Source organism: Streptomyces sp. NPDC032472 (assembly GCF_040636955.1).
In the GTDB taxonomy this organism is placed as follows: domain Bacteria; phylum Actinomycetota; class Actinomycetes; order Streptomycetales; family Streptomycetaceae; genus Streptomyces.
The window spans coordinates 117,631-163,742 of the sequence record NZ_JBEZVK010000012.1 but is presented as its reverse complement, the minus strand read 5'-3'; the positions used below and the strand labels follow the sequence as shown (position 1 = coordinate 163,742).

Below are 46,112 nucleotides of genomic sequence, written 5' to 3'. Positions count from 1 at the left end.
TCAAAGGAACCTCATCCACCGAAGTGGACGGGGTATCAACTTCTGGCGTTGATTTTTGGCACGCTGTTGAGTTCTCAAGGAACGGACGCTTCCTTTGTACTCACCCTCGCGGGCTTTCCTCCGGGCTTTCGTTCTTCGTTTCCGACTCTATCAGATCCTTTCGGGCCTGACCCCCAGTCAGCGGGGTTTGTCTTCCGGGCTGTTGGGCCCTTCCGACTCCCAGAACTCTAGTGGATTTCCCGGCCGATTCATAATCGACCTTCCGGAATTCATTCGGGCATGCCGAATAAGCCCCCGGGCGGGAGATCTTGCTGAGTTGGGTGCCGCGACGAGGCGGCTGGATGGCTGCTCCTCGAACCTTTCGGCTCTGGAACAACCCACAGAACGTTACGGAAGCCGGAGGAGGTTGTCAACCCCCCGGGTGGCGGCTTCGTCAGCTGCGCGACTGGAGGTCCTCGACGCGGTCCAGCAGGCGGGTGAGCATGTCGCCCAGCACGCCGCGCTCCGCCGTGGACAGGTCCTGGAGGAGGTCCTCCTCGAAGACCGTGGCCGCGCGCATCGCGTCGAGCCACTTGCTGCGGCCCTCGTCGGTGAGCTCCACGATCACGCGGACCCGGTTGGACTCGTCCCGCTCGCGGGTGACCAGCCCCTCCGCCGTCATGCGGTCGATGCGGTGGGTCATGGCCGCCGGCGTCAGGCCGAGCTGCTTCGCGAGTTCGCTCGGGCCCATGCGGTACGGGGCTCCGGAGAGGACGAGGGCCTTGAGGACCTCCCACTCCGCGTTGCTGATGCCCAGGGCCGCGGTCTGGCGCCCGTACGCGACGTTCATGCGGCGGTTCAGGCGGCTCAGCGCCGAGACGACCTTCTCGACCTGGGGGTCCAGGTCCTGGAACTCGCGCTGGTAGACGGCGATCTGCTCGTCGAGGCTCGGTTCGTGGACGGGCGCAATGCCGTCGGGGGTGTCACCCATGGTCCGAAGTATCGCATGAGTCCGTTGGCGTCTAACTCCTTCGATGTGTAGAGTTAAGCATCGAACTTTAGGTGTGAAGACTTCGGGCTTCAGGACTCAGGCAGGTGAAAAGTGACCAGGGTGATGGGCGCCGCGATGCGGCGGATCCAGGCCGGCAACGCGCTGACCGCGTTCGGCATCGGCTTCACGGTTCCGTTCCTCTACATCTACGTGGCGCAGGTGCGGGGGCTCGGCTCGATGGCGGCCACGAGTGCGTTCGTGGCCTTCGCCGTGAGCGCCCTGATCGCGCTGCCCTTCACCGGTCGCGTCATCGACCGCCGGGGTCCCGTCCCCGTGGTCATCGGTGCCGCCGTCGCCGCCTCCGTCGGTGCGCTGTCGCTCGGGCTGTCCACCGGCATCGTGCCGATCCTGCTGTCCGCCCTCGCCCTGGGCGCCGGGCAGGCCGTCATGCAGCCGGCGCTCGCCACGATGATCGTGTGGTGCTCCACCCCGGCCACCCGGACCCGGGCCTTCGCCCTCCAGTTCTTCATGCAGAACCTCGGTCTCGGGATCGGCGGCCTCATCGGCGGCCAGATCGTCGACGAGAGCCGGCCCGGCAGCTTCACCCTGCTGTTCGGCATCGAGGCCGTGATGTTCCTGGTCCTGGCCGGCGTCATCCTCACCGTGCGGATGCCGCACGCCCCCGCCATCACCGACGCCCTGCCCAAGGACCCGGCGCAGGCCGGCGGCGGCTGGAAGCGGATGCTGGAGCACCGGGCCATGGTCAAGCTGCTCGGGCTCGGCTTCGTGATCTTCTTCGCCTGCTACGGGCAGTTCGAGTCGGGTCTGGCCGCCTTCGGCACCGAAGCCGCACGGATCTCCCCCTCCACCCTCGGTTTCGCGCTCGCCGCCAACACCGGTGCGATCGTCCTCGCTCAGTTCGTCGTGCTGAAGCTGGTCGAGCGGCGCCGCCGGTCGCGGGTCATCGCGCTGGTCGGGCTGATCTGGACCGTGGCCTGGCTCATCGCCGGGTTCTCGGGGCTCGGCCACGGCAGCGCCGTGATGGCCGCCGCCGCGTTCGTCACCACGTACGGGCTCTTCGGCATCGGCGAGGCGATGCTGTCGCCGACGCTGGCGCCGCTGGTGGCCGACCTGGCGCCGGAGGGTTCGGTGGGCCAGTACAACTCGGCGTTCGCGCTCGTCAAGCAGATGGCGCTGGCCCTGGGGCCGCTGGGAGTGCCGCTGGGTGCGGGGCTGCCGATGCTGTACGTCGCGGTGTTCGTCGCGGTGTCGCTGGGGATCGCCTGGCTGGCGCTGCGCCTGGGCCGGCAGCTGAGCCCGGTGCAGGACAGGCCGGCGCTGCTCAAGGCACAGGCGCCGACTACCCCGGCGGTGGCCGTGCGGGCCGCTGCCGAGCCGGTGGCCGCGTAGGTACGAGTGCAGGCCGCTGCCCGCGGGTGAGTGCTGCCTGAGGTGAAGGGGCCCGGTCCTTGTGGACCGGGCCCCTTTCTGCTGCCTTTCTGCTGCCGCCGCTACTTGTTGTCCGGCTTCTGGTCCGGGAGCGCGAACTCGCACCAGACGGCCTTGCCTCCGCCGGGGGTGCGGCGGGAGCCCCAGGCCGAGGCGATCGTCGCGATGATCGAGATGCCGCGGCCGGTCTCGTCGCCCGGTTCGGCGCGGCGGCGGCGCGGGAGGTGGTCGTCCCCGTCGGTGACCTCGACGATCAGGCGGCGGTCGGTGCGGCGCAGCCGCAGCCGCATGGGCGGGGTCCCGTGCTGGAGGGAGTTCGCGACGAGCTCGCTTGCGGCGAGGACGCCGAGGTCGCACAGCTCGACCGGGAAGCGCCAGGAGGAGAGGACTCCCTGGGCGAAGGCGCGGGCGCGCGGGGCCGCCTCGACGCCGCCGAGGAGTTCGAGGGCGGCGTTGTGGAAGAGCTCGGCGTCCGCTCCGGTGCGGCTGGGCTGCTGCAGGACCATGACGGCGACGTCGTCGTCGTGGTCGGCGTCGATGCCGAGGGCGCGCATCAGGCGGTCGCAGATGACCGACGGGGTGCCCTGGGCGCCGGCGAGGGCGCGTTCGAGGGCGGCTACGCCTTCGTCGATGTCCTCGCCGCGGCGCTCGACGAGGCCGTCGGTGTAGAGGACGGCCGTCGAGCCGGGGCCGAGCGCGATGGTGCCGGAGGTGTGGAGCCAGCCGCCGGTGCCGAGCGGCGGGCCGGTGGGGTCGGCTGCGCTGCGTACGGTGCCGTCGGCATCGCGGACGAGGATCGGCAGGTGACCGGCGGAGGCGTAGGCGAGCAGGCCCTCGTTGGGGTCGTGGACGGCGTAGACGCAGGTGGCGATCTGGCTGGCGTCGATCTCGGCGGCGAGGCCGTCGAGCAGCTGGAGCACCTCGTGCGGGGGCAGGTCGAGGCGGGCGTAGGCGCGGACGGCGGTGCGGAGCTGGCCCATGACGGCGGCGGCGCGTACGCCGCGGCCCATGACGTCGCCGATGACGAGGGCGGTGCGGCCGGCGCCGAGGGTGATGACGTCGTACCAGTCGCCGCCGACGGCGGCCTCGGTGCCGCCGGGCTGGTAGGTGGCGGCGATGCGCAGGTCGTCGGGCTGTTCGAGCTCCTGCGGGAGGAGGGAGCGCTGGAGGGTGACGGCGGCCTCGCGCTGGCGGCGCTCGCTGGCGCGGAGGCGTTCGACGGCTTCGGCGTGGTCGGTGACGTCGGCGAGGTGGATGAGGACGCCGGTGTGGTGCGGGTGCGCCTCGGCGTCGGGCCGGGGGGCGGCTTGGGGGAACGCGACGGGGGTGCAGGTGACGGTGTACGTGCTGCCGCCGCCGGGGGCGGTGCGGTTCTTGGCGGTACGGGGCTTGCCGCTGCGCTGGACCTGGTCGAGGAGCGCGAGGAGGCCGAGCTCGCCGAGCTCGGGGAGGGCTTCGTGGGCGGGGCTGCCGGTGGGGCGGGGACCGAAGCCGGCGGTGTAGGCGTCGTTGACGTAGGCGACGCGGTGATCGGGGCCGTGGACGAGGGCGACGAGGGCCGGGAGCCGGCCGAGGACCTCGCGTACGGAGAGCTCGTCGAGGGAGGGCACGGCGGGGACGGTGCCGTGGGGCGTGCCGTGGCCGGGCGCGGTGCCCGGTCCGGTGCCGGCGGTTTGGCCGGTGCCGGCGCCGTGGCCCGTACCGGAGACGGTGGGGTCGGCCGGGCCGCCGTCGGCGGGCACCCCGGGACGGCCGGCGGCGCCGCGGGCCGCCGGGACGGCGCCTTCGCCGCGCTTGGCCTGGGCGGCGGCGTGTTCGGACCGGGCGGCGGCGCGGCGCTGCGTTCCGGGAAACCGGGCGCTCCAGCGCGTGAAGTTCACTGCGTTCAAGCCTCGTGGTGTCGCAAGTGGTCGCTGTATCGCTGGGGTGGGTCGCGGGGCGGTGTCACTGTGGGCATGTCACTCTGTGCAGGGGTGAGCACACCTATGGTCACACGTCCAGTGTGGACGACCGCACTGACAGCGTCAGCCCTGGCGGTCCTGCGGAGGGTCGGGGACGGGCGGTGGCGCGGGGGGCCGGGGGCCGCCGCCGGCGGCGAGTTCGAATTCTGCCCTGGGGTGCTCGAGGGAGCCCAGGGAGACGATCTCGCGTGCGAAGAGGCCTGCGAGGGTCCACTCCGCGAGGACGCGCATCTTGCGGTTGAAGGTGGGGACCCGGCTGAGGTGGTACACGCGGTGCATGAGCCAGGCGGGGTAGCCCTTGAGCTTGCGGCCGTAGACGTGGGCGACGCCCTTGTGGAGGCCGAGGGAGGCCACGGAGCCGGCGTACTTGTGGGCGTATTCGGTGAGGGCCTCGCCTCGGAGGGCGGCGACGAGGTTGTCGGCGAGGGCCTTGGCCTGGCGGACGGCGTGCTGGGCGTTGGGGGCGCATTCGCGGCCGGGCTCGGGGGCGGTGATGTCGGGGACGGCGGCGGCGTCGCCGGCGGCCCAGGCGTGTTCGACGCCGTCGACGGTGAGGAAGGCGGTGCAGGCGAGGCGGCCGCGTTCGTTCCTCGGCAGGTCGGAGGCGGCCAGGACCGGGTGGGGTTTGACGCCGGCGGTCCACACGACGGTGCGGGTGGGGAAGCGGGCGCCGTCGCTGAGGACGGCGACGCGGTTCTCGCAGGATTCGAGGCGGGTCTCGAGGCGTACGTCGATGCCGCGGCGGCGCAGTTCGCGGACGGTGTAGACGCCGAGTTCGGGGCCGACCTCGGGGAGGATGTGGTCGCTGGCCTCGACCAGCACCCACTTCAGGTCCTCGGGCTTGACGTTGTGGTAGTAGCGGGCGGCGTAGCGGGCCATGTCCTCGAGTTCGCCGAGGGCCTCGACGCCCGCGTAGCCGCCGCCGACGAAGACGAAGGTGAGGGCGGCGTCGCGGACGGCGGGGTCGCGGGTGGAGGAGGCGATGTCCATCTGCTCGAGGACGTGGTTGCGCAGGCCGATGGCCTCTTCGACGGTCTTGAACCCGATGCCGTAGTCGGCGAGTCCGGGGACGGGGAGGGTGCGGGAGACCGATCCGGGGGCGAGGACGAGTTCGTCGTACTCGATCTCGCGCGCGCCGGTGCCCTCGTCGGCGGTGGCGAGGGTGGTGACGGTGGCGGTGCGCTTGGCGTGGTCGATCCGCTGGACCTCGCCGATGACGATGCGGCACTTGGGGAGGATGCGGCGCAGGGGTACGACGACGTGGCGGGGGCTGATGGATCCGGCGGCGGCTTCGGGCAGGAAGGGCTGGTAGGTCATGTAGGGCTCGGGGGTCACCACCGTGACCTCGGCTTCGCCGGCTCTGAGCTTTCGCTGGAGCTGGAGCGCCGTGTACATGCCGACGTAGCCGCCGCCGACGACGAGGATGCGCGTGGCGGGCTCGGTACCAGTGGCCGTGCCTCGGGAGTTAGCAGCCTTCACCACCCCATGACGCAACGTGGCCGGGAGTTTGTCCACAGGCCTGACGGATTGTGTGACCGGAGGTGGTGGTGGGGCGGGGCTCTCGGACGGCTCGGGCGGGATGGAAGTTCCGCAGGTCAGAGGGTGCGAAGGGGGTGGTCGAGGCGGTGCGGAACGGAAAAGTGGGGGCGAATGCTCCGATCGGGCGGTGCTCGTACGGGGGCTGCCTCTTCTGAATTGACTCTGGCTCAACTATGTTCGTATCCCGTCGAGGAGTAGGACCGGGGCCGCTGACCGTGGCTCACCTCGACGCAAAGGCGGGGATGTCTCCGGGGGGAGACAAGTGATTACCGGGGGATACATATGAACATTTCCGATTTCCATGGTTCTGCGACCGCGCTCTCGGGCGAGAGCAACGGTCGTGTGATCGCCGGCGGCACCACCACGACCGGGGTGGGCCGCTCCACGCCGCTGCGCGTCGACGCCCAGCGGAACCTCGAGCACGTGCTGCGCGCTGCCCGCGAGGTCTTCGGCGAGCTCGGCTACGGGGCCCCGATGGAGGACGTGGCGCGGCGTGCGCGGGTCGGTGTCGGCACGGTGTACCGGCGCTTCCCGAGCAAGGACGTCCTGGTCCGGCGCATAGCCGAGGAGGAGACCGCCCGGCTGACGGAGCAGGCCCGGACCGCGCTCGGCCAGGAGGAGGAGCCGTGGCAGGCGCTGTCGCGGTTCCTGCGCACCTCCGTGGCCTCGGGTGCCGGACGGCTGCTGCCGCCGCAGGTGCTGCGGGTGCGCTCGGCCGAGGAGGCCGCCGCCGAGGAGGCGACCGAGGTGCGGGTTCCGCAGCAGCGGCAGGCCGTTGCCGGGGGCGTTCCGGAGCTGCGGGTCGTGGGCGGGCGGACCGCCGACGACGAGCCTTCGGAGGACGCGGGCGCGGGTGCGCTGCTGGAGGTCGTCGGCAAGCTGGTGGACCGGGCCCGGGAGGCCGGCGCGCTGCGGACCGATGTCACGGTGGCCGATGTGCTGCTGGTGATAGCCACGGCCGCGCCGGCCCTGCCGGACGCGGCGCAGCAGGCGGCGGCTTCGGCCCGGCTGCTCGACATCCTGCTCGAGGGGCTGCGCTCCCGGACGGCCTGACCTTTCGCCTGACCGGCGTTTGAGGCGCGGTCCGGGTCGCCTGGCTCCGCCCAGACCCCGTGCCCCAAACGCCGGCGAGGCTGAAACTCATCACTCGAACGAGTGAGGAGTGGTGCGGGGTTTCGCCGGATGCTGCCCGGACGGGTGGATCGCGTGGAGACGGGTTCGGCGCGCGCGCCCCGTGTGACAGGCTTGAACGGTGTACCGGTTGAGTGTGTCGTGCGGGAGCTTCCGCGATGAGCGTTGACGGTCGCGACGAGCCGGCCGGCGGTGCCGGCGGCGAGGTCGAGGCGGAAAGCCCGCCCGTACGGCAGGTCCCGGCCCAGCGCGAACCGCGCGGCCGGCACGCGGCGGCCCGGGGTGCGGCCGGGGGCGAGCTGCCGCCGTCCGACGGCGACTTGATCGCCCGGATGCGCGGCGGTGACGACAGCGCGTATGCGGAGCTGTTCCGGCGGCACGCCGATTCCGTACGGCGCTACGCGCGGACCTGCTGCCGGGACGGGCACACGGCCGACGACCTGACCGCCGAGGTGTTCGCGCGGACCCTGCAGGCGGTGCGGGGCGGGGCCGGTCCGGACCAGGCGGTGCGTGCGTACCTGCTGACCACGGTGCGCAGGGTTGCGGCGGCCTGGGCGAAGACGGCCCGGCGGGAGCAGCTCGTGGAGGACTTCGCGGTGTTCGCGGAGCAGGCGGCCGCGGGTACCGAGACCGGCAGCGGGCTGTCCGGCCTGTCCGGGGGCGACACGCTCGAACTGGGTGCGGACGTCCGGGCGATGCGCGAGGCCGAGCACTCGCTGGCCGTGCAGGCCTTCCGGAGCCTGCCCGAGCGGTGGCAGACGGTGCTGTGGCACACCACGGTCGAGGAGTCCTCGCCCAGCGCGGTCGCGCCGTTGTTCGGGTTGAGCGCCAATGCGACGGCGGTGCTGGCCAGCCGGGCCCGGGAAGGGCTCAAGCAGGCCTATCTGCAGGCGCATGTGAGTTCGGCGCTGAGTGCGGGCGGCGACTGCGCGCGGTACGCGGACCGGCTGGGCGCCTATGCCCGGGGCGGGCTGCGGATGCGGGCCGAGCGGGGGCTGCGCAAGCACTTGGAGGAGTGCGTCAAGTGCCGGCTGGCCGCCGGGGAGCTCAAGGACGTCAACACGGGCATTCCCGCGCTGCTGCCGGTCGCGGTCATCGGGTGGTTCGCCGCCGGGTACGCGGCGAAGGCTGCCGGGGTGGTGGCCGGTGGGGCCGTGGCCGCCGGAGGGGCGGGGGCCGCTGCCGCTGCTGCCGCTGCGTCCGGTGGGTCGGCTGCCGGGGCCGGTGCGGGGGCTGCTGGGTCTGCCGGTGGGGCGGCCGGTGGTGCCGGGTCCGGGAGTGGGGCGGCGGTGGTGTCCGAGGGGCTCGGGGTGTCCGCCAAGGCCGCGCTGGCCGCCGGGATCGCGGTCGCCGCGGCCGCCGGGGTGGTGTTCGCGCTCGTCGGGGACGATCCCGAGCCGGTGCCCCAGGCGAGGTCCGCTCCGGGCGTGGCGGCGCCGGTGGTGCCCTCGCCGGAGCCGTCGTCCCCGGCCGTGTCGGAGCCGCCGGCCGCGCCGGATCCCGTACGGCCCGGGCCGCGGCCGGCCTCGGCCTCGCCTTCTCCCTCGGCTTCGGTGTCCGCTGCCGGGCCGCAGCCGACGCCGTCGCCGCCTGCCGTGCCGAAGCCCTCGCCGTCGAAGGCGCCGAGTGCCTCGACCGGTCCCGCTCCCCCGAAGCCCTCTCCTTCGCCTCCGCCTTCGCCTTCGCCGACCGCGGTCAAGCCGGTGCAGGGCTTCCCGCTGGCCCGGCTCGACCACGCCGCCGTCGGCGACCACACCGGGCCCGAGGTGCAGACCTGGCGCAGCAGCTGGGTGTGGCAGCGCTGGGGGCTGCGGATCGCCGACCGGCACTACGCGCAGGGCATCACGGTGAACTCGCGTTCCTCGGTGGAGATCACCCTCAACCGGCAGTGCAGCGCCTTTTCGGCGCGGGCCGGGGTGGACGGGCTGTCGCTGTTCACCGACGGCACCATCCGGTTCTCCGTGTACGCCGACGGGGAGCGGCTGTGGCGGTCGGAGCCGCTCGGGTACGAGGACCGGGCCGCGGCGGTGAACGTGTCCCTCGCCGCGCACCGGACGCTGCGGCTGGTGGTGGAGCCGGCCGGGCGGGGCAGTGTGCCGACGCTGGCGAGCTGGGCCGATGGGGTGATCAGCTGCCGGTGATCAGCTGCCGGCGAGCAGGGCCGCCACCTCCGGCGGGGACAGCCGTTCCCCTGCCGCCGCTTCCCGGGCGTGCTGTTCGGGACCGAGGGCAGCGCGGGTCTGGGCGGGGAGCTCGGCCACCGCCTTCTGCTCGGGGACCGAGCGGGGGTGGCCCGCGCGCCAGGCGGTGGCCGCCGCCAGGACCCGTACGCTCGCGGCGGGGCGGCCCGCGGCCTCCAGCAGCACGGCCGCGGTGTCGGCCATCGAGGCCAGGACGCGTTCGGCGCAGCGCGAGGTGACCGCGGCGGCCAGAGCGGGCCCGATCCGGGCGAGGCCGGCTGCCGGACCCTGCTCCCGGGCGGCGAGGAGGGCGCCGGCGTTGTCGAGGCCGGCGGTGAGCTGCGGGGGCACGGGCGCGTCCGGGACGGCGGCGCGGGCGAAGTCGTACCGGTCGCGGGCCTGAGCCAGGTCCCCGTGGACCATGGCGATCAGCGCGGCGAGCAGGCCGCCGTACGCGCGGATCTCGTGGCCGGTGCCGTACCGTTCGGCCTCCCGGTGTGCGTCGGCGAGCAGCCGCTCGGCTTCGGCGTACTCGCCCTGGCAGAGGGCGGTCTCCGCGATGCGGGCGATGGCGAAGGGGCTCTCGGTGTGGGCCCCGACCTCGCGGGCGAGGCGCAGGCACTCCTCGTACTCGGTGCGGGCCCAGTCGTAGCGGCCGCGGGACAGGGCGACCTCGCCGGCGGCGCTCGCGACCTGGGAGCGGATCCAGCGGTCGCCGACCCGGGCGGCGATCTCGTGGAGTTCGGCGAGGTCGGCGTCGACGGTGGACAGACCGCCGGTGGTGTCGATGGCGACGTGGGTGCGGAGCATGAGGGTGACGCCGAGTTCCCAGTCGCCGCCGTGGCGGCGGCAGTTGGCGACGGTGGCGTCGAGGCCGGCCCGGAAGTCGAGGGTGCCGCCGGTGAGGAAGGAGGTCATCGGCCAGAGCATGGCGGGGAAGCGGGCCGCCTCGGGGCCGCCGCGGCGGAAGGCCTCCCGGAGGCGGTCGCCGAGGGCGAGGTGCCAGGGGGTGGTGAACTCCTCGGGCGGGCGGCCGTCGGCATCCAGGTTGAGGCGGAGCAGCTGCAGCCGCATGAGGCGCCAGTACGCGGGGGTGCCGTCGGCCGGTTCGGTGGGGGTGAGGGCGGCGATACGGGCGGCCCATCGGGCGCCTTCGCGACGGTAGTCGCGCAGCCACCAGAACCAGCCGAGGGCGAGGGCGAGGCGCTGGGCGGCCTCGGTGGCCGCGGGGTCGGTGGCTGTGGGGTCGGAGGCTGCGGTCTCGGTGGTGTGGTGGAGTGCGGCGCGGAGGTTGTCGAGTTCGGTCTCCATGCGGCGGATCCACGGGAGTTGGGCGGCGGAGCGCAGGATGGGCTCGGCCTCCTCGGCGAGGGCCAGGAAGTGCGCGGCGTGCCGGCCGGCGGTCGCGCGGTGGTCGGAGGCGTCCGCGGCCGCTCGCTCGGCGGCGTACTCGTGGATGGTTTCCAGGAGGTGGTAGCGCATGCCGTCGGGGGTGGGGGCGGCGATGACGAGGGACTTGTCGACGAGCGCACCGAGCGCGTCGGCGACGTCGAGGCGCTCGTGGCCCCTCTCCCCGCAGACGGCTTCGGCGGCGGCCAGGTCGCAGCCGCCCGCGAAGACGGACAGCCGGCGCAGCACGGCCCGTTCGGGCTCGTCGAGCAGGTCCCAGGACCAGTCCACGACCGCGCGCAGGGTCTGCTGGCGGGGCAGCACGGTGCGGGCGCCGCCGGTCAGGAGGCGGAACCGGTCGTCGAGGCGGTCGGCGATCTGGCGCGGGGTGAGCAGGCGCAGCCGGGCCGCGGCCAGCTCGATGGCGAGCGGCAGCCCGTCCAGGCGGCGGCAGATCTCGGCGACGGCGTCCGGGTCGTCGGCCGGGGTGAAGCCGGGGCGGACGGCGGCGGCGCGGTCCGCGAACAGGCGCGTCGCCGGATCGGGCGGGAGGGGGTCGAGGGGGCGGACCGATTCTCCGGGCACGCCGAGGGGTTCGCGGCTGGTGGCCAGGATCCGGACGCCCGGGCAGTGGGTGAGCAGCAGCTCGGCGAGTTCGGCGGCAGCGCCGATGACGTGCTCGCAGTTGTCCAGGACGATCAGCAGACGGCGGTCCGCGCAGCCCTCCACGAGCTGGCTCGCCGGGTCGGCGGCGGGGGCGGGCTTCTCGCGGGCGATGAGGGTGTTCTCGCGCAGGCCGAGGGCGCTGACGACGGCCCCGGGGACGGCTGTCGGGTCGTCGAGGCGGGCGAGCTCGACCAGCCAGCCGGGTTCGGGGTGGGCGGCCGCTGCCTGCTCGGCGAGACGGGTCTTGCCGGAGCCGCCCGGGCCGGTGAGCGTGACGAGGCGGAGCCCGGCCAGATCGCAGTGCAGCGCGGCGAGTTCCGCCTCGCGGCCGACGAAGGAGTTCAGACGGGGCCGGAGGTTCCCGCCGGCCGGGCCGGCAGCGGTGGGGCCGGGGTGCATGTCGGGCGGGGACCCAGCGGGCACGGCTCCGCCGGCCGCGGCCCCACCGACCGGGGCTCCGGCGGCCGCGGCTCCGGCGGCCGCGGCTCCGCCTGCCAGGGCTCCCGCGGGCAAGGCTCCGGCCGACGCGGCTTGGGGAACCGGGGCTCCCGCGGACAGGGCTCCGGCGGGAGCCCCGGGAGCCGGGACTCCGGCGGCCGGGACTCCGGCGACCAGAGGCCCGCCGGGCGAGGGCCCGGCGGGCAAGGCTCCGGCGGACGCGGCTCCGCCTGCCAGGGCTCCGAGAGCCGGAGCTCCGCCTGCCAAGGCTCCCGCGGGCAGAGCTCCGGCCGACGCGGCTTCGGGAACCGGGGCTCCCGCGGACAGGACTCCGGCGACCAGAGGCTCGCCGGGCGGGGGCCCGGCGGGCAAGGCTCCGGCGGACGGGACTCCGCCTGCCAGGGCTCCTGCGGGCAAGGCTCCGGCGGGCGCGGTTCCGGCGGGCGGTCCCGGGGCTGGGGCGCCGGCGGGCAGGGGGGCGCCTGTGGTGGTTGGGCGGAGGAGTTCGGCGTGCAGGGTGGCCAGTTCGGGGCCCGGGTCGGTGCCGAGGGTGTCGGCGAGGGTGCGGCGGGTGCGTTCGTACGCGGCGAGGGCTTCGGCGGGTCGGCCGGCCGCGCGCAGGGCGCGCAACTGCTGGGCCCGGAGGGTCTCGTCGTACGGGCTCTGCCGGATCAGCGCCTCGATCTCGGGCAGCAGCCCGGCCGGGTCGGCGGAGCCGGCGCGCAGATCGGCCTCGATGCGGTCGCGCAGGGCGGCCGTGCGGTGGGCCTGCGGGGCGGAGGCGTGGGCGGTGCGGGCCGGCTCGGCCAGGTCGGCGAGAGCCGGGCCGCGCCAGAGGCAGAGCGCGGTGCGGAGGGTTGCGGCGGCGCGGTCCGGGGCGGTGGGGAGCTCGTCGCGGCCGAGGCGGGCCAGGCGGGTGAAGCGGTGCAGGTCGATGTCGTCGCGGTCGGCGACGGTGAGGCGGTAGCCGCCGGCCGGGTCGGCGAGGACGGTGTCCCGGCCGCCGAGGGTGCGGCGGAGCCGGGCGACGAGGGCCTGGAGGGCGGCGGGGGCGTCCTGGGGCGGGTCGTCCCCCCAGACCTCGTCAACGAGGTCGGCCACGGACGCGGCGGCCGGGCCGCCGGCGCGCAGCGCGAGCGCGGTCAGCAGCGCGCGCAGGCGGGCCCCGCCGATGGGAACGGGAGCGCCGGCCGCGTCACGGGCTTCGGTGGCGCCGAGGATGAGATACCGCACCGCCCAATTCTGCCGCGCCGTTCCGCGGGGGGGCGCGGGGTTATGCGGTGGCCGGCCGGTCCCGCCGGGGAGGTACCCGGCCGTCCCTGCCGGGGCCGTGCCCGACGGATCCGGCCGGGGCCGCGCCTGGCCGTCCCCGCGGGGCGGGGGCAACTCGTCCGGCGCACCGGGGGTCCAGGGGTCATCGACCAGGACGGGGTCGTCCCCGCGGCTGCGGGGAGCACGCACCGAGCGGCGGCCCGGCCAGGGAGTCGGTGGGGTCATCCCCGCAGGCGGGAGGTGGACGGCAAGCGTCCGTCCCTGTCGGCGCAGGGAGCAGCCCGGCAACCCCGGCCAGTGGGGCGTGCAGTGGGGGTCATCCCGGCCGATGCCGCGGATCCAGGCTGGGCCGGGGTTCCCTGGGGCTCCGCCCAGACCCCGCGCCTCAAACGCCGGCGAGGCTGGATGTGCCGACCCTCGGCTTCGACAGCCGGAGGCGGGCGGGTGCACCCCCGAGTACGTCCAGGGCGCCCGAGGCCATCCCGGCAACGCGGGGAGCAGGCGCGGATGTTGCCGCCGGCCGGGCGGCCGAAGGGGCCGTCCACACGGCCGGCGCGGAGCCCGCCAACGGGTCATCCCCCGCACGTAGGGGGGGCAGTGGCCGGCCCGGACGCAGCCTCCGCCCCGGTTCGGGCCGTCCCCGCGCAGCGGGGAACAGCCATGAAGATCGGGCCGGCAGGAGCGGCGTCGGGTGCATCCCCGCCGGTGCGGGGGAGCGGGCGTCGGATCCCACCGCCACTGCGGTGAGCGCCGGTTCATCCCCGCGCGGCGGGGCCAGGAGGGTCGGACGCTCGGCGTCGTCGAGCCGATGGGGTCATCCCCGCGGGTGCGCGCAGCAGTTGTACGGCATCCCGAGGTGGGGAGTGGCGGGGTGTCTCGGCTCCGAGCAGTCGGTGCCGGGTTCGTCCCCGCGGCAGCGGGGAGCAGTTCCCCGGCACGCCCCGGCACGCTCGACCTGGAGACGCACACGGGGTCATCCCCGCCCGTGCGGGGAGCAGCGTTGTCAGCCGGACTCTACGGGGGCCGCGGGCGGTTCCGGGGGCTTTCGGCGGATTCGGCGGGGGCAGGCGGTCAGGAGAGGGCCGGGCGGGGGGTCGGGACGCCGTTGGGGACTGCTCTGCGGCGGGGGGTGGTCGTGCCCGTCCAGCAGGTGCCCCGGCGGGAGAGGAGGCGGTTCAGCCAGAGTTCCATCGAGACGAGTTCGGCCAGGCCGTCCAGTGGGACGGGGTGGCCCTCGGCGGCGTCGAGGAGGGCCTGTTGGACGACTCTCGCGTCGATCAGGCCCGCGTCCGCCAGGAGGGGGGTCGTGAAGAGGGCCAGGAGCGCGGACAGGGCCTCGCGCAGGCCCAGGCGGGTGGCCGTTTCGTTCGGGGTGTGGGCGGGGGCGCCCCAGCCGGGCGGGAGTTCGCGGACTCCGGCCGAGGTCAGGACGGTGCGCAGGATCGTGGCCCGGGCGCCGGGCTGGACGCGGAGGGATTCGGGCAGGGCGCGGGCGGCCCGTACGACCTGGTTGTCCAGGAAGGGGGCGTGCAGGCGCTGGCTTCGGACCTCCGCGGCCTGTTCGAAGACGCGGTGGTCGGCGGCGTGGCGGGCCAGGGCGGCGCGGGCGCGGGCTTCGCCGGGCCGGAGCGAGAGCGGGGGCCGCCCGGCGGCAGCGGCGAGGCGGATCGATACTTCCGCCAGCGCCTCCCCGGTCAGCCAGCCCGCGGCGGGGCCCGGCCGGCACCAGGTCAGGGCGGCGAGCGAGGCCCCGACCGGGCCGTTCGCCGCGGCGGCCGCGCACAGGTCGCCCTCGCGCAGCCGGGCCGCGGCCGCTTCCATGCCCGCGCGGTACGGCGTACGGGCGAGGCGGCGGGCCGCGGAGTAGACGGAGAAGGGGACCAGGAAGGGCACCAGGGCGGAGGCGGAGTCGGCCGGTGTCGAGCGGGCGAGGGCGGCCATGGGGCGCAGGAGGTGCCGGCGGCGGCGGTCCATCAGGAGGTCGGCCAGCCGGGCGGGGTGGGCGTCGAGGACCTGGCGGGCTCCGTGTCCGACGAAGTGGTCGGCGGAGCCGGCGGCCAGGCGGCGGCGTTCGCGGGCGGCCACGACCAGCGAGGGCCCGGGTTCGTCGGTGAGCGGGCCGTCGAGGTCGGCGTACGGGAGGGCTTCCTCGGCGGCGGCGACGACCACGTGGTGCAGCCGGGGGTCGGCGGCGATGGCCCGGGCGCGCTCGAGTTCGGCCTCGCGGCCCTGCGGGGTGGCGAGGTCGTTGAAGGTGACGGCCAGGAGGCGGGATCCGGAGCCGGGGAGGGTGCCCGGAGCGCCGGGCAGGCCGGCGGCGAGCAGGGCGAGGGTGGCGGAGGCGCTGCCGCCGGAGAGGTCGGCGCCGACGCCGGGTGCGGGGGCGCCGCGGGCCGCGCGCCGGTCGGCGGGGCCCATTCCGGGCACCGGGCCGGGGTCGTACGGCAGGGTGTCGGGGGCATGGCGGGGTGCCGTGAGCCGGGCGCGCACCGCGTCCACCAATGCTTCCCGTACGCCCTCCACCGCGTGCTCGGGGTCGGCGGCGGGGGCGGCCACGGCGAGGGAGGCGACCGGTTCGTACCCGGTGATCTCCCGTGAGCCCTCGCGCAGGATCAGCGCGTGCCCGGGCGGGATGCGCCGCACACCGGCGTACGGTGTGCCGTCGCCCAGTGCCTCGGGGCTGTCGGGGCAGGCCAGCAGGGCGGCGAGGTGGCCGATGTCGAGCTGTGCCTCGATGAGGTCGGCGAGGGGCAGCGCGGCGGTGGCGTACGCGGTGCCGCCGGCCCAGGGCGTGTAGAAGACGGGGCGCGCGCCGGCGAGGTCGCCGACGACGGTGATGCGGCGGCCGGTCTGGACGACGGCGGTGTGGCTGCCGGGCCACTGGGTGAGGTGGCGCAGGGCGCCGCCGCGGGCGGCGAGGAGGGCGCGGCGCAGTTCGGCGTCGTCGGCGCCGCAGCAGCCGAGGACGGCGATCCGGGTGAAGGGGTCGGCCGGGTCGGCGGTGAGGGTGCGGATCTCGTCGGGGCGCCAGTCGCCGACGGCCCACAGGGGGTCGGGGTCGCCCCACAGGAGTTGGGCGCCGACCGGTACGACGGTGCGGTCGGCGTCCTGGCCTGCCGGGTCGTCGGCGTGGGCGGCGTCCGCGATGCCGCCGGTCACCAGCCCCTCGGCGGGGTACGCAGCCCGGTCGTACGCAGCCTGGTCGTACGGGCCCCGGCTGCTCCGGGCGCCCCGGCTGCGGTGGTCGGCGACGCGGCCGGCCGTGCCGAAGCTCGCGGCGATACTGCTCCACCCGACCAACCAGCGCACCGCCGCCTCCCCAGCCCGTGGGCAATCGACCGGGGCACGGACGGCTCGGTCGGCTCAGGCAGCGCTGAGGGCGGCTGAGGGCGCGGCCGGCTGGACCCCGGGTGGCTCGGGTCCATGCTGCCACGAGACGGGCGTGCGAGAGTGACCGAGGAGGGCGCCTGTGCCGGCGAACATGCCTCGGTCACACCGTATTTGACGTTCCGTTCCCACCGCCCCATAGGTCGGTTTCAGCCATTCTTCGGTCGTACCGCGTGCGGCGTGCGCACCCTGGGGCACCCGCCCGCCGCGGTGCGCGGGCGCGGTCCGGGAGGCGGGATCCACCCCCCGGACCGTTCCGCCACCCGCGGGGATTGAGGCAGCGGCATCCCCCGGCCCGCCGGATCCACGCAGCGGGCCGACCCACGCACCGCACATCGAATCGCCGGGGCCGGACACCGGCCAGAGCGCACGGGCGGGCGCACGGCCACACGGACGGAGCACGAATGCGGGCGCGCGCCGTCGGCGCGGGCCCGGGTCCGGCTGTGCAGGCGGACAACAATCCCGCCATACGGAAGTCGGGGCCTTAACGCTTGGGAGGCGGGGAACTACGCTGGGTTTACGAAATGCCGGGCGCCTATGCCCGGCGGTGCACGAGTGCGTACGACCGTGTCGGCCGCGGGGTAGGGCCGCGTGCGTGCTCGTGGCTGCGTGTGAGTTGTGTGCGTTCCGCGCGTGACGAGGGGTGGCGCATGTCCAGGGAGCTCCGCGAACCCAACGAGAAGCTCGGCGCCGTCCTCGCCCTGGCGGGCATCAGCAACGCCGGGCTGGCCCGGCGCGTCAACGACCTCGGTGCCCAGCGCGGTCTGACGCTGCGCTACGACAAGACGTCGGTGGCCCGGTGGGTGTCGAAGGGGATGGTGCCGCAGGGCGCGGCCCCGCATCTGATCGCGGCCGCGATCGGGGCCAAGCTGGGGCGGCCGGTGCCGCTGCACGAGATCGGGCTGGCGGACGCGGATCCCGCGCCCGAGGTGGGGCTGGCGTTCCCGCGCGACGTCGGTGATGCCGTGCGCTCGGCGACCGACCTGTACCGGCTCGACCTGGCAGCCGGGCGCCGGGGCGGTGGCGGGATCTGGCAGTCGCTGGCCGGCTCGTTCTCGGTGTCCGCGTACGCGACGCCGGCCTCGCGGTGGCTGATATCTCCGGCGGACGGTTCCGTGGCGCGCGAGCCCGCGGCGCCCCAGAAGGCCGCTCCGGCCCGGGAGCCCGCACCGGCCCGCGAATCCGCACCGGCCCGTGAGTCCGCACCGGCCCGTGAGGGCATGGCGCCCGGCGGGCGGGCGGCGGGAGCAGCGGCCACCTCGCGCACCTCGATCGCCTCCCTCGCCGGCGGGTCGGCGACTGCGGCGGCGTCGCCGTCCACCGTTGTGCCCGCGCGGCCCTCGGGCGAAACTCCGCACGCCCCGCCCGCCGCCGGGCCCGCGGCCGGAGCCTCGCCCGCGTCCGCACCCCCGGTGCCGTTCGTCGCGGCGGCGGACGCCTCCCCGCAGCGCGTCGGCCACAGCGACGTGAGCAAGCTGCGCGAGGCCGCCGAGGACGCGCGCCGCTGGGACTCCAAGTACGGCGGCGGGGACTGGCGTTCCTCGATGGTGCCCGAGTGCCTGCGCGTGGACGCGGCGCCGCTGCTGCTCGGTTCGTACAGCGACGAGGTGGGCCGCGCCCTGTTCGGCGCGACGGCCGAGCTGACCCGGCTCGCCGGGTGGATGGCCTTCGACACCGGGCAGCAGGAGGCGGCGCAGCGGTACTACATCCAGGCGCTGCGCCTGGCCCGGGCGGCCGCGGACGTGCCGCTCGGCGGGTACGTGCTGGCGTCGATGTCGCTGCAGGCGACGTACCGGGACTTCCCGGACGAGGGCGTGGACCTGGCGCAGGCGGCCGTCGAGCGCAACCGGGGCCTGGCCACCGCCCGCACCATGAGCTTCTTCCGGCTGGTGGAGGCCCGGGCGCACGCGAAGGCGGGCGATTCGGCGGCGGCCGAGGCGGCGCTGCGGGCCTCGGAGGGCTGGCTGGAGCGGGCGCGCGAGGGCGATCCGGATCCGACCTGGCTGGGCTTCTACTCGTACGACCGCTTCGCGGCGGATGCGGCGGAGTGCTACCGGGACCTGAAGCTGCCCCGGCAGGTGCGGCGCTTCACCGAGCAGGCGTTGTCTCGGCCGACGGAGGAGTACGTGCGCTCGCACGGGCTGCGGCTGGTGGTGAGCGCGGTCGCCGAGCTGGAGTCCGGCAACCTGGACGCGGCCTGCGCCGCCGGCACCAGGGCGGTGGAGGTCGCGGGCCGGATCTCCTCCGCGCGGACGAACGAGTACGTACGGGACCTGCTGCACCGGCTGGAGCCGTACGGGGACGAGCCGCGGGTGGCGGAGCTGCGGGAGCGGGCCCGGCCGCTGCTGGTGGCCCCCGCGTAGCCGCTGTGTCAGTGGCGGGGTGCAGTATGCAGGGGTGGGAGGTGCAGGCTTGGGCGGCATGGGCAGCGTGAGCGGCGAGGGCAGGGACCTGGTCCGGGGCCGGGGGCGGGTCGACTGCGACGTGGTGGTGGTCGGCGGCGGGATCGTCGGGCTCTCGACGGCGTACGCCCTGTCTCGGCTGGCGCCGGGGACCCGGGTGGTGGTGCTGGAGAAGGAGTCCGGCCCGGCCATGCACCAGACGGGCCGCAACAGCGGGGTGATCCACAGCGGGATCTACTACCGGCCCGGGTCGCTGAAGGCGCGCTTCGCGGTGAGCGGCGCCGCCGAGATGGTGAAGTTCTGCGCGGAGCACGGCATCGCGCACGAGGTGACCGGCAAGCTGATCGTGGCCACCGGCCGGGAGGAGCTGCCGCGGCTGCACGCGCTCGTGCAGCGGGGCCGGGAGAACGGCATCCCGGTGCGGGAGCTGGGGCCGGCGCAGATCACCGAGTACGAGCCGGAGGTGCAGGGCCTGGCCGCGATCCACGTCGGGACCACCGGGATCGTGGACTACGGGCAGGTCGCGCGGCAGCTGGCCGAGGCCTCCGGGGCGGAGATCGTGTACGGCGGGGCCGTGGACCTGATCGCTCGGCGCGCGTCCGGGATCGCGGTGCGGACCTCGGCGGGGGTGGTGGTGCGGGCGCGGGTGCTGGTGAACTGCGCGGGCCTGCAGTGCGACCGGGTGGCGCGGCTGGCCGGCGACGAACCGGGGATGCGGATCGTGCCGTTCCGGGGGGAGTACTACGACCTGGCGCGGCCGGAGCTGGTGCGGGGGCTGGTGTATCCGGTGCCGGACCCGGCGTTCCCCTTCCTCGGGGTGCACCTGACCCGCGGGATCGGCGGCGGGGTCCACGTCGGGCCGAACGCGGTGCCGGCGCTGGCCCGCGAGGGGTACGGGTGGGGGGTCGTGCGGCCGCGGGACATCGCGGACGAGCTGGCCTGGCCGGGATCCTGGCGGATGGCCGCGCGGCACTGGCGGTACGGGGCCGGGGAGATCCACCGGTCGCTGTCGAAAGCGGCCTTCACCGAGGCCGTGCGGCGGCTGCTGCCGGGGGTTTCGGGGGCGGATCTGGTGGCCTCCGGGGCGGGGGTGCGGGCGCAGGCCGTGCTGCGGGACGGGACGCTCGTGGACGACTTCCTGATCCGGGAGGGGCTGCGGGCCGTGCACGTTCTGAACGCGCCGTCACCGGCGGCCACGGCCTCGCTTCCGATCGGCCGTGAAATAGCCCGCCGAGCCCTGACCACCCTCCGGACCGCCTGACCCTCCGGCCCGGGCCGCCCCGGGCTGCGCGGGCCGGCCCCACCTGCCGCTCCTGCCGAGGGGCCCGGGCGCGGCACCGCCCCGGCGCCGGGGCCGGGAGCACCGCCGCCTGCCGGTGGCGGCTGCCGCTGCGCGGAGCCTGTCCCCTCCCCGCCCCTTCCCGCTGTGCCGGATGTGCGGCTCCGCCGCGTGGCGGGCTCCCCCCGGACCCCGTTCCGTGCGCTCCGCGCCCGGTGCGCTCAAACGCCGCGCGGGCTGAAATCAGCCCCGCCGGCGATTGAGGCGTTTCGGGAAGGGGCGGGGAGGGGAACCGGCTCCGCGCCGCGGCAGGCGCGGGGCGGGCCCGGGGGCGGGGTCGTAGAATTCTGGGATTGTGTCTGAGTCCCATTCCACCCAGCCCAGCGTCCCGGAAGCCGTGCCGGAGGCGAAGTCCTACGTGCCGCCCAAGTGGCGGACCGAGCCCCGGTTCCCCGACGGCCCCGCCCCGGACCCGGCCGGCTCGCACCACGAGCGGCGGATCCGCAGCTTCCAGCCGCGCCGCAGCCGGGTGACCACCGGCCAGGGCGAAGCCCTGAAGAGGCTCTGGGGCACGTGGGGGCTCGACATCGACGGCCGCCACGTGATCGACCTCGAGGAGATGTTCGACGGGCTGCCCGTCGTGCTGGAGATCGGGTTCGGCATGGGCGAGGCCACCGCGCAGATGGCCGCCGCCGACCCGGAGACAGGGATCCTCGCCGTCGACGTGCACACCCCGGGCCAGGGAAACCTCCTCGCCCTCGCCGAGCGCAACGGCCTGACCAACGTCCGCGTCGCGAACGGCGACGCGATCATCCTGCTCCGCGAGATGCTGCCGCCCGCCTCCCTCGCCGGGATCCGCGTGTACTTCCCGGACCCGTGGCCCAAGGCCCGCCACCACAAGCGGCGCCTGATCCAGCCCGAGTTCCTGGACCTGGCCGCGACCCGCATGGCCCCCGGCGCCGTGCTGCACTGCGCGACCGACTGGGAGAACTACGCCGAGCAGATGCTCGAAGTGCTCTCCGCGCACCCGGAGTTCGAGAACACCCAGGCGGACGGCGGGTACGCGCCGCGTCCCGACTTCCGGCCGCTGACCCGTTTCGAGGGCCAGGGCCTCGACAAGGGGCACGTCGTCCACGACTTGCTCTTCCGTCGGGTGAAGAAGGACTGATGTCACTACGCGTGGCGGAGTGACTCGTTAGAGTCATCGCGTGTTGCCCGCCGCGCTTCCCCCTATTCGTGTTCGTGCGTGCCTGCTCGGCGCCCTCGGGGCGTCGGGCACGGCGATCCTCGAGCTCGTACGGGAACAGACCGGCACCGCCGGGTTCCTCGTCGGGCTCGGTTTGGCCGTGCTCCCGGTGCCGGCGCTCATGGCGGCCTTCCGGTGGCTGGGCCGGGCCGCGCCCCGACCCTGGGCGCAGCTGCTGTTCTGCTTCGGCTGGGGCGCCTGCGCCGCGGCGCTGATCGCCATACTGGCCAACAACTTCGCCACCGAGTGGATCTCCGCGGCGACCGCCGATCCGGACCATGCGGACGAGATCGGGTCGGTCGCGATCGCCCCCGTGGTGGAGGAGAGCGCGAAGGCCGCGGCGCTGCTCCTGGTGTTCGCGTTCCGCAGGCGCCAGTTCACCGGCCCTGCGGACGGTTTCGTCGTGGCGGGGTTCACCGCCACCGGGTTCGCCTTCACCGAGAACGTGCTCTATCTCGGGAACGCCTTCGGCGAGGACGCCGGGAGCGGGGTCGGCGCTCTGGATTCGGTGACGGCCGCCACCTTCTTCGTGCGGATCGTGCTGTCGCCGTTCGCACACCCGCTGTTCACGGTGCTGACCGGGCTCGGCTTCGGCGCCGTGGCCGCGCTGCGCCCCACGGCCCCGCGGGCCGCACGCGTCGGGCTGCCGCTGCTGGGGCTGACGGGCGCGATGGGCATGCACGCGCTGTGGAACTGCTCCTCGCGGATCGGCGAGTACGGGTTCTACTGGATCTACGGCTGCGTGATGGTCCCGGTGTTCGGGCTGCTGCTGGGCCTTGCCGTCCGGATAAGGCGGCGCCGACTGCGCGCGGTGGCCGGGGAGTTGGCGGTGTACGCGGCCGCGGGCTGGCTGGCCCCGGCGGAGGTGCCTGCGCTGGCCTCGATGCCGGCCCGCTCGCTGGCCCGGTCGCTGGCCCGGCACAGCGGGGGCCGGGCGGCGGGCCGCGCGGTGGCCCGATACGAGGAGGACGCGGCCGCGCTGGCGCTGCTGCGGCACCGGGCCCGGACGGGTCCGGCGTGGGACGCGGAGTTCGCGGGCCGGGAGCGGGAGCTGCTCCGGCAGTTGTGGCTGCGCAGGGCGACGGCCGGGCCGGCGCTGGCCCGGGCGGCGGCGCTGGAGGAGCTGCTGCCGCCGCGGACCGGCGCCGGCGAGCGGATCTTCGTACCGGCGGCCCGGCTTACGGGTTCAGGCCCTTGGACCGGAGCCAGGTCAGCGGGTCCGTCGTCGCCCCGCCCTTGCGTACTTCCAGGTGGAGATGGGGTCCGGTGACGTTGCCGGTGGCGCCGACGCGGCCGATGGTCTCGCCGGCGCCGACCTGGCCGGAGGTCACCGACATCGAGGACAGGTGGCAGTACCAGACCTCGGTGCCGTCGGCGAGGCGCAGCACGATTCGGTAGCCGTACGCGCCCGACCAACCGGCCGAGGTGATCGTGCCGCCGGCGACGGCCTTGACGGGCGTGCCGGTGGGGGCGGCGAAGTCGAGGCCGGTGTGGTAGCCGGAGGACCACATGGAGCCGGCGGCGCCGTAGTGCGAGGTGAGGGTGTAGGCGGAGGTGGGCAGGGAGTAGCTGCCGCTGCTGCTGTCGGCGGACCCGGAGGATGCAGAGCCGGAGGACGCAGATCCGGAGCCGGACCCGGCGGCGATCCGCTGCTCCTCGGCCTTGGCCTCGGCCGCCTCCTGGGCCGCCTTCTCGGCGGCGGCCTTGGCCTCCTCGGCGGCCTTCTCCGCGGCCTCCCGCTTGGCCTTGGCCTCCGCGGCGGCGGCCTCCTGCGCGGCGCGCTCGGTCTCGGCGCGGGTCTGCGCCTCGGCTGCGTCCTGCTGGGACTCGGCCTGCTGCAGGATGCGGGTGAGCAGCACCTCGCCGGCGCCGCTGTGCGTGCCGGACTGCTGCGCATGCTGTGCGAGGACGCCCGTCGTGGCGGCCTCGGAGTCGGCCTTCGCCTGGCGGGCCTCGCCGGTGTGGGAGTCGCCGCCGGACGGGCCGGTCAACGAGGGTATGGAGATCGGGACTTGGGGGCGGTCCTGCGCGGTGGCGAGCGGGGCCGCGCCGACCGCGGCGATGACGCCGACGCCGAGCACGGTGGAGCTGCGTGCAAGTCCCCCGCGCTGCTTGACGACCCGGTGCTTGCCGCGCAGCGGACGGGCGGAGTCCTCGGTGGGGTTCCACTCGCCCCAGGCGCCGGCGGACGGCTGTTCCTGGATCGCTGTGCCTTCGTGGGCAGGCAAGTTGGAGGCCACCGGGGCACACTCCTCAGGGAAACGCACGCGCAGGGCACCGCCTCTGCGACGGCTGGGACGACCGCGCTGCGTTATCGAACGGTAATAGACGCGGGGGAATGATTCCAAGCCGCCGTGATTGATCGTTTCGGCCAAGGGAGGCCCGATCGAACAGACTTGGACCGCATTTATGGTCATTTGACGGGACAACTAGGGCAAAACTCAGCCGAATTCTGTATCCCCCTGGTCACATAAGCATCTTGACGAGGCGTCACCAGGCTTGCACAGAGCGGCCGTTCGGTTACAAGCAGTCACGGCGCGATCACCGGTACGGTGCGCCGCCGCTCCGGCTTTCCCTGTGCCGGGCGGCCCACCGCCAGCAGCGCCATGTCGTCCGTCGTCGCACCGCCGGTGTGCCGGCGCACGTCGCTGCTGAGCTCGCCGAGCAGCGCGTCCGGCCCGGGGAAGACCCGCCCGCGCAGCCGCACCGCCGGTTCGTAGAACTCCCCCGAGGCGTCGCGGGCCTCGGTCACCCCGTCGGTGTACAGCAGCAGGGTGGCGCCCGCCGGGAACGGCCACTCCTCGGCCCGGTCCGGCACCCCGGCCAGCTCTCCCAGGCCGAGCGGGAGCGCGGGCTCCGCGGGTGCGAGCACCGCCAGGTCCCCGTCCGCGTACAGCAGCAGCGGCTCGGGGTGGCCGCGGTTGAGCAGCCGCAGCACGCCCGGCCCCGTGCCCCTGCCCGCGCCGCCCCCGCCCGTCGGGATCTCGCCCAGCACGCAGGTGGTGAAGCCCTCCACCGCGTCCAGGCCGACCCGCCGCGTGCCCTCGCGGGCCAGGGCCCGCTCCAGCCGCTGCGCCAGCGCCTCCAGCGTCGGCTCCGTCTCGGCCGCCTCCCGGAAGGCCCCGAGGACCACCGCCACGGTCTCCACCGCGCCCAGCCCCTTGCCCCGTACGTCGCCCACCGCGAGGCGGACCCCGTACGGGGTGTCCTGGACGGCGTACAGGTCCCCGCCGATGAACGCGTCGGCCTGCGCGGCCTCGTACCGGGCGCTGACGTGCAGATCGCCGATCCGGTCGGACGGCGTCGGCAGCAGGGCCCGCTGGGCGGCCTCCGCGATCCCGCGCGCCGAGGCGAGCCGCTCGCCGCTGCGCCGCACGACGCGGTTGGTCAGCAGGGCCAGTGCGGAGACGGTCATGACGGTGACCAGCTCGGTCAGGGACTCCACCGTGGTGCCGTTGTGGACGTACAGCAGGAGCACGGCCAGCGAGGCCATGGCGCCGGTGAACGCCGTGGCACGCAGCGAGGAGAGCGGGGCGGCGATCAGCGGGGCCGCCGAGAAGAACGGGGAGCCGGTGTAGCTCGGCGGGGTCAGCAGGTCGAAGAAGAACCCGAGCACGATCAGCGCCACCGGCAGCACCCGGACCACCCTCCGGGCGGCCCCGCCGGCCGCGTCGTCCTCCGCCTCCGCATCGCCGCTGCCCTGCCGCACCCCTCAAGGCTGGCCGCACCAGCGCCCGTACGGCGACCCGGCCGGGCCGAGCGGGTGAGTCGCGCACCGCTCCCGGGGCGCGAGGTCCCGGACACGACGAAGGCCCGGCTTCCTGGGAAGCCGGGCCTTCGCACTGAGTAGCGGGGACAGGATTTGAACCTGCGACCTCTGGGTTATGAGCCCAGCGAGCTACCGAGCTGCTCCACCCCGCGTCGGTAGGTACAACCCTACGGCATCCGGGGGACACCTCGCGCCCATTTACCGGCGAAGCGACCTTGGTGGCCGCATTTGCGCAGGTCAGAGCGGTACGAGTGGGGCCAAAGAGAGCTGTGTCATCCGGCGACGAGGCGCAGCAGCGCCAGTGAGCCGATGCCGAAGGCGATCGTGAGGTAGAAGTTCCGGGTGCGCCAGGCCAGCAGCAGGGTCGGCAGGGCGAGCCACAGGGTGAAGTTGCCCGGGCCCAGGTCCAGCCGCCCGGCCGGTGCGAACAGGGCGGGGGCCAGCAGCGCGGCGATCACCGCGGGCGGCACCTGCCGCAGCCAGACCACGACCGGGGCGGGCAGGGCGGCCGCCGCGAGGAAGAGGGTCGGCAGCAGCCGCGGCCCGAAGGTGACGGCCGCCATGCCGGCGATGGTGAGGGCGAGCGCGAGGTCGCTCATCGGCCCGGGACTCCTTCCGTTTCCATGGCGGCCACCGCTTGCGGGGCATCCGTGACTGCGTCGGCTTCCGGGTCTGCGCCTGCGGGGGCGGTCTCGCGCGGGGCGATGGCCAGGCCGAAGGTGGCCGCGACGGCCGCCGCCACCAGGACGGCCCAGTAGTGCAGGCCCAGCAGGGTCAGGGCCACCGCCCCGCCGCCCGCCACCGCGGCGACGGCCAGGCCCCGCCGGTCGGCGATGACGCCGGCCGCGAGGAGGGCCATGAACATGGCGGGCAGGGCGTAGTCGAGGCCCAGCGCCTCCACGTTCGTCACCAGGTCCCCGGCCAGGACGCCGGCCAGCGTGCCCGCCACCCAGGAGGCGTGCACGGCGGTGTTGAACGTGAACACCTCCGCCCGGGGCCGGACCGGGCGCTCCGCGTACTGCGCCGAGTGCACCGCGAACGCCTCGTCGGTCAGCTCGTACGCGAACAGCGCCTGCTCCCGGCGCCGCCAGCCGGCCAGCCGGGGCGCGATCGCGGCCGACAGCAGCAGGTGGCGCAGGTTGACCACGAAGGTGGTCAGGACGATCGCGTACGGGGCGGCGCCCACCGTCAGCAGCTGGAGCGCCGCGAACTGCGAGGAGCCGCCGTACACGAAGGCCGACATGGCGACCATCGCCCACCACGGCAGTCCGGCGGTGTGTCCGAGGACGCCGAAGGCGAAGGCCACGGGTACGTAGCCGAGCATCACGGGCACGGCCTGCCCGAAGCCGGTGGCCCAGGCGGGGCGGGCCGCCGCCCCGGCCGCGGCGGGTCGCGCCGGGGCCGGGGGGTCGGTCGCTACAGATCGCACTCGAAGGTCCTCTCCCCCAGGGCGGGCCGGAAGCCCACCCCCGTCCACAAGGCGGTGGCCGCCTCGTTGCCGTCGAGCACGGCGAGGAAGATCCGGTTGACCCCGCGGCGCCGGAACGCGGCCAGGGTGTCGACCGCCATCACCCGGGCCAGGCCCATCCGGCGGTGGCCCGGGTCGACCACGGCGTGGCTGATGCTCCCGCGGACGCCGAACGAGCCGGCGATCAGAGCGGCGACGACACGGCCCGAGGGCAGCCGGACCACGCGGCACAGGTCGGCCGAGTGGGCCAGGTGAGCGGCCAGGAGCGTTTCGTCCTCCCACTCGCAGTACGCGGCCTGCGGCGCGCCCCGCAGCAGTTCGACCACCTGCGGGATGTCGGCGACCGCCATGTCCGCCGAGGCCGCCGGCTGCGCGGGGGGCCCGTACGGCCCGACCAGCACGTGCGGCTGTACGTGCGGCTGCGGCTCCTGGAGCGCCAGAGCGGCGGCGCTCATCAGACCAGCGTCTCGTACGGAGAGCCGGGCAGGGAGAAGGAGATCGCGAGGACGTCGCGGTAGCCGCCCTTGTCCTCGGCCGCGCTCAGGCCGGTGACGTGGTGCTTCATCGCCCGGTCCTCGAAGATCAGGGAGTCGAACGGGGTGAGGAAGGTGCCCTTGGCGAGGGGCTGCTCGTCCCAGGTGAAGACGGTGCTGTGGCCGCCCTCGACGTCGACGCGGGAGATCAGGTGCAGGCCGGCCCACGGGTAGCCGTCCGAGTGGATGCCCTCGGGGACGAGCTCGTTGTACTTGCCGGGGTTGATCTCGATGCGGATCTGGTGGACCTGGCAGACCCAGGCGCGGTCGCGGTACTCCTCCTCGACGGGCAGGTTGTCGAAGTCGTAGCGGACCAGCGCCAGGAAGAGCGGGTTGGTGTACGTGGACTCCTCGACGTCGCCGAAGTGGCGCTCGATGCCGCCGACGAAGGCGTTCATCTCCTCGCTCTGGTAATACGCGACGTGGTCGAGCGGGACGAGCTCGCCGGTGGCCGGGGTGAAGGCGAAGTCGCTGTAGCGGCGGGTGCGGACGGCGCGGTCCTCGCCGCCGAAGTGGACGTCCGGGGTGAGCCGGCCCCAGGAGGCCTGGAGGTCGTCGAAGCGGGCGGCGAGCGCGGGGTCGAGGGTCAGGTCGGCTGCGGATACGAGGGCGTAGCGGTCCTCGCGCAGGCGGTCGCGGAGGTCCGGGCCGACCGTGGTGATGGTTTCGGGGGCGGGGGCGGGGGCGTGCGGCTGCACTGCCGTGGTCATGCGGTGTTCCTTCCGGGTGGGTTGGTGTGTGCGTGCGGTCCGGCTGCGGGCCGGCGGTGGCCCGTCGCGCAGTTCCCCGCGCCCCTGGGGGGTTGGCGGGGGCGCGCGGGCGTCAGCGCAGGCCCAGGGAGGCGTAGGTGGCGTCGAGTTCGGCGACGTCCAGGCCGGCGGCCTGGCGGACCAGGCGGATGGCCCGGTAGATCTGGTTGATGTGCGCGATGTCGTGGCCGACGACCTTGCGGATCATCACCTCCATGGTTTCGCCGCCCTGTTCGCCGTGGCGGCCCGTGCGCTGCCACTCCTCGGGGGTGAGCGCGGCGAGCAGCGCGACGTTGGAGGCGCGCAGGCCGGTCCAGGCGTCGAGCATCTGGCGGAACGGGAGGCGGGGCAGCGGGGCCCACAGCTGCTCGTCGTAGCCGGGGTAGACCGGGTCGTCCTCGGTGGCGACCAGGCGCCAGCGGAAGCCGTAGACGATGTCGACGTCGAAGAGGTGGCCCACGATGAAGGCCGCGGGCCACTCGCCCGGCTCGGGGACGGTCTCGGCGAGTTCGGTGGGCAGGTCGGCGAAGAGGGCCGCCGCCCAGACGGGGGTCTTGGCGATCACGTCGAACGGGTCGCGGTCGGCGGCGACGTCGAGGAGGGCCTGGACGTAGGCGGCCGGGTCTTCGGTGGCGGACGGGATGTCGATGCGGTGGACTCCGTCGGTGGTGGGGGTGGTCTGCGGCTGCGTCTGGGTGGTCATGCGGGTTCCCTTCGGGTGGGTTGGTGTGTGCCGGCCGGCTGCGGGCCGGTGGTGGCTGGTCGCGCAGTTCCCCGCGCCCCTGGGGGGTGCGGGTGCGTGGGGGTTGAGCGCGCAGTTCCCCGCGCCCCTGAGTGGGTCAGGCGGTGTGGACCGGTTCGGGGTTGGGGGTGGGGGTGGTGGGGCGGGGGGTGGGTTTGGCGCCCAGGATCAGGAGGGCGCCCAGGGCGGCCACTGCGGCGCAGGCGGTCCAGTGGAGGGGGGCGCTGATGCCGTACAGGAGGCCGCCCGCTGCCGGGCCGAGGGCTCCGCCGAGGGTGTGGGCGATGCCTTCCGCGCCCTGGTAGCGGCCGCGCAGGTGCGGCGGCGAGAACTCGGCCGGGTAGGCGTTGGCGATCGGCGTGTAGATCGTCTCGGCGACGGTCCACACCACCACGGTCAGGGCCAGCAGCCACACGCTCCGCATGGCTCCGGTGAGGGCCATGCCGAGGCCGAGCAGGGCCAGGCCTGCGGCGATGACGCGGCGCGGGTTGCGGCGCTCGGTGTGCTTGGTGAGCGGGAGCTCGATCACCACGCACAGCAGGGCGTTCAGGCCGAGCAGCAGGCCGTAGGTCGTGTTGTCGAAGCCCGCGTCGGTGACGTGCAGCGGGAGGGTCGCGGTGGACTGCCCGTAGACGAAGGTCGCGGCGACCATCGAGCCGAGGAAGAGGAGGTACGGGCGGTCGGCGAGGACGGTGCGGTAGCCGCCCTTCGGCCTGGTGGCCTCGGCCGGTGATGCCTCGTGCGGCGTCGGACGGCCGCCCGGGAGGGTCAGCAGGGCGAGGGCGCCGAAGGCGAGGGAGGACAGGGCGTCGCCGAGGAAGACGTACGTGTACGAGGCGCCGCTGAGCAGGCCGCCGACCAGCGGTCCGACGGCCATGCCCACGTTGATGGCGAGGCGCAGCACGGCGAAGGCCGTGACCCGCTGCTTCTCCGGGACCACGTCGATCAGCAGGGCCCCGGCCGCGGGCCGGTACAGCTGGGCGAAGACCCCGACGAGGCCGACCAGTGCGGTGGTCGCGACCAGTCCGTGGGCCAGCGGGACGAGGGCGGTGGCGGCGCTGCTGCCGAACATCGACACCGCGATGGCGGTGCGCCGCCCGAAGCGGTCGGCGACGGTGCCGCCCACCGCATTGCCGATGAACGCGCCGACCCCGACCACGCCGAGGGCCGCGCCGGCCTGGAATGCGGAGAAACCCTGGGAGACCAGGAACAGCACCAGGAATACGTTCAGGAAATTCCCGAATTTGATGAGGAACATTCCCGAGAAGATGACCCAGGCGCTTCTGGGCAGGTCACGCAATCGTCGGCGCAAGGGGTCCTCGCCGGCCATGGTGGGGCTCCTTCCCGATGGGGGGATGAGGTGGTGGGCACCATGGAAGCCGCTGGTCAGCCGGGCTGCCTAGGGGTGGGGGGTGGCACAAAACGTGCTGGCACATTCCTGCCCGGCGGTGCTCACGGGCCTGCGCGGCTGCGTCTTTTGTGCCGGGCATTCTTGTGCCAGCCCAAAGGCGTTCTGCGGGCCGGATTCCTGCGGCAGTGTTCTGGCCATGACCGAACACAAGCTTCTCGTCGTCGGCGGACGGATACAGACGCTGCGCAAAGCGGCGGCCCTCGGAATCCGCTTCGTGCTGATCCAGCACAAGGACCAGTTCGTGCCGGAGGCCGCCCGGCTCGCCGAGGCCGTCCTCATCGCCGACTACACCGACTGGGACGTCACCCGCCCGCTGGTGGAGGCCGCGCACCGGGCGTACGGGTTCACCCGCGTCGCCTCGATCACCGAGCCGGGCCTGGTCCCGGCCGGGCGGATCAGCGACCACCTGGGGCTCGGCAACACCTCCGAGGAGGTCGCCGAGCTGCTGCGGGACAAGTACGCGATGCGCCGGCACCTGGCCGCGTCCGGCTCCCCCGAGGTCCGGGCCCTGTCGGTGGCCGCCGCCGAGGTCGACGGCGCCGAGGCGCTGGCCGCGTTCGGCGCGGAGCACGGCTACCCGTTCGTGCTCAAGCCGGTCGACGCCACCGCCAGCCTGGGCGTCGTACGGATCGACGGGCCGGAGCAGGCCGCCGAGGCCTGGGCCGGGGTCGAGGCCCTGCGGGCCCGTACCGACCTGCAGTGGGGCTCGTTCTTCACGATCGGCCGGTTCATCGCCGAGCAGTACATCCCCGGGCCGGAGTACAGCGTCGAGACCTTCTCGTTCGCCGGCCGGCACATCGTCCTCGCCATCACCGAGAAGCTGACCGGCGACGGGTTCGTCGAGCTCGGCCACGCACTGCCGGCCCGGCTGAAGGCCGCGGACGAGAAGGCCGTCGAGGAGGCCGTCGCCCGCTTCCTGGACGCGGTCGGGCTCACCGACGGCGCCGCCCACACCGAGCTGCGGCTGTCCCCGTCCGGGCCGCAGATCATCGAGAGCCACAACCGGATGGGCGGCGACCGGATCTTCGACCTGCTGCGCTCCGCGTACGGCATCGACCTCGAAGAGTGGATCGTGGCCTGGCAGTTCGGGCTGGTCCCGGCCCTCACCGAGCGCCCGGCCGCCCGGCACGCCGCGGCCACCCGCTTCCTGTCCGCCGAGCCCGGCACCGTCGTGGAGGTGCAGGGCGCCGAGGAGGCCCGGGCCCTGGACGGCGTCATCGACGTGGAGACCACCGTCCGGCCCGGCGACACCGTCGGGGAGCTGCGCGGCAACTGGGACCGGGTCGGCCAGGTGCTGGCCACCGGGGCGGACACCGCAGCGGCCGTCGCCGCCGCCGAGCGGCTCACCGAGAAGGTCACCGTCGTCACCACCCCCCGTACGGACACGGGCGCCCCCGCGGGCGCCCCCGCGAACACCGCCGGAAAGGCCTGAGGCGCGTCATGAAGATCCTGCTGATCATGCGGAACACGTACGCGTGGCACCGCGAGCACATCGAGACCCTGGAGCGGATGGGACTGGAGATCCACCTCGCGACCAAGGTCGCCCAGGCCGCCGACGACGGCCGCTTCGCGAACGTGGTCCCGCTCCGCGAGGACCTGGAGGGCACGGAGCTCGCCGAGTACTGCGCGGCCGCGGCCCGCCGCCTCGGCATCACCTCGGCGATCACCTTCTACGACAGCGACATCGCGGTCACCTCGCGGGTCAACGAGCTGCTCGGGCAATCCTGGCCGCGCCCCGAGGCCGACCTGATCTCCCGCGACAAGCAGCTCCAGCGCACCTTCCTCGCGGAGCACGGGCTGCCGGCGCCGCGCTTCGCGGGTGTCGTCGGCGTCGAGGCCGGCCTCGCGGCCGCCGAGGACTTCACGTACCCGTTCATCGTCAAGCCCAGTGCGCTGGCCGCCAGCATCGGGGTCAGCCTGGTGCGCGACCGGGCCGAGCTGGAGCGGGCGCTGACCGACGTCGCCCGCCTCGCCGAGGAGTGGGCGGGCTACTTCCCCAGCGACACCCCGGAGATCGCGCTGCTGGAGGAGTTCCTGCCGGGCAAGGAGGTGACCCTCGACGGGGTCGTCCTGGACGGCGCCTTCCACCTGGTGGGCGTCACCAACAAGATGCAGATGCCGGGCCCGTACTTCGAGGAGGACTTCTACACCCTGCCCTTCCGCACCCCCGAGGAGGAGCCCGGCCTCGTCGCGGTCGCCGAGGGCATCACGGCCGCGCTGGGCGTGCGCCACTGCCTGTTCAACGCCGAGTTCCGGCAGGACTCCGAGGGCCGCTACCGGGTCGTGGAGTTCGCCACCCGGATGAGCGGCGGCCAGAACTACCGCAACCTGCGCGAGGTCCACGGCATCGACCCGGTCCGGCTGTACGCCAAGGCGGTCCTCGCCGGGGACGACGCCCACGCCCTGGCCACCCTGCTCGACGGCGAGGTGCCGCGGGCCGCCGCCCCGCGCGCCGCCACCTGCATCAAGTTCGCGTACCGGACCGGGACCCTGGTCCGCAACAACGCGGGCGACGCCGCGCACTCCCCGTACTTCCGCTCGTACATCCCCGCCTCCCGGCCCGGCGACCGGCTGCGGCGCGCCCCCGAGGGCTGGTACGAGATCGCCGGCTCCCTGGCGGTGGCCGCCCCCTACCGCAGTGCCGCCGACATCGACCGGGTGGAGCGGCTCGCCGCCGAGCTCGACGAGCGGCTCGACGTGGTCGTCGTACCGGGGCCGGCCCGGGCCGGTACCGCGCCGGCGGCCTGACCGGCCCCCGGCAGCGCGCCCAGCCCGCACAGCCCGCACAGCCCAGCCATCCACCACCCCGACGCGGAAAGAGCCCCACGTGCACGCCACCGACCCCGTGTTCCGCATGGGAATCACGGAGCCCACCGCCATCGACCCGTACAAGGCCCAGGAAGGGGAGGGGATCCTCGTCTGCAAGGCCCTGTTCACCGGGCTGCTCGCCCTCGACGAGGACGGCGCGCTCGTCCCCGCCACCGCCCGGTCCTGGGAGAGCGACCCGGCCGCCACGACCTGGACCTTCACCCTGCGCCCCGACACGGTGTTCAGCAACGGCGAGCCGGTCACCGCCCACAGCTTCGTACGGGGCTGGGCGCGGGCCCTGGACCCCGAGGCCAACACGGAGACCGCGTACCACCTGGCGGGCGTGCGCTCCTTCACCGCCGTCGACGACACCACGCTCGTGGTGGAGCTGTCCGAGCCGGACGTGCAGTTCGACCTGAAGACGCTCCAGCCGATCTTCAGCCCGGTGCCGCAGTGCGCCGGCCCCGCGCTGGACCCGGCGTACAACGACATGCCGATCGGCAACGGCCCGTTCAGGATGGCCGGCCCCTGGGAGCACCACCGCGCGATCCGGCTGGAGCGCAACGACCTGTGGTTCGGCCCGGCGCCCGAGGTGCGCGAGGTGCACATCGACATCCTCGATCCGGTCACCGGCCTGGACGACGAGTACGAGCGCTTCCTCGACGGCACCTACGACTACGCCCGGATCCCCCCGGCCCGCACGGCCGAGGCGGCCGCGGGCGAGGGCTTCCTGGAGCAGGAGGGGGCGGGGCTGTTCTATCTGATCCCGTTCTGCCACCAGGCCCCGATGGACTCGCTGGACGCCCGCCGGGCCCTGTCTGCGGCCATCGACCGCCAGGGGCTGATCGACACGTACTTCCAGGGCCGGCGCACCGCGGCCCACTCGCTGCTGTCGCCCTGGTTCGGCAAGGCGCACACCCCGGCCGCCGAGCTCGCCGCCGGTGCCGCCGGTGTCGCCGATGCGGATGGCGACGGCGTGGACTGGACGGCGTACGACCCCGAGCGGGCCCGCCTCGCGGCGCTGCGGGCCGGGCTCGGCCCGGGCAGCCGGGTGGAGTTCGCGTACAACACGGGCGCCGGGCACGACGACTGGGTCGCTGCCCTCGCCCGGGGCCTGGAGCACGAGCTCGGCTGGCGGGTCGTGCTGCTGCGGACCGACGCCCGCGGGCTGGTCGACCACCGCACCTCGATCGCGGCGGCCGGCTTCTGCCGGGCGGGCTGGGCCTGCGACTACCCGACGCCCGACAACATGCTCTTCCCGCTGCTGCACTCCTCGTGCACCGCGCCCGACGCGGACGGCACGGCCCACGGCGACAACGAAGGCCGCTACGTGAACTTGCAGTTCGACGCGCTGGTGGCGCGCGCCCGGGCCTCGACGGACCCGGCCGAGCGGGCCGACGCCTGGCGGCGCGCGGACCGGACCGCGATGGCGGACCTGGCGCTGGTCCCGCTCTGGTACCGCACCGACCAGCGGGTGCACGCCGCCGACCGGATCACGGGCCTGCGGATCGACTTCGACGGAAACCCCACCCTCACCACTGTCAAGGCAAGGAAGACCACGCGATGAGCGCGACGACCACGACCGCGACGACCACTGCCCCGGCCGACGGCGCCGCGAGCCCCGTCCACGACGTCCTCGGCATCGGCTTCGGCCCGGCGAACCTGGCCCTGGCCATCGCCCTGGAAGAGCGCAGCTCCCCGCTCACGGCACGCTTCCTGGAGGCCCGGCCGAGTCCCGAGTGGCAGCCGGGGATGCTGCTGGACGGCTCCGACATCCAGAACCACCCCAGCCGCGACCTGGTCACCCTGCGCAACCCGCGCAGCCGCTACAGCTTCCTGAACTACCTGCACGAGCAGGGCCGGCTGCTGCGCCACCTCAACCTGCCCTCGGAGTTCCCGCTCCGCAAGGAGTACGCCGGGTACATCCGCTGGGCGGCGGGCTTCTTCTCGCACCTGGTCGACTGCAACCAGCGGGCCGAGCGCGTCGAGGTCGTCGAGGAGTCCGGCGAGCGCGTGTACGCCGTCACCACCCTGTCCGGCAGCCGCTACCTGGGCCGCACGCTGGTGATGGGCCCGGGCCGCACCCCGTACGTCCCGGCCCCGTACGACAGCCTGCGCACCCCGCGGATCTTCCACCTGACCCAGTACCTGCCCAAGCTGGCCGAGCTGACCGGCGACGGCCGCGAGCCGGAGTCGGTGGCGGTCATCGGCGGCAGCCAGAGCGCCGTGGAACTCGCGCTCGACCTCAGCCGCCGCTTCCCGCGGACCAGGGTGACCACGTACACGCGCTCGCACTCGCTGAAGCTGAAGGACACGAGCCCCTTCAGCGAGGAGGGCTACTTCCCCGAGTTCACCGACTACTACTTCCGGGCCCCGCGGGAGGGCAAGCGGGCGCTGGACGCGTACATGCACGGCACGAACTACTCCTCCGCCGACGGCGACGTGCTGCGCGAGCTGTACCTGACCATCTACGAGCAGGAACTCGACGGCGAGCAGCGGGTCTTCGTCCGCGGCAACCACGAGGCCGTCGGCGTGGCCCCGGAGAACGGCGACCGGATCGCCTTGGACTTCCTGGAGCGCACCACCGGCGAGCGGATCAGCGAGACCGTCGACTTCGCCGTCCTGGCCACCGGCTTCCGCAACATGGGCCCCGGCCCGCACGAGGAGCTGTGCCCGCCGCTGATGGCCCCGCTCGCGCCGCTGTTCGCGACCGAGCCCGACGGCCGCCTGGCGGTGAACGCCGACTACTCGCTCAGCCCGGTCGGCGACGGCACCCCGCCGCTCTTCCTCAACGGCCTGTGCGAGTCCAGCCACGGCATCGGCGACGCCGGCTCCTTCAGCCTGCTGTCCCTGCGCGCCGCGACCCTCACCGACGCCCTGACCGCCCGCCTGAGCGCCGCCCCCGCCGCCGACTGCGCCGCCGTCCTGGCCGCGGCCTGACCCCCGGCCGACCGCATCGGCAGAGCCGACCGAACCGACCGAACCGACCGACCGGATCCCGAAAGGACCACGTTCTGCCATGACCGCCACCATCGACACCCCGGTCGAGCCGGTCTACAGCGCTCCCGCCGTACACGGCCCGCTGCCCGGGCCGCTCAGCGCCGAGCTGCTGGACCGGCAGGCCGGCCGGGAGTCCAACTCCCGCTCGTACCCGCGCAAGCTGCCGATGGCGATCCGCCGCGGCAGGGGATCCTACGTCGAGGACCTCGACGGGAACGTCTTCCTCGACTTCCTCAGCGGCGCCGGCGTGCTCTCGCTGGGCCACAACCACCCCGAGCCGCTCGCAGCCGCCCACCGCCAGCTCGACGAGTTCGTGCACGGCCTGGACTTCCCGACCCCGGTCAAGGACGAGTTCACCGACCTGACCATCGGGATGCTGCCCGAGCCGATGCGCGAGCGGACCCGGATCCACTTCTGCGGGCCGACCGGCGCCAACGCCGTGGACGCCGCGCTGAAGCTGTGCAAGACGGCCACCGGGCGCGAGGAGGTCATCACCTTCCAGGGCGGCTTCCACGGGGCGACCCTGGCCGCGCTGAGCGTGACCGGCCTGGTCGAGCAGAAGGAGCCGGTCCGCGGCCGGATGCCGGGCGTGCACTTCTTCCCGTACTCCAACTGCCACAACTGCCCGCTCGGCCTGGTCCGGGACACCTGCCAGGTCAACTGCGCCGCGTTCCTGGAGAAGGCGCTGACCGACGTCAACGGCGGCATCACCCTGCCCGCCGCCGTGATCATGGAGCTGGTGCAGGGCGAGGGCGGCGTCATCCCCGCCGAGGTCGAGTTCGTCCAGCGGATCCGCGAGGTCACCCGGCGCCTGGGCATCCCGCTCATCGTGGACGAGGTGCAGAGCGGCTGCGGCCGCACCGGGACCTGGTTCGCGTTCGAGCAGTACGGCATCGAGCCCGACGTGGTCTGCGCCTCCAAGGCGCTGTCCGGGATGGGCCTGCCCGCCTCCGTGATCCTGTACGACGAGAGGCTCGACGTGTGGAAGCCGGGCGCGCACTCCGGCACCTTCCGCGGCAACCAGCCCGCCTTCGCCGCCGGCGTCGCCACCATGAAGGTCGTGCGGCGCGACCGGGTCCTGGAGAACGTCCGGGCCCGCGCCGACCAGCTGATGGTCCACCTCCAGGGCCTGCGCGCGCTCAGCCCGTACGTGGCCGACGTCCGCGGCCTCGGCCTGATGACCGGCGTCGAGCTGACCGACCCCGCCACGGGGCTGCCGGCCGACGCCCTCGCCAAGCGGGTCCAGTGGGAGGCCGTCAGCCGCGGCCTGATCATCGAGCTCGGCGGCCGCGACGACTGCGTCGTGCGCATGCTGCCCCCGCTGAACTGCTCGGCCGAGGAGATCGACCACGCCGGGCGGATCATCCGCGAGGCCCTCGTCGCCGCCCTGGCCGCCCTCGACCTGCCGGCGGAGGCCGCGTGATGACGACGTACGACTCCACCCGCGACGACGGCGGCGAGGACACCGCCGTCCAGGACCTGGTGGTGGCCGGCTTCGGGCCCTCCGGGATCGCGCTCGCCGCCGCCGTCGAGGACCACGACGACGCCACCGGCGCCGCCCCGCTCGCCGCCCGCTACCTGGAGAAGGCCGCCGACTCCGCCTGGCAGCCGAACCTGGTCCTGCCCGGCACCGACATCCAGCACCACTTCCTGCGCGACTTCGCCACCCCGCGCGACGCCCGCTCCCGCTTCACCTTCCCCCACTACCTCCAGCAGAGCGGCCGCTTCTACCCGTTCACGCTGATGAGCGGCTACGTCAGCCGCCTGGAGTGGTCGGACTACGTGCAGTGGGCCGCCCGGCAGGTCCGCGGCACCGTCGACTACCACCGCGAGGTGCTGAGCGTCGAGCCGGTCGCCGACCCCGACGGCCGTGTGCGCACCGCCCGCGTCACCAGCCGGGACCCGCGCGACGGCTCCCTGCACACCGTCCTCGGCCGCAACATCGCCCTCGCCACCGGCCACGAGGCGTACGTACCGGAGCTGTTCCGCCCGCACCTGGGCGAACGCGTCTTCCACGCCTCCCGGCTGCTGCCGGGCCTCGCCGCCCTCGGCGACGCCCCGCTGCGCAGCATCGCCGTGATCGGCGCCGGCCAGACCGCCGGCGAGATCGTCCTGCACCTGGCCGCGCAGCACCCCGACGCCGAGATCCACTCGGTCGTACGGCACGCCGGCTTCCGGATGTACGAGCTCGGCCACTTCAGCAACGAGGTCTACTTCCCCGACGAGACCGACTACTTCTACGGCCTGGAGGGCGAGCAGCGCGAACGCGCCCTGGACCAGGCCCGCGCCACCAACTACGCGGCCGTCGACCCCGACGTGTCCACCGCCCTCTACCAGGCGGTCTACCAGGACCGGTTCACCGGCCGGCGCCGGCTGCACATGCACAAGCGGACCGAGGTCACCGCCGTCGGCCGCACCGCGGACGGCCGGATCCGGCTGGAGGCCGCGGAGGTGTTCACCGGCGATCGCACCGCCCTCGACGCCGACGTGGTGATCGTCTGCACCGGCTACCGGGAGGCCCCGCTGCCCCGCCCGCTGGCCCCGTTCGTGCCCCACCTGCGCCTGGACGGCACCGGCCGGCCCGAGGTCACCCGCGCCTACCGGGCCGAGACCACCGCCGACTGCGAGGTCGGCATTTACCTCGACGGCCTCACCGAGTGGCGGCACGGCATCGGCAGCGCCACCTCCTTCAGCCAGATGGCCGCCAAGGCCGACACCATCCACCGCGATCTGCGCGCCCGCCTGCGCCGGCCCGCCGCGCCCGTCGCCGCCTGATTGGAACCCGTACCCCATGCACATCTTCACCGCCCACGAGGACGACATGGTCTTCGAGGAGGCGTACAACGTCAGCGGCCGCCGGATCTTCCCCTGGCCCGAGGCCGTGGAGGAGCCCAACTGGGGCGGCGCCTGGGTCGACGTGGCGCCCGGCGCGACCTCCACCCCGCACGACCACGACGAGAACGAGATGTTCTTCATCGTCGAGGGCAGCGGAGTGATGCGCATCGGCGGCGAGACCCGCCGCGTGCGCGCCGGCGAGACCGTCTTCATCACCCCGCACCAGGACCACGACCTGACCAACGACGGCGAGGGCCGGCTGCGGTTCGTGACCATCTGGTGGGGCGGCTCGGAGGCCGTCGCCCGGGACCGCGCCAAGTGGGCCGCCGTCTTCGGCATCGAGGACCCGGGCACCGGTCCGGGCACCCCGGCGCCCGCAGCCGTGACCGCCCCGGACGCCGTACCCGCCCCGGACCCGAACGCGCCGCAGCAGGGGGACGCATGAGCCCCATCGTCCACGCGCACGCCGACGCCATCGTCGTCGGCGGCGGGGTGATCGGTGCGGCCATCGCGCACCGGCTCGCCCTCGCGGGCGTCGGCCGGATCGTCCTGTGCGACCAGGGCCGGGTCAACGCCCAGGGCGCCACCTCCCGCTCCGGCGGCCTGCTGCGGCTGCACCACACGGCCGTCGCCGACACCCGGCTCGCCGCGCGCAGCCTGCCCGTCTTCGAGCAGTGGTCGGACATCATCGGCGGCTGCTGCGGCTACCGCCGCACCGGGTTCGTCATGATCGTCGGCGAGAACCACGCCGACGACCTGCGCCACAACGCCGCCGCCGCGAGCGAGGCCGCCGGATACCGGCGCGTCGAGGTCATCGACCCCTCCGAGCTGCGGGAGATCTACCCCGGTCTGCGGACCGAGGGCGTGGCACTGGCCGCGTACGAGCCGGAGGGCGGCTACGCCGACCCGATGGCCGCCTCCGCCTCCCTGCTGACCGCCGCCTACCGGCTCGGGGTCTCCCCGTCCGAGGGCATCCGGGCGATGAAGGTACTGGAGAAGGGCGGCACCGTCACCGGCGTCCTCACCTCCATCGGCCGCATCGACGCCCCGCTGGTGGTCCTGGCCGGCGGAGCGTGGGGCTCCGCGCCGGCCGAGTACCTCGGCATCCACATCCCCGTCACCGCCCGCCGCATCGGCCTGGCCCAGGCCGAGCTGCCGGGCGCCGGACGGCGCGGATCGGCGGCCTCCGTACCGACCTGCATCGACGACACCACCGGCAGCTACTTCCGGCCCGACGGCCTGGACCGCTTCTACTTCGGCGTCCCCAGCAAGCCCGACACCGAGCTCGGCCGGGACGTCGAACCCCTCACCGAGGCCGAGCTGGAGGCCGCGATCGGCGCCATCGCCCACCGGGTCCCGGCCGCGGCCACCGCCCCGCTCGCCGGCACCCGCTCGGGCCTGGACGGCTACACCCCCGACAAGCGCCCGGTCGTCGGCGCGGCCGGCCCCGACGGGCTCTACCTGGCCCTCGGCTTCAGCGGCGGCGGCTTCAAGCTGGCGCCGGCCGTGGCGGAGCTCGCCGCGAAGGAGATCGTCGAAGGCGGGGCCGTGCCCGGCAAGGCGGTCCAGGAGCTGCTGGAGCCGTACCGGCCGCAGCGGTTCCTCGCGGGCCGCCCGATCCGCCCGGAGGCCCCGTATGACCACATGTGAAACCACTGCGGCCACTGAAACCACTGAGGCTGCTGAGACCGCCGAGCAGGAAGGGACCGGCGAGGCCGGCGCCCGCCGCACGCTGCGGGAGGTGCTGCGCGAGGACGTGCAGACCGTCCTCGACAAGGACCCCGCCGCCGGCTCCCGTGCCGAGGTCCTGCTCTACCCGCACATCCACGCCCTGTGGACGTACCGGATCGCGCACTGGCTGTGGGGCCGCGGCCACAAGGTCGCCGCCCGCGCCCTGTCCCTGCTCGCCCGCTCCGTCTCCGGCATCGAGATCCACCCCGGCGCACGGATCGGCCGCCGCTTCTTCATCGACCACGGCACCGCCGTCGTGATCGGCGAGACCGTCCGCATCGGCGACGACGTGATGCTCTACCACCAGGTCACCCTGGGCTCGGTCGGCTGGTGGAAGGACCTGCGCCGGCCCTCCGGATCGCGGCGCCACCCCGTCGTCGGCGACCGCGTCGTCATCGGCACCGGGGCCAGCGTCCTCGGCCCCGTCACCATCGGCGCGGACTCCCGCATCGGCGCCCACTCCGTCGTCCTGGACGACCTGCCGCCGCGCAGCCGCGTCGTCGCCGCCGCCTCCGCCGCCCTGCCCCCGCTCGACACCGCGGCCCCCCTCGACTCCTCCGCCCTGATCGTCCCCGAAGGAACCCACGCCTCATGACCTCCTACGTCGTCACCAGCGCCCCGCCGAACCCCAACGGCGACCTGCACCTCGGCCACCTCTCCGGCCCCTTCCTCGGCGCCGACGTCCTGACCCGGCACCTGCGCCAGCGCGGCCACGACGTCCGCTACGTGGGCTACTCCGACGAACACTCCTGCTACGTGCCGCGCCGGGCCGCCGAGATCGGCTCCACCGCGCACCCGACCGCGAAGCTCTTCGGCGACCGCATGGAGGAGACCCTCTCCCTGGGCGCCATGCACCACGACTGGTTCACCCGCCCGCTCACCGACCCGGTGCACACCGAGTTCGTCCAGCGGTTCTTCCTCGACCTGTGGGAGTCCGGCGCCCTGGAGGTCCAGGAGCTGCCCGTCTTCCACTGCGAGCCCTGCGACCGGTACCTGTACGAGGCCGAGGTGCGCGGCGAGTGCCAGTTCTGCGCCGAGCCCTCCGACGGCGTGTACTGCGAGGCCTGCGGCCTGCCCCAGGACCCGGCCGGCCTCGCCGCCCCCAGGTGCACCGCCTGCCGGACCGAGCCCGGTACGAAGACCCTGCGGCGCATCGTCTTCCCGCTGGAGCGCTGGCGCGAGCGGCTGCGGGCCTACTACGCCGACGCGCAGGCGAAGGCGGAGTGGCGGCCCCGGCTGGTCGCCTACCTGGAGGGCCTGTTCGAGCGGGCGCTGCCCGACACCCCGATCAGCCGCGAGGCGGACTACGGCATCCCGGTCCCGCTCCCCGGCTGGGAGGGCCACGTCCTCGACACCTGGTTCAGCGGCATCTGGGGCTACGCGGCCGCCACGGCGCGCCTGGCCGAGGCCCGTGGCGACCGCTCGGAGTGGGAGCGGCTGTGGACCGACCCCGAGACCCGGATCGTCAACTTCATCGGCTTCGACTGCTCGTTCTCGCACGCCGTGCTCTGGCCGGCGCTGCTGCTCGCCTCCCCCGACGATCTGACGCTGCCCTCGCAGGTCGTGATCAACGAGTTCTACCGGCTGGAGGGCGACAAGTTCTCCACCAGCCGCGGACACGCCATCTGGGGCGGGGAGTTCCTGCGCCGCGTGAACGCGGACGCGCTGCGGTTCCACCTGTGCCTGACCGGGCCGGAGCGGGCGCAGAACAACTTCTCGATGAAGGAGTTCGCCGACACCCTCAGCACGGTGCTGGCCGGGGCGCTGGAGCGGTGGGCGGACACCGTACTGGACCTGCTGGCCCAGGACTTCGACTCCGTCCTGCCGGCGGCCGACGGGGTGGACGGGGGCCCGTTGGCCGCCGAACGGGCCGCCCTGCCCGGGCGGATCGCCGACGCGCTGGGCGCCGAGGCCTTCTCCCCGCAGCGCGCGGCCGACGCCCTGGCCGTGGTGGTCGAACGGGCCGACGCCGACCTGCGGGAGCTGTCCCTGCTGCGCGCCGCCGGCCGGCGCGAGGAGTACGCCGCCCGGCTCGCCGCGCACGCCGAGCTGCTGGCCGCGGTCGCGGTCACGGCGGCCCCCGTGATGCCGGGCTGGTCCGCCTTCCTCGCCGGGCACCTGGGCCTCCCGGTGGACCTCGCCACCCGGATGCCGTCGTGGGGCGCCCTGGACGGCCGCCTCCTGCCCTCGGGCGCCCCCCTCCCGTCGGCCGTCCCGCTGTACTTCCACGAGCTGTCATGACCCCGCAGCAGCCCGCCGCGGCCCCTGCCCCGGCCTGGGGGGCGGATGTGCTCGCGGGGGCCCGGCAGGTGCTCCATGGGGTGCTGGGGCTCGGGGTGTTGCTGCTGCCGCTGGGGCTTGCGCCGGTGGGCCCGGGGGTGGTGGCCGCGGTCGCCGCGGTGCTGGCCGGGTGGTGCCTGCTGGTGGCCTGCGCCGGCGGGAGCGCGGGCCCGGGGGCCGTGGGGTTCGTACGGGAGCGGCTCGGCCCCCGGGCGGGCCGGGCGGCCACCGCGCTGTACTTCGGCGGCTTCGCCACCGGCCAGGCGGCCGTGGCCCTGGGTGCGGCGGGCTTCGCCGGAGCCGCGCTGACGGCCGCCGGGGGCGGGGCCTGGGCCGGGGCCGGGGCCGGGGCCGGGGCCTGGGCCTGGGCCTGGGCCTGGGCCTGGGCCTGGGCCTGGGCCGCCGACGGTGACTCCGCCTGGCGCTCCTGCGCGGTGGCCGCCGGAGTCCTGGCCGCCGCCGCGGGGCACGCCTGGATCGGCCCGCGCGGGCCGTCCCCGGCCGCCCGGCGGCTGCGGCTCGCCGCCGTCCTCGCGCTGGCCCTCGGCTGGCGGGCGCTGGGCGCGGTCCCGGCCGCCGGGACCGCCGCCGGCTGGGCCGCCGCCCTGGCGGCCGTGCCCCTGCTCTTCGGCTGGGTCGGGCTCGAAGGCGCCGTCCCCGGCCAGCCCCGCCGCCGCCCGGCCGCCCTCGCCGGGACCCTGCTGGGCCTGGCAACGGCTGCCGCGCTGTACGCCGTACTGCTGGCCCCGCCGCCCGCGGCCACCGCTCCGCACCCGGCCCCCGCAGCCGCCCTCGGGGCCGCCTCCGCCGCCCTGTGCTGGGCGTACTGCCGTACCAACCTCCAGGCCACCGCGGTCCGTTGGACCGAGCTGACCGGGCGCTCCCGGCGCGGCGGCGTCCTCGCCGGGGCGCTGGTCGCCCTCGCCGCCCTGGCCCTCGCCGGGGCCGCCCGGCTGGGCATCTCCGTCCTGCTGCTCGGCCCGGGGGCCGCCACCGCGGCCCTGTTCTGCCTCATCGCCCTGGCGGCCCTGCGCCGCCCCCGTCCCAAGGAGTCCCTCCGCCATGACCACGACCACCACCGCGACCGCGTCCTCGAAGGTGCTGCGCGTCCCGCCGGCTGACCCGGAGACCGCCGCCGCCCACTTCCACCGCCGCTTCACCTTCGAGGCCGACGTCGCCGACGTCCACGCCGACGTGGAATCCGCCGCGGGCGGTTTCGTCCTCGTCGACAGCCGCAGCTCCGAGGCCTGGGCGCAGGGCCACATCCCCGGCGCCGTGCACCTGCCCACCGACGAGATCCCGGCCCGCGCCGCCGAGCTCGTACCGCCGGGCAGCGTGGTGGTCACGTACTGCTGGGGGCCCGGCTGCAACGGCGCGACCCGCGCGGCCTACGAGTTCGCCGCCGCCGGCTACCGCGTCAAGGAGATGCTGGGCGGCTTCGAGTACTGGTCCCGGGAGGGCTTCCCGGTCGAGGACGCCGCGGGCCTGCGCCGCTCCGCGCCGGACCCGCTGACCGCACCGGTCTCCGGCGGCGGCGCGTCCTGCGGCTGCTGAGGCGGCCTCAGAGCAGGCCCTCCTCCACGGCCCGCTGCCCGAGCTGGAACCGGCTCTGCGCGTCCAGCTTCTCCATCAGCTCCGAGATCAGCCGCCGCTCGCTGCGCAGGGATATCCCCAGCCGGCGGGCGGCGGCCTCGTCCGTGTAGCCCTGGGCCAGCAGCCGCAGCAGCTCGCGCGGCTGCGAGCCGGGGTCGTCCAGGCTGCGCCGCGGCGGCTCCCCGAACGGCAGCGCGGTCTCCCACACCGAGTCGAACAGCGCGCAGAACGCCGCGACGGCCCCCGGCTCCCGCAGCAGCACCGCGCCCAGCGCACTGTCCGCAGGGTCGATCGGCAGCAGCGCGAACTCCCGGTCGGCGATGACCATCCGCATGGGCAGCGACGGCACCGTCCGCACCTCGCCGCCCCGTTCGGTCAGCCAGCGGGCGTGCTCCAGGCTGGCGGGGTCGTTGCGGATCGCGTCCTGGTAGATGGTCCGGATCTTCACCCCGCGCCCGATGAGCTCCTCGGTGATCGGCTCGCTGGCCTTGAACTGGGCCGCCGGAACGGGCCCGCCGGGGTGGAAGCTGATGGACTCGCTGCACGTACGGGCGGACAGCTCGCTCAGTTTGGCCCGGACGGCCTCGACGCCGAGGAACCGCTGCGCCTCGTGCGAGGGCTGGGCGGGGTGGAGTTCGGCGTACTGCGACAGCAGCGCGCTGGCCGCGGCCTGGCTCTCGGCGAGGGCCCGGTGCCGCTGGGCGATCTCCGCCTGCTGGTGGGCCAGCAGAGAGTCCAGCGCGGCCTTGGGGTTCACGGCGCGCAGTCGGCCCGCGGTCCGCCAGGAGGGGTCGAGCAGCGAGAGCAGGGTCAACTCCTCCAGGTCCGCGCACACCTCGTCCTCCGCGCGCGCGAGCTCCGCCGCGACGTCGGCGATGGCGAGATCCGGCCGTCTGAGGATGAGTCGGTAGAGCGCGTCCGAGCGCTCGGTCAGCCCAAGAGAAACCAACAAAGTGAGCCCCCCAGCTCGCGGTTCGGAGCGGCAGCACGGGCGCGGACCGACAACGCTGGCGGCAGGATGCGCGGCCCCTCCGAGGGCCGATCTTGCACCCAGGATTGTCCATACCAGCCACGGCCCGCACAAACGCCGTCCATCACGCGGACACGGGATGCCGGTCCGCGGACGTCTGGCACGGTTGTGTCAGATCGCTTTGTGCCACGCGAAAACCGGCGACAGGGGCCCGCCCGGCTGGGCACGATGGCGGCACGCCGAACGCAAGGTCTCGGCCAACCGCCCACCGTCCGCCCCGGTTCGATAAGAGGCCCCCTGCCATGCGTCGCAAGCTCGTCACCCTCATCACCGTCACCGCCGCCGCCCTGATCGCCGTCATCGGCGCGAGCGGCACCGGCCAGGCCGACGGTCTGCGGCCCGCGGCGGCCGTCCTGGGCGAGCCGGGCTGGTCGGTCGTGACCCCGCAGGAGCCGGGCTGGTCCTGAAAAACGCAGGAGCGCCCCGCCGGGCCGTAACCCGCCGGGGCGCTCCACAAGCCGTAGGCCATGTCGGACTCGAACCGACAACCAACGGATTAAAAGTCCGCTGCTCTGCCAATTGAGCTAATGGCCCTCACGTGCTCACCCCAGAGCATAGCCGGAGAGCACCGGCAGGCCGATCGAGTATCGACCTACCGGGCCCGACGGCGCGTCCGCCGAGCGGAAAGGGCCCGCCCGACACCTCGTGTCGGACGGGCCCTTTCGCGCGGTCAGATCAGTGCTGCCGCAGGTCAGCCGTTGCGCTTCCAGCGCGGCTTGTCGTCGCGGCGGCCACCGAAGGAGCCGTTGCCGGACGGGCGGTCGTCGCGGCGGAAGCCACCCGACGGACGGTCGTCACGGCGCTCGTCGCGGCGGAAACCACCGGACGGACGGTCGTCGCGGCGGAAGCCGCCC

At 74.5% G+C, this 46,112-nt stretch carries 34 protein-coding genes and 2 tRNA genes; 20 read left to right on the top strand and 16 right to left on the bottom strand.

Features of this window, described 5'->3' with window-relative positions; translation table 11 throughout:
- Window positions 1-433 precede the first annotated feature (433 nt).
- Window positions 434-970: a MarR family transcriptional regulator gene (locus tag AB0F11_RS10615; RefSeq protein ID WP_362170452.1), complete on the bottom strand. Its 537-nt coding sequence runs from the start codon at window positions 968-970 to the stop codon at window positions 434-436.
- A gap of 123 nt (window positions 971-1,093) precedes the next feature.
- Here AB0F11_RS10615 and AB0F11_RS10610 point away from each other — a divergent pair, with 123 nt between their 5' ends.
- Complete coding sequence (locus tag AB0F11_RS10610; RefSeq protein ID WP_362170478.1) at window positions 1,094-2,380, top strand: MFS transporter; 1,287 nt, start codon at window positions 1,094-1,096, stop codon at window positions 2,378-2,380.
- 101 nt (window positions 2,381-2,481) lie between these two features.
- Here the strand turns inward: AB0F11_RS10610 and AB0F11_RS10605 are convergent, their stop codons facing one another.
- Together AB0F11_RS10605 and AB0F11_RS10600 are read right to left on the bottom strand one after the other, a co-directional pair.
- Window positions 2,482-4,299 carry an ATP-binding SpoIIE family protein phosphatase gene (locus AB0F11_RS10605; RefSeq protein WP_362170476.1) on the bottom strand — a complete coding sequence of 606 codons (1,818 nt, stop codon included), beginning with the start codon at window positions 4,297-4,299 and terminating at the stop codon, window positions 2,482-2,484.
- A 144-nt stretch (window positions 4,300-4,443) separates the two neighbouring features.
- Window positions 4,444-5,862 (bottom strand): NAD(P)/FAD-dependent oxidoreductase, encoded by a 1,419-nt coding sequence (locus AB0F11_RS10600; protein WP_362170450.1) that lies wholly within the window; start codon window positions 5,860-5,862, stop codon window positions 4,444-4,446.
- A 339-nt stretch (window positions 5,863-6,201) separates the two neighbouring features.
- On the opposite strand from AB0F11_RS10600, the gene AB0F11_RS10595 reads away from it, so the two are divergent.
- Both AB0F11_RS10595 and AB0F11_RS10590 read left to right on the top strand, forming a co-directional pair.
- On the top strand, window positions 6,202-6,972 hold the full coding sequence (locus AB0F11_RS10595; protein ID WP_362170448.1) for a helix-turn-helix domain-containing protein: 771 nt from the start codon (window positions 6,202-6,204) through the stop codon (window positions 6,970-6,972).
- Between the two features lie 236 nt (window positions 6,973-7,208).
- Complete coding sequence (locus AB0F11_RS10590; protein WP_362170447.1) at window positions 7,209-9,191, top strand: sigma-70 family RNA polymerase sigma factor; 1,983 nt, start codon at window positions 7,209-7,211, stop codon at window positions 9,189-9,191.
- Here the strand turns inward: AB0F11_RS10590 and AB0F11_RS10585 are convergent, their stop codons facing one another.
- Window positions 9,192-12,956 carry a BTAD domain-containing putative transcriptional regulator gene (locus tag AB0F11_RS10585; RefSeq protein ID WP_362170445.1) on the bottom strand — a complete coding sequence of 1,255 codons (3,765 nt, stop codon included), beginning with the start codon at window positions 12,954-12,956 and terminating at the stop codon, window positions 9,192-9,194. It abuts the gene before it with no gap.
- Window positions 12,957-14,066: 1,110 nt separating this feature from the next.
- Window positions 14,067-16,154, bottom strand: a complete 2,088-nt coding sequence (locus AB0F11_RS10580; protein ID WP_362170474.1) for an asparagine synthase-related protein — start codon at window positions 16,152-16,154, stop codon at window positions 14,067-14,069.
- A gap of 878 nt (window positions 16,155-17,032) precedes the next feature.
- On the opposite strand from AB0F11_RS10580, the gene AB0F11_RS10575 reads away from it, so the two are divergent.
- From AB0F11_RS10575 to AB0F11_RS10560, 4 genes are all read left to right on the top strand, one after another.
- Window positions 17,033-18,745: a sporulation protein gene (locus AB0F11_RS10575; RefSeq protein WP_362170443.1), complete on the top strand. Its 1,713-nt coding sequence runs from the start codon at window positions 17,033-17,035 to the stop codon at window positions 18,743-18,745.
- Between the two features lie 58 nt (window positions 18,746-18,803).
- On the top strand, window positions 18,804-20,045 hold the full coding sequence (lhgO, locus tag AB0F11_RS10570; protein WP_362170441.1) for an L-2-hydroxyglutarate oxidase: 1,242 nt from the start codon (window positions 18,804-18,806) through the stop codon (window positions 20,043-20,045).
- A gap of 415 nt (window positions 20,046-20,460) precedes the next feature.
- Window positions 20,461-21,231: a tRNA (guanosine(46)-N7)-methyltransferase TrmB gene (gene trmB / locus AB0F11_RS10565; RefSeq protein WP_362170472.1), complete on the top strand. Its 771-nt coding sequence runs from the start codon at window positions 20,461-20,463 to the stop codon at window positions 21,229-21,231.
- A 64-nt stretch (window positions 21,232-21,295) separates the two neighbouring features.
- The gene (locus tag AB0F11_RS10560; RefSeq protein WP_362170470.1) at window positions 21,296-22,579 is read left to right on the top strand and encodes a PrsW family intramembrane metalloprotease; all 1,284 of its coding nucleotides are present in this window, start codon (window positions 21,296-21,298) and stop codon (window positions 22,577-22,579) included.
- Here the strand turns inward: AB0F11_RS10560 and AB0F11_RS10555 are convergent.
- From AB0F11_RS10555 to AB0F11_RS10515, 9 genes are all read right to left on the bottom strand, one after another.
- Window positions 22,488-23,549 carry a M23 family metallopeptidase gene (locus tag AB0F11_RS10555; protein WP_362170439.1) on the bottom strand — a complete coding sequence of 354 codons (1,062 nt, stop codon included), beginning with the start codon at window positions 23,547-23,549 and terminating at the stop codon, window positions 22,488-22,490. The two genes, AB0F11_RS10560 and AB0F11_RS10555, sit on opposite strands and share 92 nt — an antisense overlap.
- A 290-nt stretch (window positions 23,550-23,839) precedes the next feature.
- Window positions 23,840-25,018: a PP2C family protein-serine/threonine phosphatase gene (locus AB0F11_RS10550; RefSeq protein ID WP_362170437.1), complete on the bottom strand. Its 1,179-nt coding sequence runs from the start codon at window positions 25,016-25,018 to the stop codon at window positions 23,840-23,842.
- 138 nt (window positions 25,019-25,156) lie between these two features.
- Window positions 25,157-25,230, bottom strand: a tRNA-Met gene (locus AB0F11_RS10545).
- A 120-nt stretch (window positions 25,231-25,350) separates the two neighbouring features.
- Window positions 25,351-25,677 (bottom strand): AzlD domain-containing protein, encoded by a 327-nt coding sequence (locus AB0F11_RS10540; protein ID WP_362170435.1) that lies wholly within the window; start codon window positions 25,675-25,677, stop codon window positions 25,351-25,353.
- Complete coding sequence (locus AB0F11_RS10535) at window positions 25,674-26,507, bottom strand: AzlC family ABC transporter permease (protein WP_362170433.1); 834 nt, start codon at window positions 26,505-26,507, stop codon at window positions 25,674-25,676. Before AB0F11_RS10535 ends, AB0F11_RS10540 begins: the two co-directional genes overlap by 4 nt.
- Window positions 26,495-27,001, bottom strand: a complete 507-nt coding sequence (locus tag AB0F11_RS10530) for a GNAT family N-acetyltransferase (RefSeq protein WP_362170431.1) — start codon at window positions 26,999-27,001, stop codon at window positions 26,495-26,497. Before AB0F11_RS10530 ends, AB0F11_RS10535 begins: the two co-directional genes overlap by 13 nt.
- Window positions 27,001-27,789, bottom strand: a complete 789-nt coding sequence (locus AB0F11_RS10525; RefSeq protein ID WP_362170429.1) for a 2OG-Fe dioxygenase family protein — start codon at window positions 27,787-27,789, stop codon at window positions 27,001-27,003. Before AB0F11_RS10525 ends, AB0F11_RS10530 begins: the two co-directional genes overlap by 1 nt.
- Window positions 27,790-27,901: 112 nt before the next feature.
- A complete protein-coding gene (locus AB0F11_RS10520; protein WP_362170427.1) occupies window positions 27,902-28,531 on the bottom strand; it encodes a DinB family protein in 630 nt (209 codons plus the stop codon).
- A gap of 136 nt (window positions 28,532-28,667) precedes the next feature.
- Window positions 28,668-29,828 (bottom strand): MFS transporter, encoded by a 1,161-nt coding sequence (locus tag AB0F11_RS10515; RefSeq protein WP_362170425.1) that lies wholly within the window; start codon window positions 29,826-29,828, stop codon window positions 28,668-28,670.
- A 289-nt stretch (window positions 29,829-30,117) separates the two neighbouring features.
- On the opposite strand from AB0F11_RS10515, the gene AB0F11_RS10510 reads away from it, so the two are divergent.
- The 12 genes from AB0F11_RS10510 to AB0F11_RS10455 all read left to right on the top strand — a co-directional run bounded on the left by AB0F11_RS10510 (window position 30,118) and on the right by AB0F11_RS10455 (window position 44,189).
- Window positions 30,118-31,413, top strand: coding sequence for an ATP-grasp domain-containing protein (locus AB0F11_RS10510; protein WP_362170423.1), 1,296 nt, complete (start codon window positions 30,118-30,120; stop codon window positions 31,411-31,413).
- Between the two features lie 8 nt (window positions 31,414-31,421).
- A complete protein-coding gene (locus AB0F11_RS10505; RefSeq protein ID WP_362170421.1) occupies window positions 31,422-32,729 on the top strand; it encodes an ATP-grasp domain-containing protein in 1,308 nt (435 codons plus the stop codon).
- Between the two features lie 79 nt (window positions 32,730-32,808).
- Complete coding sequence (locus AB0F11_RS10500) at window positions 32,809-34,356, top strand: ABC transporter substrate-binding protein (protein ID WP_362170419.1); 1,548 nt, start codon at window positions 32,809-32,811, stop codon at window positions 34,354-34,356.
- A complete protein-coding gene (locus AB0F11_RS10495; protein ID WP_362170417.1) occupies window positions 34,353-35,729 on the top strand; it encodes a SidA/IucD/PvdA family monooxygenase in 1,377 nt (458 codons plus the stop codon). Before AB0F11_RS10500 ends, AB0F11_RS10495 begins: the two co-directional genes overlap by 4 nt.
- 79 nt (window positions 35,730-35,808) lie before the next feature.
- On the top strand, window positions 35,809-37,212 hold the full coding sequence (locus AB0F11_RS10490; RefSeq protein ID WP_362170415.1) for a diaminobutyrate--2-oxoglutarate transaminase family protein: 1,404 nt from the start codon (window positions 35,809-35,811) through the stop codon (window positions 37,210-37,212).
- Complete coding sequence (locus AB0F11_RS10485) at window positions 37,212-38,564, top strand: SidA/IucD/PvdA family monooxygenase (RefSeq protein ID WP_362170413.1); 1,353 nt, start codon at window positions 37,212-37,214, stop codon at window positions 38,562-38,564. Before AB0F11_RS10490 ends, AB0F11_RS10485 begins: the two co-directional genes overlap by 1 nt.
- Window positions 38,565-38,580: 16 nt before the next feature.
- On the top strand, window positions 38,581-39,069 hold the full coding sequence (locus tag AB0F11_RS10480; RefSeq protein ID WP_362170411.1) for a cupin domain-containing protein: 489 nt from the start codon (window positions 38,581-38,583) through the stop codon (window positions 39,067-39,069).
- Window positions 39,066-40,274 (top strand): FAD-binding oxidoreductase, encoded by a 1,209-nt coding sequence (locus tag AB0F11_RS10475; RefSeq protein ID WP_362170409.1) that lies wholly within the window; start codon window positions 39,066-39,068, stop codon window positions 40,272-40,274. The genes AB0F11_RS10480 and AB0F11_RS10475 overlap by 4 nt, the downstream gene beginning before the upstream one ends.
- Window positions 40,261-40,950, top strand: coding sequence for a serine O-acetyltransferase EpsC (epsC, locus tag AB0F11_RS10470; protein ID WP_362170407.1), 690 nt, complete (start codon window positions 40,261-40,263; stop codon window positions 40,948-40,950). Before AB0F11_RS10475 ends, epsC begins: the two co-directional genes overlap by 14 nt.
- Window positions 40,947-42,596, top strand: a complete 1,650-nt coding sequence (locus AB0F11_RS10465; RefSeq protein ID WP_362170405.1) for a class I tRNA ligase family protein — start codon at window positions 40,947-40,949, stop codon at window positions 42,594-42,596. The genes epsC and AB0F11_RS10465 overlap by 4 nt, the downstream gene beginning before the upstream one ends.
- Window positions 42,593-43,756, top strand: coding sequence for a hypothetical protein (locus AB0F11_RS10460; RefSeq protein ID WP_362170403.1), 1,164 nt, complete (start codon window positions 42,593-42,595; stop codon window positions 43,754-43,756). Before AB0F11_RS10465 ends, AB0F11_RS10460 begins: the two co-directional genes overlap by 4 nt.
- On the top strand, window positions 43,698-44,189 hold the full coding sequence (locus tag AB0F11_RS10455; protein ID WP_362170401.1) for a rhodanese-like domain-containing protein: 492 nt from the start codon (window positions 43,698-43,700) through the stop codon (window positions 44,187-44,189). Before AB0F11_RS10460 ends, AB0F11_RS10455 begins: the two co-directional genes overlap by 59 nt.
- A 7-nt stretch (window positions 44,190-44,196) precedes the next feature.
- On the opposite strand, the gene AB0F11_RS10450 is transcribed toward AB0F11_RS10455, so the two are convergent.
- Window positions 44,197-45,180, bottom strand: a complete 984-nt coding sequence (locus AB0F11_RS10450; protein WP_362170399.1) for a helix-turn-helix transcriptional regulator — start codon at window positions 45,178-45,180, stop codon at window positions 44,197-44,199.
- Between the two features lie 320 nt (window positions 45,181-45,500).
- On the opposite strand from AB0F11_RS10450, the gene AB0F11_RS10445 reads away from it, so the two are divergent.
- Complete coding sequence (locus tag AB0F11_RS10445) at window positions 45,501-45,665, top strand: hypothetical protein (RefSeq protein ID WP_362170397.1); 165 nt, start codon at window positions 45,501-45,503, stop codon at window positions 45,663-45,665.
- 54 nt (window positions 45,666-45,719) lie between these two features.
- On the opposite strand, the gene AB0F11_RS10440 is transcribed toward AB0F11_RS10445, so the two are convergent.
- Window positions 45,720-45,792: transfer RNA gene (locus AB0F11_RS10440), tRNA-Lys, on the bottom strand.
- Window positions 45,793-46,112: the final 320 nt, after the last annotated feature.

Coding starts and splice junctions, on each gene's coding strand:
- AB0F11_RS10615 (WP_362170452.1), bottom strand. CDS start 970: ATGGGTGACACCCCCGACGGCATTGCGCCCGTCCACGAACCGAGCCTC.
- AB0F11_RS10610 (WP_362170478.1), top strand. CDS start 1,094: ATGGGCGCCGCGATGCGGCGGATCCAGGCCGGCAACGCGCTGACCGCG.
- AB0F11_RS10595 (WP_362170448.1), top strand. CDS start 6,202: ATGAACATTTCCGATTTCCATGGTTCTGCGACCGCGCTCTCGGGCGAG.
- AB0F11_RS10590 (WP_362170447.1), top strand. CDS start 7,209: ATGAGCGTTGACGGTCGCGACGAGCCGGCCGGCGGTGCCGGCGGCGAG.
- AB0F11_RS10575 (WP_362170443.1), top strand. CDS start 17,033: ATGTCCAGGGAGCTCCGCGAACCCAACGAGAAGCTCGGCGCCGTCCTC.
- lhgO (WP_362170441.1), top strand. CDS start 18,804: ATGGGCAGCGTGAGCGGCGAGGGCAGGGACCTGGTCCGGGGCCGGGGG.
- AB0F11_RS10540 (WP_362170435.1), bottom strand. CDS start 25,677: ATGAGCGACCTCGCGCTCGCCCTCACCATCGCCGGCATGGCGGCCGTC.
- AB0F11_RS10530 (WP_362170431.1), bottom strand. CDS start 27,001: ATGAGCGCCGCCGCTCTGGCGCTCCAGGAGCCGCAGCCGCACGTACAG.
- AB0F11_RS10525 (WP_362170429.1), bottom strand. CDS start 27,789: ATGACCACGGCAGTGCAGCCGCACGCCCCCGCCCCCGCCCCCGAAACC.
- AB0F11_RS10520 (WP_362170427.1), bottom strand. CDS start 28,531: ATGACCACCCAGACGCAGCCGCAGACCACCCCCACCACCGACGGAGTC.
- AB0F11_RS10515 (WP_362170425.1), bottom strand. CDS start 29,828: ATGTTCCTCATCAAATTCGGGAATTTCCTGAACGTATTCCTGGTGCTG.
- AB0F11_RS10510 (WP_362170423.1), top strand. CDS start 30,118: ATGACCGAACACAAGCTTCTCGTCGTCGGCGGACGGATACAGACGCTG.
- AB0F11_RS10505 (WP_362170421.1), top strand. CDS start 31,422: ATGAAGATCCTGCTGATCATGCGGAACACGTACGCGTGGCACCGCGAG.
- AB0F11_RS10495 (WP_362170417.1), top strand. CDS start 34,353: ATGAGCGCGACGACCACGACCGCGACGACCACTGCCCCGGCCGACGGC.
- AB0F11_RS10490 (WP_362170415.1), top strand. CDS start 35,809: ATGACCGCCACCATCGACACCCCGGTCGAGCCGGTCTACAGCGCTCCC.
- AB0F11_RS10485 (WP_362170413.1), top strand. CDS start 37,212: ATGACGACGTACGACTCCACCCGCGACGACGGCGGCGAGGACACCGCC.
- AB0F11_RS10480 (WP_362170411.1), top strand. CDS start 38,581: ATGCACATCTTCACCGCCCACGAGGACGACATGGTCTTCGAGGAGGCG.
- AB0F11_RS10475 (WP_362170409.1), top strand. CDS start 39,066: ATGAGCCCCATCGTCCACGCGCACGCCGACGCCATCGTCGTCGGCGGC.
- epsC (WP_362170407.1), top strand. CDS start 40,261: ATGACCACATGTGAAACCACTGCGGCCACTGAAACCACTGAGGCTGCT.
- AB0F11_RS10465 (WP_362170405.1), top strand. CDS start 40,947: ATGACCTCCTACGTCGTCACCAGCGCCCCGCCGAACCCCAACGGCGAC.
- AB0F11_RS10460 (WP_362170403.1), top strand. CDS start 42,593: ATGACCCCGCAGCAGCCCGCCGCGGCCCCTGCCCCGGCCTGGGGGGCG.
- AB0F11_RS10455 (WP_362170401.1), top strand. CDS start 43,698: ATGACCACGACCACCACCGCGACCGCGTCCTCGAAGGTGCTGCGCGTC.
- AB0F11_RS10445 (WP_362170397.1), top strand. CDS start 45,501: ATGCGTCGCAAGCTCGTCACCCTCATCACCGTCACCGCCGCCGCCCTG.